At 51.2% G+C, this 57,368-nt stretch carries 56 protein-coding genes, 2 tRNA genes and 2 rRNA genes; 18 read left to right on the top strand and 42 right to left on the bottom strand.

The genetic code is table 11. The features are described from left to right. Positions 1–95 precede the first annotated feature (95 nt). The 4 genes from H8693_RS10135 (at position 96) to H8693_RS10120 (ending at position 3,327) form a co-directional block, all read left to right on the top strand. Complete coding sequence (locus H8693_RS10135) at positions 96–1,355, top strand: ROK family transcriptional regulator (RefSeq protein WP_249280872.1); 1,260 nt, start codon at positions 96–98, stop codon at positions 1,353–1,355. 28 nt (positions 1,356–1,383) lie between these two features. Beyond that, a complete protein-coding gene (locus H8693_RS10130) occupies positions 1,384–1,761 on the top strand; it encodes a RidA family protein (protein WP_249280871.1) in 378 nt (125 codons plus the stop codon). A 286-nt stretch (positions 1,762–2,047) separates the two neighbouring features. Continuing rightward, the gene (locus H8693_RS10125; RefSeq protein WP_249280870.1) at positions 2,048–2,704 is read left to right on the top strand and encodes a zinc ribbon domain-containing protein; all 657 of its coding nucleotides are present in this window, start codon (positions 2,048–2,050) and stop codon (positions 2,702–2,704) included. Positions 2,705–2,748: 44 nt separating this feature from the next. Next, the gene (locus H8693_RS10120) at positions 2,749–3,327 is read left to right on the top strand and encodes a zinc ribbon domain-containing protein (RefSeq protein WP_249280869.1); all 579 of its coding nucleotides are present in this window, start codon (positions 2,749–2,751) and stop codon (positions 3,325–3,327) included. A 211-nt stretch (positions 3,328–3,538) separates the two neighbouring features. On the opposite strand, the gene H8693_RS10115 is transcribed toward H8693_RS10120, so the two are convergent. Continuing rightward, positions 3,539–3,898, bottom strand: a complete 360-nt coding sequence (locus tag H8693_RS10115) for a molecular chaperone Hsp90 (RefSeq protein ID WP_249280868.1) — start codon at positions 3,896–3,898, stop codon at positions 3,539–3,541. A 388-nt stretch (positions 3,899–4,286) separates the two neighbouring features. On the opposite strand from H8693_RS10115, the gene H8693_RS10110 reads away from it, so the two are divergent. Continuing rightward, the gene (locus H8693_RS10110) at positions 4,287–4,604 is read left to right on the top strand and encodes a hypothetical protein (protein ID WP_249280867.1); all 318 of its coding nucleotides are present in this window, start codon (positions 4,287–4,289) and stop codon (positions 4,602–4,604) included. Positions 4,605–4,912: 308 nt separating this feature from the next. On the opposite strand, the gene H8693_RS10105 is transcribed toward H8693_RS10110, so the two are convergent. From H8693_RS10105 to H8693_RS10090, 4 genes are all read right to left on the bottom strand, one after another. After that, a tRNA-Ser gene (locus tag H8693_RS10105) sits at positions 4,913–5,003 on the bottom strand. A 124-nt stretch (positions 5,004–5,127) separates the two neighbouring features. After that, complete coding sequence (locus H8693_RS10100; RefSeq protein ID WP_178621554.1) at positions 5,128–5,778, bottom strand: potassium channel family protein; 651 nt, start codon at positions 5,776–5,778, stop codon at positions 5,128–5,130. Positions 5,779–5,793: 15 nt separating this feature from the next. Further along, positions 5,794–7,065: a TrkH family potassium uptake protein gene (locus H8693_RS10095; protein WP_178621552.1), complete on the bottom strand. Its 1,272-nt coding sequence runs from the start codon at positions 7,063–7,065 to the stop codon at positions 5,794–5,796. Positions 7,066–7,603: 538 nt separating this feature from the next. Then, complete coding sequence (locus tag H8693_RS10090) at positions 7,604–9,124, bottom strand: DUF3794 domain-containing protein (protein WP_249280866.1); 1,521 nt, start codon at positions 9,122–9,124, stop codon at positions 7,604–7,606. 203 nt (positions 9,125–9,327) lie between these two features. On the opposite strand from H8693_RS10090, the gene H8693_RS10085 reads away from it, so the two are divergent. The 5 genes from H8693_RS10085 (at position 9,328) to H8693_RS10065 (ending at position 14,166) form a co-directional block, all read left to right on the top strand. Then, positions 9,328–10,275 carry an ABC transporter ATP-binding protein gene (locus tag H8693_RS10085; protein ID WP_249280865.1) on the top strand — a complete coding sequence of 316 codons (948 nt, stop codon included), beginning with the start codon at positions 9,328–9,330 and terminating at the stop codon, positions 10,273–10,275. Between the two features lie 3 nt (positions 10,276–10,278). Further along, the gene (locus H8693_RS10080) at positions 10,279–10,989 is read left to right on the top strand and encodes an ABC transporter permease (protein WP_249280864.1); all 711 of its coding nucleotides are present in this window, start codon (positions 10,279–10,281) and stop codon (positions 10,987–10,989) included. Continuing rightward, on the top strand, positions 10,986–12,437 hold the full coding sequence (locus tag H8693_RS10075) for a GldG family protein (RefSeq protein ID WP_249280863.1): 1,452 nt from the start codon (positions 10,986–10,988) through the stop codon (positions 12,435–12,437). Before H8693_RS10080 ends, H8693_RS10075 begins: the two co-directional genes overlap by 4 nt. Positions 12,438–12,718: 281 nt before the next feature. Further along, positions 12,719–13,489, top strand: coding sequence for a sporulation transcription factor Spo0A (gene spo0A, locus H8693_RS10070; protein ID WP_249280862.1), 771 nt, complete (start codon positions 12,719–12,721; stop codon positions 13,487–13,489). A gap of 431 nt (positions 13,490–13,920) precedes the next feature. After that, complete coding sequence (locus H8693_RS10065; protein ID WP_249280861.1) at positions 13,921–14,166, top strand: Veg family protein; 246 nt, start codon at positions 13,921–13,923, stop codon at positions 14,164–14,166. A 4-nt stretch (positions 14,167–14,170) separates the two neighbouring features. Here the strand turns inward: H8693_RS10065 and H8693_RS10060 are convergent, their stop codons facing one another. From H8693_RS10060 to H8693_RS10050, 3 genes are all read right to left on the bottom strand, one after another. After that, positions 14,171–15,055 (bottom strand): hypothetical protein, encoded by an 885-nt coding sequence (locus H8693_RS10060; protein ID WP_249280860.1) that lies wholly within the window; start codon positions 15,053–15,055, stop codon positions 14,171–14,173. A 208-nt stretch (positions 15,056–15,263) separates the two neighbouring features. Next, positions 15,264–16,103 (bottom strand): 16S rRNA (adenine(1518)-N(6)/adenine(1519)-N(6))-dimethyltransferase RsmA, encoded by an 840-nt coding sequence (rsmA, locus tag H8693_RS10055; RefSeq protein WP_249280859.1) that lies wholly within the window; start codon positions 16,101–16,103, stop codon positions 15,264–15,266. 304 nt (positions 16,104–16,407) lie between these two features. Continuing rightward, complete coding sequence (locus tag H8693_RS10050; protein WP_249280858.1) at positions 16,408–17,844, bottom strand: G5 domain-containing protein; 1,437 nt, start codon at positions 17,842–17,844, stop codon at positions 16,408–16,410. A gap of 188 nt (positions 17,845–18,032) precedes the next feature. Here H8693_RS10050 and H8693_RS10045 point away from each other — a divergent pair, with 188 nt between their 5' ends. Beyond that, the gene (locus tag H8693_RS10045; RefSeq protein ID WP_249280857.1) at positions 18,033–20,117 is read left to right on the top strand and encodes a penicillin-binding transpeptidase domain-containing protein; all 2,085 of its coding nucleotides are present in this window, start codon (positions 18,033–18,035) and stop codon (positions 20,115–20,117) included. 29 nt (positions 20,118–20,146) lie between these two features. Continuing rightward, entirely contained in the window at positions 20,147–20,644 is a 498-nt protein-coding gene (locus tag H8693_RS10040; protein WP_178619325.1) for a YbaK/EbsC family protein, read from the top strand. A gap of 389 nt (positions 20,645–21,033) precedes the next feature. Here the strand turns inward: H8693_RS10040 and H8693_RS10035 are convergent, their stop codons facing one another. Then, the gene (locus H8693_RS10035; RefSeq protein ID WP_249280856.1) at positions 21,034–21,369 is read right to left on the bottom strand and encodes a winged helix-turn-helix transcriptional regulator; all 336 of its coding nucleotides are present in this window, start codon (positions 21,367–21,369) and stop codon (positions 21,034–21,036) included. A gap of 114 nt (positions 21,370–21,483) precedes the next feature. Between H8693_RS10035 and H8693_RS10030 the strand changes: the two genes are divergently transcribed. Next, positions 21,484–22,029 carry a flavodoxin family protein gene (locus H8693_RS10030; protein ID WP_249280855.1) on the top strand — a complete coding sequence of 182 codons (546 nt, stop codon included), beginning with the start codon at positions 21,484–21,486 and terminating at the stop codon, positions 22,027–22,029. A gap of 182 nt (positions 22,030–22,211) precedes the next feature. On the opposite strand, the gene H8693_RS10025 is transcribed toward H8693_RS10030, so the two are convergent. The 6 genes from H8693_RS10025 to H8693_RS10000 all read right to left on the bottom strand — a co-directional run bounded on the left by H8693_RS10025 (position 22,212) and on the right by H8693_RS10000 (position 27,965). Beyond that, positions 22,212–22,415, bottom strand: coding sequence for a hypothetical protein (locus tag H8693_RS10025; protein WP_178619082.1), 204 nt, complete (start codon positions 22,413–22,415; stop codon positions 22,212–22,214). Between the two features lie 272 nt (positions 22,416–22,687). Next, a complete protein-coding gene (locus H8693_RS10020) occupies positions 22,688–23,278 on the bottom strand; it encodes a TatD family nuclease-associated radical SAM protein (protein WP_249280854.1) in 591 nt (196 codons plus the stop codon). 730 nt (positions 23,279–24,008) lie between these two features. After that, a complete protein-coding gene (locus H8693_RS10015; protein WP_249280853.1) occupies positions 24,009–24,773 on the bottom strand; it encodes a TatD family hydrolase in 765 nt (254 codons plus the stop codon). Position 24,774: 1 nt separating this feature from the next. Further along, positions 24,775–26,739, bottom strand: a complete 1,965-nt coding sequence (metG, locus tag H8693_RS10010) for a methionine--tRNA ligase (RefSeq protein WP_249280852.1) — start codon at positions 26,737–26,739, stop codon at positions 24,775–24,777. Positions 26,740–26,859: 120 nt separating this feature from the next. Continuing rightward, positions 26,860–27,390: a spore maturation protein gene (locus H8693_RS10005; protein WP_249280851.1), complete on the bottom strand. Its 531-nt coding sequence runs from the start codon at positions 27,388–27,390 to the stop codon at positions 26,860–26,862. After that, positions 27,387–27,965 carry a nucleoside recognition domain-containing protein gene (locus H8693_RS10000; RefSeq protein WP_330605762.1) on the bottom strand — a complete coding sequence of 193 codons (579 nt, stop codon included), beginning with the start codon at positions 27,963–27,965 and terminating at the stop codon, positions 27,387–27,389. The genes H8693_RS10005 and H8693_RS10000 overlap by 4 nt, the downstream gene beginning before the upstream one ends. 207 nt (positions 27,966–28,172) lie before the next feature. Between H8693_RS10000 and H8693_RS09995 the strand changes: the two genes are divergently transcribed. Next, entirely contained in the window at positions 28,173–28,415 is a 243-nt protein-coding gene (locus H8693_RS09995) for an AbrB/MazE/SpoVT family DNA-binding domain-containing protein (protein WP_178619064.1), read from the top strand. Positions 28,416–28,444: 29 nt separating this feature from the next. Here the strand turns inward: H8693_RS09995 and rsmI are convergent, their stop codons facing one another. From rsmI to H8693_RS09920, 15 genes are all read right to left on the bottom strand, one after another. Next, positions 28,445–29,296, bottom strand: coding sequence for a 16S rRNA (cytidine(1402)-2'-O)-methyltransferase (gene rsmI / locus H8693_RS09990; protein ID WP_249280849.1), 852 nt, complete (start codon positions 29,294–29,296; stop codon positions 28,445–28,447). Continuing rightward, positions 29,297–30,013 carry a tRNA1(Val) (adenine(37)-N6)-methyltransferase gene (locus tag H8693_RS09985; RefSeq protein WP_178619058.1) on the bottom strand — a complete coding sequence of 239 codons (717 nt, stop codon included), beginning with the start codon at positions 30,011–30,013 and terminating at the stop codon, positions 29,297–29,299. Positions 30,014–30,155: 142 nt separating this feature from the next. After that, complete coding sequence (locus H8693_RS09980; RefSeq protein ID WP_178619054.1) at positions 30,156–30,326, bottom strand: DUF362 domain-containing protein; 171 nt, start codon at positions 30,324–30,326, stop codon at positions 30,156–30,158. Positions 30,327–30,403: 77 nt separating this feature from the next. Beyond that, positions 30,404–31,282 carry a PSP1 domain-containing protein gene (locus tag H8693_RS09975; RefSeq protein ID WP_249280848.1) on the bottom strand — a complete coding sequence of 293 codons (879 nt, stop codon included), beginning with the start codon at positions 31,280–31,282 and terminating at the stop codon, positions 30,404–30,406. Further along, on the bottom strand, positions 31,279–32,241 hold the full coding sequence (locus H8693_RS09970) for a DNA polymerase III subunit (RefSeq protein WP_249280847.1): 963 nt from the start codon (positions 32,239–32,241) through the stop codon (positions 31,279–31,281). The genes H8693_RS09975 and H8693_RS09970 overlap by 4 nt, the downstream gene beginning before the upstream one ends. Continuing rightward, the gene (gene tmk, locus H8693_RS09965; protein WP_249280846.1) at positions 32,235–32,864 is read right to left on the bottom strand and encodes a dTMP kinase; all 630 of its coding nucleotides are present in this window, start codon (positions 32,862–32,864) and stop codon (positions 32,235–32,237) included. Before tmk ends, H8693_RS09970 begins: the two co-directional genes overlap by 7 nt. 7 nt (positions 32,865–32,871) lie before the next feature. Beyond that, positions 32,872–34,227: an aminotransferase class I/II-fold pyridoxal phosphate-dependent enzyme gene (locus H8693_RS09960; RefSeq protein WP_249280845.1), complete on the bottom strand. Its 1,356-nt coding sequence runs from the start codon at positions 34,225–34,227 to the stop codon at positions 32,872–32,874. A 591-nt stretch (positions 34,228–34,818) separates the two neighbouring features. Then, on the bottom strand, positions 34,819–35,379 hold the full coding sequence (locus tag H8693_RS09955; RefSeq protein WP_249280844.1) for a hypothetical protein: 561 nt from the start codon (positions 35,377–35,379) through the stop codon (positions 34,819–34,821). A gap of 137 nt (positions 35,380–35,516) precedes the next feature. Beyond that, positions 35,517–36,617 (bottom strand): hypothetical protein, encoded by a 1,101-nt coding sequence (locus H8693_RS09950; protein WP_249280843.1) that lies wholly within the window; start codon positions 36,615–36,617, stop codon positions 35,517–35,519. Further along, complete coding sequence (locus H8693_RS09945; RefSeq protein WP_249280842.1) at positions 36,604–38,043, bottom strand: COG1361 S-layer family protein; 1,440 nt, start codon at positions 38,041–38,043, stop codon at positions 36,604–36,606. The genes H8693_RS09950 and H8693_RS09945 overlap by 14 nt, the downstream gene beginning before the upstream one ends. Beyond that, positions 38,040–38,714 (bottom strand): ABC transporter ATP-binding protein, encoded by a 675-nt coding sequence (locus tag H8693_RS09940; protein WP_249280841.1) that lies wholly within the window; start codon positions 38,712–38,714, stop codon positions 38,040–38,042. Before H8693_RS09940 ends, H8693_RS09945 begins: the two co-directional genes overlap by 4 nt. Then, a complete protein-coding gene (locus H8693_RS09935; RefSeq protein ID WP_249280840.1) occupies positions 38,711–39,358 on the bottom strand; it encodes an ATP-binding cassette domain-containing protein in 648 nt (215 codons plus the stop codon). The genes H8693_RS09940 and H8693_RS09935 overlap by 4 nt, the downstream gene beginning before the upstream one ends. Positions 39,359–39,361: 3 nt before the next feature. Next, a complete protein-coding gene (locus H8693_RS09930; protein ID WP_178619026.1) occupies positions 39,362–40,258 on the bottom strand; it encodes a hypothetical protein in 897 nt (298 codons plus the stop codon). Continuing rightward, the gene (locus H8693_RS09925) at positions 40,255–41,013 is read right to left on the bottom strand and encodes a hypothetical protein (protein WP_249280839.1); all 759 of its coding nucleotides are present in this window, start codon (positions 41,011–41,013) and stop codon (positions 40,255–40,257) included. The genes H8693_RS09930 and H8693_RS09925 overlap by 4 nt, the downstream gene beginning before the upstream one ends. Before the next feature lie 168 nt (positions 41,014–41,181). Then, positions 41,182–42,555, bottom strand: coding sequence for a DUF6034 family protein (locus H8693_RS09920; protein ID WP_249280838.1), 1,374 nt, complete (start codon positions 42,553–42,555; stop codon positions 41,182–41,184). A gap of 409 nt (positions 42,556–42,964) precedes the next feature. Here H8693_RS09920 and H8693_RS09915 point away from each other — a divergent pair, with 409 nt between their 5' ends. The 4 genes from H8693_RS09915 (at position 42,965) to H8693_RS09900 (ending at position 45,708) form a co-directional block, all read left to right on the top strand. Continuing rightward, the gene (locus H8693_RS09915) at positions 42,965–43,498 is read left to right on the top strand and encodes an RNA polymerase sigma factor (RefSeq protein ID WP_330605758.1); all 534 of its coding nucleotides are present in this window, start codon (positions 42,965–42,967) and stop codon (positions 43,496–43,498) included. 114 nt (positions 43,499–43,612) lie between these two features. Then, positions 43,613–44,458, top strand: a complete 846-nt coding sequence (locus tag H8693_RS09910) for a DUF4367 domain-containing protein (RefSeq protein ID WP_249280837.1) — start codon at positions 43,613–43,615, stop codon at positions 44,456–44,458. Positions 44,459–44,482: 24 nt separating this feature from the next. Further along, a complete protein-coding gene (locus H8693_RS09905; RefSeq protein WP_249280836.1) occupies positions 44,483–44,974 on the top strand; it encodes a hypothetical protein in 492 nt (163 codons plus the stop codon). A 515-nt stretch (positions 44,975–45,489) separates the two neighbouring features. Beyond that, the gene (locus tag H8693_RS09900; RefSeq protein ID WP_249280835.1) at positions 45,490–45,708 is read left to right on the top strand and encodes a thermostable hemolysin delta-VPH; all 219 of its coding nucleotides are present in this window, start codon (positions 45,490–45,492) and stop codon (positions 45,706–45,708) included. 28 nt (positions 45,709–45,736) lie between these two features. Here the strand turns inward: H8693_RS09900 and H8693_RS09895 are convergent, their stop codons facing one another. From H8693_RS09895 to rrf (H8693_RS09840), 12 genes are all read right to left on the bottom strand, one after another. Then, complete coding sequence (locus H8693_RS09895) at positions 45,737–47,440, bottom strand: sensor histidine kinase (protein ID WP_249280834.1); 1,704 nt, start codon at positions 47,438–47,440, stop codon at positions 45,737–45,739. A 740-nt stretch (positions 47,441–48,180) separates the two neighbouring features. Continuing rightward, positions 48,181–49,608: a sulfatase-like hydrolase/transferase gene (locus tag H8693_RS09890; protein ID WP_249280833.1), complete on the bottom strand. Its 1,428-nt coding sequence runs from the start codon at positions 49,606–49,608 to the stop codon at positions 48,181–48,183. A gap of 12 nt (positions 49,609–49,620) precedes the next feature. Continuing rightward, positions 49,621–50,367, bottom strand: coding sequence for an ABC transporter ATP-binding protein (locus H8693_RS09885; protein WP_249280832.1), 747 nt, complete (start codon positions 50,365–50,367; stop codon positions 49,621–49,623). Then, positions 50,364–51,137 carry an ABC transporter ATP-binding protein gene (locus tag H8693_RS09880; protein WP_249280831.1) on the bottom strand — a complete coding sequence of 258 codons (774 nt, stop codon included), beginning with the start codon at positions 51,135–51,137 and terminating at the stop codon, positions 50,364–50,366. The genes H8693_RS09885 and H8693_RS09880 overlap by 4 nt, the downstream gene beginning before the upstream one ends. A gap of 8 nt (positions 51,138–51,145) precedes the next feature. Then, positions 51,146–51,931 carry an ABC transporter permease gene (locus H8693_RS09875; RefSeq protein ID WP_249280830.1) on the bottom strand — a complete coding sequence of 262 codons (786 nt, stop codon included), beginning with the start codon at positions 51,929–51,931 and terminating at the stop codon, positions 51,146–51,148. 4 nt (positions 51,932–51,935) lie between these two features. Then, a complete protein-coding gene (locus H8693_RS09870) occupies positions 51,936–52,763 on the bottom strand; it encodes an ABC transporter permease (protein WP_249280829.1) in 828 nt (275 codons plus the stop codon). Between the two features lie 78 nt (positions 52,764–52,841). Beyond that, the gene (locus tag H8693_RS09865; protein ID WP_249280828.1) at positions 52,842–53,927 is read right to left on the bottom strand and encodes an ABC transporter substrate-binding protein; all 1,086 of its coding nucleotides are present in this window, start codon (positions 53,925–53,927) and stop codon (positions 52,842–52,844) included. A 182-nt stretch (positions 53,928–54,109) separates the two neighbouring features. Beyond that, complete coding sequence (locus H8693_RS09860; protein WP_249280827.1) at positions 54,110–55,594, bottom strand: response regulator; 1,485 nt, start codon at positions 55,592–55,594, stop codon at positions 54,110–54,112. Between the two features lie 19 nt (positions 55,595–55,613). Beyond that, positions 55,614–56,714, bottom strand: coding sequence for an anaerobic sulfatase maturase (locus tag H8693_RS09855; RefSeq protein ID WP_249280826.1), 1,101 nt, complete (start codon positions 56,712–56,714; stop codon positions 55,614–55,616). 283 nt (positions 56,715–56,997) lie between these two features. Further along, positions 56,998–57,113, bottom strand: a 5S ribosomal RNA gene (rrf, locus tag H8693_RS09850). Positions 57,114–57,115: 2 nt separating this feature from the next. Next, a tRNA-Asn gene (locus tag H8693_RS09845) sits at positions 57,116–57,191 on the bottom strand. Between the two features lie 63 nt (positions 57,192–57,254). Next, positions 57,255–57,368: ribosomal RNA gene (gene rrf, locus H8693_RS09840) — 5S ribosomal RNA — on the bottom strand; the annotation flags it as partial.

Below are 57,368 nucleotides of genomic sequence, written 5' to 3'. Positions count from 1 at the left end.
TTCTTTGGCATAAAGAGGATTTCCCCCATGCTTTGTGGAATATAAATACTGTATTCCCATGTTTCCGCTAAAACTGAATGAAAAAGGAGAAAAATGTGAGCAATTTTTATTCCAGCCGCAAGCCGAAAAATATAAGGCAGCATAATCAGAAAATGATCCTGTCCCTGCTGCAGCTGGTTGATGAAATATCCATCAGCGAGCTTTCGGAAAAAACCAACCTGAGCAAAACCACCATCTCTAAAATGTTTGCGGATCTCTGCCATGCGGGAATCCTTCTTTCAGCGGGAAAAGGGGAATCCACTTCAGATGGAGGGAAAAAGCCCGAACTATTTGCCCTGAATCCCGAATATGGCTATACCATCGTCCTTTCCATCATTCAGCCGGATCGGATCGTCTGTTCCCTGACTGGCCTTTTGGGGCGGGTGCGGTATAGCCGTACGGAAGAACTGGACCCGGAGGCCGGCTATCCGGCCCTGCTCTCTGGAATTCTCCGGGCAATCACCCAAACCCTCGGGGAAACCGGCGTGCCGACCGACCAGATCATGGGGATCGCCGTGGCCTGCAGCGGAATTGTAAACACCAACACCGGAACCCTCCTCTATCCCACCCATGAACCCTGGGGGACGCATCTTCCCCTCCGGGAGGATATCCGCAAGGGGCTCGCCTTCCCCGTGGATATCTTTATCGACACGGCTCACCGCTTTTCCGCCTATGCCGAGTTCCTTTTCGAGGAAAACCGGAAAAACAACCCGGTCATCGTCATTTCCACCAAATATTTTCTGGTGGGGGCCAGCCTTTTGACCAAGCAGAAGCTGGTTCCGGGATACGATGGCGTGGTGGGCGATTTTGGGCATATCATCATCGACCCCCATTCGCCCAAGCGGTGCGCCTGCGGGCGGCATGGCTGTCTGGCGACGCTGGTGGGGGAAACCACCCTGTTGGAGCGTGCTTCCATGGAATGGCAGAAATATCCCGCCTCTCCGGTCAGTCAGAAATTTCTTTCGGGCTCCCTGGCCCCGCGGGATATCTTCGCCGCCGCCAGCCAGGGCGATCCCTTTGGGCAGAGCCTTGTGGACTATCTCGTGGAAATCTTTTCCATCCTGATCCACAACCTCATCAGCCTGAACAGCGCCAAGCGCGTGGTTCTCCAGGGCTTTTTTGCCTCTGAGGGGGACTATTTTCTCCGGCGGCTGCGGGAAAAGGTGCTGAACTTCAATCGGTTCCGCCTATGCGGCAACATCCATCTGGATTATTCCCAGCTGGATCTTTCGCCGGATTACCGGGAGCAGGAACCCTATATCCTGGGCGCCAGCCTCTCGGTCTCCAACCATCATTTTGATACGCTGATTCTTTAATATTTTGAAATAAGAAGGAGGAACAACCATGATCCAAACCATTGAAACCACAAAGGCTCCGGCCGCCATCGGTCCGTATTCCCAGGCCAAGGCGTGCGGCGGCTTTCTGTTCACCTCCGGCCAGATCCCCTGCGACCCCCAAAGCGGCGAAGTCGTGGGCAGTGAGATCACCGCTCAGGCCGAACAGGTCATGAAAAATCTGGCCGCTGTGCTGGCCGCCGGTGGTTCCGGCTTTGAAAGCGTCGTCAAAACCACCTGCTTTTTAGCGGATATGAAGGACTTTGCCGCATTCAACGCCGTGTATGCCAGGTATTTCGTGACCAAGCCCGCCCGGAGCTGCGTCGCCGTCAGGACGCTGCCCAAAGGTGTGCTGGTGGAGGTAGAAGCCATCGCCATTGTGGGATAAAAAGCAAAGGGAGCGCAGAAAATCATCTGCGCTCCTCTTTTTATTCTCCTAAACAGTATCGGCCGGGCAAAGCCCTTTCTTCCCCTTTCACGCTCTCTGCGGCGCCTTCTTTCCGCCGCCGCTCCGTCCCTCTGCCGATCCCTTTCATAAATCCGCTCCAACCCCTTTAATTCTTTCGGATCTGCCAAAAAAACCCTGCCGAAATATTGACAATCCCTTTGGATTCGATAAAATGATAAGTAGGTTATATCTTTCATATATTTATAAAAAAAGTTGGAGGAAAATCATGAAAAAGTCAACAGGCTTTCGTGTCACAGCGATGGTATTGAGCTATCTCCTCACAGTTTTGATCATCGTTTCCGTCGTTGTATCGTCTATTTCCGATTTGGTGCCCAGCGTATGGCTGATTATCATGGGCATGGTCGCCATATGCGTGCTCGTGAGCATTCCCAACGGGGTGTCCGTCCTCATCGGTTCCATCATCTCGGGGCTGATGACTCTGCTCTTCCTGGTTTCCATGTTTGATTCCCTTCCCTATTACGGCATATTTTTCGATCAGGAAACAGTCACCGGCCTTACGCTCGTTTTCATCGGCATCATCGTCATTCTGCTTCTCACGTTCATCTTCTCCCTTATCGCCGCCATCCGGCTTCTGGGGAAGAAAAAAGTGAGCGGCCAGCCCTATGGGCAATATCCCTATGGACAGCAGCCGCCTTATGGCCAGCAGCCCTATCAGCAGCCGCCCTATCAACAGCCCTACCAGCCTCCGTATACTCCGCCGCAGCCGCAGCAGGCTCCCGCCCCGCAGCCCCAACCATCGGAGCAGCCCCAGGCAGCCCCTGCGCAGCAGCCGCCGGCCAACTGCCCTTCCTGCGGAACGGCCCTGAAGCCCGGCGCCCGGTTCTGCACCCATTGCGGCGCGCAGATTCCATCGGCTAAGTAATCTATTGATTTTAATATTGAATATAAGAAAGGAGACATTTTCTCATGTCTGATTACCGCAAAGCACTCAAAGAACATTTTGAATCCATCCCCGCTTTCAACAGCATGCTCAAGGTCAACTATATTTTCTATGGCCTGGGCCTTCTGTTCCTGATTCTGGCATCTATCATTTCCATCAGTTCCATCACCGCTTCGGATCTGTTCAACGCTCTGGGCACGCTGCTCCTGCTCTTTGGCCTGTTCCTCTGCTTCGTCCGCAAGGATGATATGGGAATCATCATCTCCATGAGCGTATTCGGCCTGTTGGAGCTTATCATGTTCATCGTCTCCCTGGTCACCTTCCGGGGATTCATCATCCAGTTCTCCTATCTGCTCTATACCGGCGCGGCGGTTTGGCTTCTGGTTCTGGCCCTTCGCTCCTCCGGCCTTGTCAAGCAGATGCAGAGCCGTCAGCAGGCGGCTGCCGGGGCGCGCTCCTGCGTTTCCTGCGGCGCGTCGATTGCGGCGGACACGAACTTCTGCCCGGCCTGCGGCGCTCAGCAGACCGTGAAGTGCCCGCAGTGCGGCGCCACAGTTTCCTCTGCCGATGAATTTTGCGGCGGATGCGGCAATAAATTGAAATAAGCGAGCGGAATAATCCGCCGAATCAGGCAGCCCGGGATTCCGGGCTGTCTTTTTTCTTTTTCACAATAAAACGCCCCCGGGCCTGTTTCTCCGGCGCCGCTTTCCCCTCCCCGTTTGCCGGGCATTTCCCGGCACAAGCACTCTGCTTTCCGGCCTGCGCAAAATAAAAAAACGCCCGCCGGAACCGGCGGGCGCCTTAAAAGCCATGGCGTTATTTCAAAAGATCTTCCTTTTTATCCAGAATCTCTGCCACAATGGCGCAGGCAGGGCAGTCGCAGTACTGCGCGCCCGCAGCCCGGATCTCCTCCCCATGGGCGGCCACCTCCGCAGCCTTTTCCGCCCCAAAATAGGCGGCTCCTTTTTCGGATTTGGCAAAGCTGATGAGCATATCCACCGGCATGATATCCCCTTCCAGCTCCTTTATATACCGCTGGGTTTCCTCTTTTTCCGCCTCGGTGCCCGCGGCATCCAGCCAGCGCTGCGCCGCCGCCTTTGCCTCGCTGCTGCAGGTCGGCGCTTCCATCAGGGCCCGCGTCTTTTCCATAATCTCCCTGCGTGTTTCCTTTTCCATGATTTCACCCGCTTTCTATTGAAATTTGTCTATATTGTAGCATAGACGCCGCGGGGAAACCACCTTCCCGGCACAAATTCTTTTCCATTCCCCCATGTTTTCCGTCCCGGTAAAAATCTATTTTTCGTCGTTTTTCATCTTTCTTCGTTCCTCTCCCCGGATTCCTCTTGTGCGGCGGCCCATTTGTAATATATTTATATTGCATAATTTTCAACTATTACAATACTTTGAACTGATATAAAAGTCTCATGCGGAAATTTGTTTTGTCTGCCGTTGTTTTGCTGTCTCTTGCGCTCTTTGGGCCTGCGGTTCTGCCCCGGCGCAAACGCCCAGCGCCTCTGCCACGCCGTTTCCTGCCCCAACGTGGTCTCCGTCTCCGACGCCCACGGTGATTCCAACACCATCTCCCTCGCCTTCCCCTTCCGTGAAGGCGCCGGCTGCCGCAAAACCAGCGGCTGCCAAAAAGCCCTCGGCAACCAAAAAGGCATCGGCCACAAAGGCTCCTGCCGCCACCCAGAAGCCTGCGGCTGCGCCCAAGCCCACGCCAAAGCCCTTCAGGGAAGAATCTGCAACCGTCTATTGGACGCCCTCCGGCGGGAAATACCATATCTCCAGAAACTGCGCCACCTTGAAGCGCTCCAAAACCATCAAATCCGGAACCATTGCCCAGGCCGGCAACCGCGGCCGGTGTAAGGTCTGCGGCTGAACTGTTGTCATCAAAAGCGCACGCCCGCGAATAAATGGCAGGCGGTGGAGGCATTATTTCGCGCGCTAAACAAACAGCCATAGTATCGCCGGGCTTTTGCATCGCATCGTGAATAAAACAGTCCTGCCGAGCTGATTAAGCAGATCGGAGGTCATAAAAATGACTTTGGTTCCTTTAGTGCCGGCGGGCACCATATGAATGGGGAATGGGAGAAAGCCGCCCGGCTCGCAAACGATGTGTTCAAAAAACTATGCAGTAAAAGGGTATACAAAAAAGCCCAGGAATATGTTAATTCCGGGCTCTTTTGCTGGCGGAGAGACAGGGATTTGAACCCTGGTTACGCTATCAACGTAAACACGATTTCCAGTCGTGCGCCTTCAGCCACTCAGCCATCTCTCCAAACCATTTGATTCTGTTTTTTGCCAAAATAGCATACAACCGCATTGCGGCGTGGATTATTATAGCAGATATTCCGCGCCAAATCAAGCCTTTTTAAAGATTATTTTGCCCCGACCTGCCATTTTTATTTCTCGGTCAATTTCGCGATGGCGGTATCCTTTCCAACGATAATCAAGGTTTGGCCCCGCTGCAGCGGGCGGTCCGGGTTGGGCGTCAATTCCACTTCCTCCTCCCCGGTTTTGATGCCGACGATGTTAATGCCCATATGTTTGCGCAGATCCAGCTCCTTTAAGCTCTTTCCAATCCACTGATCCAAAACTGCAATTTCAATGATGCTGCACTGCTTGGAAAGCTCGATCACCTCAAAAATGTTGGAAAGCGCCAGGCTGTGCGCCAGCCGGATTCCCATATCCCGTTCCGGAAATACCACCCGATCGGCCCCCACTTTATAGAGCAGCTTGGTGTGCATATCGCTGTGGGACTTCGCGCAGACAAATGGAACTCCCAGGTCCTTCAAGTGCATCGTCATCAGAATGCTGGATTCGATCTGACTTATGGCGATAATGACACCATCCAAGTTGCGCAGGCCCAGATCCCGCAGACTGTCCTCGTCCGTCCCATCCGCTTGAACGCAATGGGTAAACTGCCGCGCCAGAGAGTCCACCTTTTCGCCGTCCTTCTCGATGGCCAGCACCTGATGTCCCATTTTCATCAGTTCTTCTCCAATGGATGCGCCAAACCGCCCAAGGCCAATGATGGCAAACTGTTTTTTCATTGCTTTCCTTCTCCTTTATCCAACCATAATGCGCTCTTCCGCATACCGGATTTTTCCATTTCCCTTGGCCATCCGCATGCTGATGGCCGTCATAACCGTTATAAGTCCCACTCTTCCCGCATACATGCAGCAAATGATGGCGACCTTGCTGGCCGGGCAGAGAAGCGGCGTCAACTCCTGGCTCAGGCCCACGGTTCCAAAGGCCGAAACCACCTCGAAAAGAATCCGCGAGGTGTCAAACCGATTGGATTCCAGCGTCGTCACAATAAACGTCATTACGCCGACAAAAATCATGCCTAACAGAATGATGGCAATGGAGCGGAGAACCGTCTGCCAGTTGATGCGCCGCCGGAGTATGGTCACATCCTCCCGCCCACGGATGATCGCCACCAGCAGGCTCAGCATGACAACGCAGGTCGTCGTCTTGACGCCGCCGCCGGTTCCCGCCGGGGACGCGCCGATGAACATCAGCAGGATCGTCACCAGCGCCGACACCGAATGCATCCCGCCCTGCCGGAAGGAGGAAAATCCCGCCGTGCGCGTCGTCACCGACTGAAAAGCACCGTTCAGGATCTTATCTCCGGCGCTGAAGGACGGGATTCCCAGCGTCTCCGGATTGTTCCATTCCACCACGCAGATAATCACGGTCCCCGCAACGATCAGGAACAGCGTCGCTATTAAAACCACCTTGGCCTGCAGGGAAAGCCGCCCCCGAAAGCCGTGCATCGCCCAGCGCCCGCTTTCCAACACCACCAGGAACCCCAGACCGCCCACGACGATCAGAGCCATAATGGTGATGAGCACCAGCGGATCCTGAGCATAGGGCATGAAGTTTGTCCCCTTGCCGAAAACGTCAAATCCCGCGTTACAGAACGCGGAAACCGCGTGAAACACACTGTAGTATATCCCTTTGGCCCATCCAAATTCCGGGATAAAGCGGATGGACAGCAGCGCCGCCCCCGCCAGTTCGCAGCCAAAGGTAAGAAACGTGGCGCTGCGCGTCATCCGCACAACCCCCTGCAGCTTATCTTCATTTAACGATTCCTGCATAGTCAGCCGGTCTGACAGGGAAAATCGCTTCCCCAACGCCATAAAGATAAGGGAAGTCGCCGTCATGATTCCCAGGCCGCCGATTTGAATGAGCGCCAGCATGACCAGCTGGCCGGTCATGTTGAAAACCAACCCGATTTCCACAGCCGCAAGCCCAGTCACACAGACAGCAGAAAAAGAGGAGAACATGGCGTCTACCAGGCTCACCTCATATCCCTCGTTCCAGCAAAAAGGCATGGCGAGAATAAACCCGCCAAGCAACATAATTGCCAAAAAAGCCAAAGCAATTTTTTGTACAGGACGCAATGTGATATGGAACTTATTCATCTCTGTTAACTCTCAAGCCTTCTTCTATCTTTATCTCTTCTTAATATCACTTGTATTATAGCAGTAGTTCGTCAAAACGTATAGGCGGAATCCCTATATTTATCCTGCTCTTCCGGGCATTTCCGCCTTTTTTTCATTTTATCTCTATTTTTTCAGAAATTTTTTCCCGTTTTTTTCATATTTCTCGTATTTTTGCGATTTTATCCTTCCCCTTTGTCCTATGGTGTTCCAAAAACGTGCAGCCTTTTACATCCTCTTGCTCCTCCGTTTGCGAAGCCTCTCCTATATTCTGTCCATTTTTCCGGTTTTCTCCAATGATGATGTGGCTTTTCCTCTCCAGACGAGCCTCCCGGCCCTTACCATACCGCAATCCTTTTCCGGCCCCGATCCATCCATGCAGCGGCGCCCTGCTCTCCATAAAAAAGGGGGCTGTATGCCCCCATTGTCTTCAGCTCCGGATGAGAACCAGCTTTGTGCCCTGCTCCAGCGGCTGTCCGTCGTCCTCCCACTCCCCGGCAAATGCGTCCGTACGCACCCGGAATTTCTTGGCGATATCCCAAAGGCTCTCTCCGCCGCCCGCAAAATACACCACGATCCCCGGCGCCGCCACCGGAAGTTCGGCGCCCATCTCCGCATCCGCCACCGCCCGGAAGCTGGTGCAAACCGTCTCATAGGCGCAAATTTCCATGCAGCAGCGGGCCTCCAGCTCCCTGCCGGAGCCTTCCACAACGGCATATTCCGCAAACGCTTCCACATGCACATCCGAATTTTCGCCGACTCCGGGTAGGCTCAGATCCGTGGTAAATGGCACGGAGGCCTGCAGGCTCTTGATGCCCGCATCCGCCGTAGTATAGCAGAGCAGATAGCGCATCACACCCTCCACGGCCGCCCGGTCCCTTCCCGGCGTCACCGAGAGGATCTCGGGCATAGCGCAGGAATAGAGCACCCGAGCCACCTCCGGCGCGCTGTCCGGCACGGTGATCCCCATGCGGACCACCTTCTTCTGCCCCTCCAGCTGCCGGCGGCGGCAGGTCTGCATGGGCAGCCAGGTCAGCTTACATTCGTGCTGCCGGTCATACAGGTCCTCCACCAGATACGTCTCCTTTTCCCCAAAGCAAAGGCTGCAAATGCGGATGACGGCGGAAACCTCCAAAAGATCCGGGTTTTCCTCCTGGGTATCCACCACCAGCCGCTCCAGGTTGGCCGTCACAAAGATGGGAGAATCCTCCGTGCAGCCGGCGTCGTTGATGATCTCGCCAAAGGGCAGGGTTTCGCTCATATATTGCAGCGGCGCGTTTTTATCCGGGCTCAGATACACGATAAACACCCGAAGGTCGCCCTCCACTACAATTTTGTCCTCTTCTTTATGAATATTTTTTGCCACGGCATAGCCGCGAGAGAGCAGCACCTGTCGGACGGGAGGCATGCTCTGGGGTACCCGCAGCTCATCCTTGACATAGGACTGGACGCATTTGGCCGTCCGGATATAGGGCAGCTTCTGCACCTGCTCCTTGATTTCCACATTTTTATCCGTGTTATATGCCTCCAGCAGCTCAAATTCCTCGTTGCCCAGGGCATACAGGTTGATATTCAGTTCGGCCCGGATGGCAATGGATGTGCCGTCGATGAGCTTTCCCGTCACATCCCCCACGCGGATCTCCCCCAGCACCTGCATATCCGGCGTGATGCCCTCTTCTTCCACGCCGTGGGCCAGGCGGCATTCCGAATCGAAGCAGCCAATCTCCCCTTTTTTATCCATATATAAGATGCTGAACCGGGCCGTCCCGTCCAGATCGATGCGCCCTTCTCCGGCGCGGATCTCCCCCAGCTCCGCCAGGCCGGCGATCTCCAGAATCCCGGAAATCTCCTCCAGCCCCTCAGGGAGCTTGAGGGTTCCCTCGATGAGTGCCTGGCAGTCCGTCATCCAGCGGCTGTTCTCGGTGATAATCTCCTGTTTCAACATGCTCATATTCTTCCCTCCAAGGTCTTTTTAAGAGTCTTTAGCCATTCTAGTTATGTTTATAGAGAAATCCGGAAAAAAATGACTAAATCCCCTTTTCTTTTGCTATTTCTTTGTTCATAATTTATTTACAGTAAATACATTTTGCCTTTGCTATAATTTTTAATGAATCAAAGGGGCCGCAAAAGGCCGCCGGAAGGGAGGAAAAGCGCATGATCGAAGCCAAAATGCTCTATAAGAATTTCGGCGCGTCCGTCGCAGTCAACGACGTTTCCTTTACCATTCCGGACGGGCAGATTACCGGCGTGCTGGGGCGGCCGGGCTGCGGCAAGAGCACGATTGCCAACATTCTCGCCGGCTATACCGCCAGCAGCGGCGGCAGTGTCTCCATCAACGGATATGACATCGAGCGGCATCCCCGCCGGGCCAAGGCCGCCATCGGCTATCTGCCCGCCAACAACCCCATTTACTATGACATGACTGTCCGGGAATATCTGGATTTTCTCTCCCGGCTGCACCGTCTGCCCCGCCGGCAGGTTCCCGGGCGCATCGCCTGGGTTTCGGATATCATGGGAATTTCGGAATATCTGCCCCATCTGATCCTCAATCTCGACCGGGGCGTGATCCGCCGCATCGGCATCGCCGGCGCACTCATCAACGATCCCCCCATCCTTCTGCTGGATCAGCCCACCGCCGGGCTATCCCCCGCGGATACCCGGGAGATCCGGGAAATTTTGAAATCCCTGCGGCAGGACCGCACCATGGTCATCTTCTCAAGCTATCTTGCGGAAGTGCTGGAGCTCTGCCAGCATGTCCTGGTGCTCAACGGCGGCAAGCTCATCGCCAACGACTCCATCGCCAACCTGCGTGCGCTGGCCGGGGATAAAAACCGGCTCAAGCTCTCCCTCCATGCGACGCTGGACCAACTGCGCCGGATTCTCTCTTCCATGGAGAGTGTTGAGGATGTCAGCGCCCAGCCCGGCCTGGAGGAGGGCGCGCTGGATGTTATTTTGGAATCCGGCGTGGATACCGACCTGCGGCCGCAGGTCTGGGCGGCCTGCGCCCGGGAGAACATTCCCATCCTGGAGATGAAGTATCTGAACGTGTCCCTGGAGGAAATCTTCCTCCAGCTCACCGGAAAAATACAGGGGGGGGACTGACAGATGCGCGCCGTATACCGAAAAGACCTGCGCTCTCATTTTGCAAGCGCCTCGTCCTATATGTTTCTGGCCGTCTTTCTCTTTTTCGGCGGCTCCTATTTCACCCGTTTCGTCCTTGCCCAGAACACATCCGAGGTAACGGAGATTTTCGCCAATACCAGCGTGCTCATGGTGCTGCTGTTTCCTTTTTTGACCATGCGCTCCATGGCGCGGGAACAGCAGATCGGGACGGATAAGCTGCTGCTCACCGGCCCGCTCCCCATCGTTTCCCTGGTGACGGCCAAGCTGCTGGCCTGCTATACGGTCTTTCTCCTCTCCCTGGCCTTGACGGCCATCTTTCCCCTTCTGGTGTTTGCCGGGGGAAATGTGAGTGCGGGAGAAGTTCTCGTGAGCTATCTGGGCTTTGCCCTCTTTGGGCTGGCGGTCATTTCCCTCGGGGTGTTTATCTCCTCGCTGTCTGCCCATCCCCTGCGGGCCGGGCTGGTGACCGCCATCTGCCTTATCATCCTCTGGATGACGGATTCCATCCTGCCCAATGTGGCCAATCCGGCGCTGCATTCGCTGCTCTCCGTCTTTTCGCTGTTTGGACGGCTGGAGGAGTTTCAATATGGCTTTCTGCGCCTCTCCTCCATCTTATATATGCTGTCCTTCGCGGCGGTCTTTGTCCTGTTTACCTGTAAGTCTATCAGTCTTCATAGGGAGAATAAGGTTTGAGTCCAAAACGCCATGCCAGAAAAATTTCATACTCCGTATCCGGCAACCTGCTTCTGGGCGTCATTCTCTGCGCCATTCTGGCCCTGAACATCGCCGCCGGCGTGCTGGAAAAGGCGCTGGGGCTGGGAATCGACGTCTCCAGCAACCATATCTATACCCTTTCTTCCGCCACCCGGGAAATTTTGCAGGACCTGGACCAGGAGATCGTCATCTATTCCCTCACTTCCTCCAGCGAGGATACGTCGCCTCTGCCGGTTCTTTTGAACCGCTATGCCGCCGCTTCCCCCAAGGTGGAGGTCAAGGAAGTCAACTATGCCACATCCCAGTCCTTCTATCAGCAGTTTGAGACGGCAGACCAGAGCATTTCCGCCAATTCCCTCATCATTACCGACCGCACGGGAGAACGCTTCCGCGTCCTTTCCCCGAGCGACCTTTTTGTCTATAGCAACGCCTATATCCCCACAGCCACCAAGGCCGAGGCAAAAATTACCTCTGCCATCCATTATATTGAAACTGGCATCTCCATGCGGCTGAACTTCCTCTCCGGCCATAACGAAACTTCCCTCTCTTCCCTTTCGGTTCTGAAAGCCCAGCTGGAAAACCAGAATTACGAGGTGGGAACCATCAACCTCTCTTCTGCCGCCGCGCGGAAGCTGAGCCCGCAAATGGATGTCCTGGTGGTGGTTTCCCCAAAAACCGACCTCTCCAAGGAGGAATATGAGGCCATCCGGGAATTTCTCGACAAGGGCGGGCGTGCCCTCTTTCTCATGGACCATTCCTTCTTTTCCAAATCCCAGGGTCAGCTTTTCCTCTATTCCAACGATATGCCCTATTTTGATATCCTTTTGAAATGGTATAACCTGGCCCTGAACAGCGATGTGGTGGTGGGCGGCGACCCTTCCTACAGTGGTCTGCGCGCCACAAATTTCGCTGTTACGGCACAAAAGCACATAATCACCCAAAAACTCCTAAAAAACAGCGATCCCGTCGTTTTCAGCGATGCCAGCTCGGTCTCGCTGCTGGATGAGCATGAGGATGTGGCCCTGAGCCCTCTCATCACAACGCCGGAAAGCAGCCATACAAAGTCCATCATCAAGGGCTTTTCCAACCTTCTTCGGGAGGATGGCGATCCCAGTGGCCCATTTGTTTTAGGCGCTCTGGCGGAGCGGGCGGATTCCAAGCTGGTGCTCTTCGGAACCTCCTCCTTTGTCTCCAACGACAGCCTGGAGATTGCCGGGAACGACCAGCTGATTCTGGATACCCTGGAATATATCAGCCCCACGGACGCCAACATCAACATCCCCGCCCAGCCCCTGCGCTCGGTGCAGGAGGATAGCTCGGGCGCAGGCGGCTCTCTGCAGGCCGTCGCCTCGGTGGGGATGGTCTTTCTTCCCCTTCTCATTCTTCTGGCCGGCTGCCTGCATATCTTCCGCCGCAAACGTCTGTAAATCGTTTGCGGCCCGCTCTATTTCCTGGGAAACAAAATTCCCCGAGAAATGGGGGTGTTCCCTAAAAAAAGTTTTTTCCCGCAGTTCTTTTCCCTGTGGCCCATCGGTTAAATCCTTCAAACACATCAATTTTTCACAAAATTTTTATATTTTAGCAATATTTTTCTGGAAACTTTGTTTTTCTCTGGGGGTATGCTATAATAATCGTATTCCATAATATACTATTTTTGGCAATGAAAAACAGATTTTTTGTTGCCGGAAAACGACGGAGGAAAATGACTATGCAGGAAAAAATCAAATTGCTTATCGCCGAGGATAACGGCTACTTATCCTCAAACATCAAAGACTTCATGGCAAGCCAACCCGAGATCGAAGTGGTTGGCGTTGCCGTAAACGCCCAGGAGGCGCTGGAAATGGTCAAGCTGACCCAGCCCACCGCCCTGATTACCGACCTGATTATGCCCCAGTCGGATGGGTTTGTCCTTCTGGAAAAGCTCTCCAGCGGGCAATATGGCAAAATGCCCGAAACCATCGTCCTCTCTGCCCTGGGCAACGAGGCGATGATTCAGCGGGCCCTGAGCCTTGGCGCCAAATATTATATGGTCAAGCCCTTTGAGCTGGATCTGCTCTATAAGCGCCTTCTGGATCTTTTCAACATGCGTTCTGTCCCCACAAAGGTTCCCGTTCCAGCCGTAAAAAGCCGTTCTCTGGATGAGAAAATCACCAGTATCTTTTTAAGCATCGGCATTCCCGCCCATATCAAGGGATACCAGTACCTCCGGGAGGGAATCAAAATCACCATCCGCAACCCCGAGATCATCAACACCATCACAAAAGAGCTCTATCCCGGCATTGCCCAGCATTTCGGCACCACCCCCAGCAAGGTGGAACGCGCCATCCGCCATGCCATCGAGGTGGCCTGGAGCCGGGGGCGCATCGAAAATCTCAACGAAATCTTCGGCTATAAAATTTATAACAATAACGACAAACCCACCAACGGAGAATTCATCGCCCTGATCGCTGACAGGCTCACCATCGAACAGACCGCCTGATCTTTCAATGTGAGAATTCATGCACTTATATACAGGTGCCAAAAGACGAGTTATTCACATTTCCGCATGCATATTTGTGGATAATGTGGATAACTCGTTTTTTTATCCACATTTTTGGGGACGTTTCCATGGGTTTCTCCACATTTTTGTGGATAGTGTGGATAACTTTGTGCATATTTCCCTCTGAGGCCTGTATATACAGTTTTATCTTTCCCGCTGTATATACAGGAAATTATTCATGCGGATTCCTGCATTTTCTGAATTTTCCCCTTTTTTTCTTCCCATAAATTTGTCAGTTTTCATCTTTTTTGATGTGATTATCTGTTAAATTGCTGTAAAATTCCGCCGACCGGCCTGTGAAAATCTGCGCTCCGCATAATTTTCCTGATTCTGGATATCCTAATGCCAGCGAAGAAAAGGAGGGCACCGATATGACACACCACACCATCCGCGCCATCATGCGGGATCTGAAACAATATGAGGGAAGCGCCGTGAGCCTCTATGCGATTGGCGACCGCAACCGGATCCTGCAGGCCCAGGGAATCCTGGACGGCGTATACCCGGATATCTTCACCGTCCGGGTGGATAACGGAAGCTATCAGAAGCGGTATTGCTATGCCTATAGCGAGATCCTCACGCAGCATGTGAAAATCCGTCCCCTGGAGGGCTCGGCCTGACCGCCTATAAAAGGGCCTGCAGGTTGGTGGGGCGGCCGGTGGCGCTGTCCCGCAGGAGCACCCAATAGCCCGCCGGGCCGTCCTGCTCCTGCAAATAGGTATTGAATCCCTTGAGCCAGGGCGGCGGCGTCAGCGCGTATTTCCCGGGAATGGCCATGGCGGTGGCGATCAGCGCCCCGTCCCGGTAGATCTCTCCCTTGAGATATCCGCTCTGGCCATAGGCAAAGGGATATTCCACACGTTCCCACCGAGAATCTTCAAACAGATAGGAAAAGGGCTGCACGGAACGGATGCGTTTCGGATGGCAGCTTTTTTTCTCTTCCCGGACAGGTTTTTCCGGTGTCCCCGCTGGTTTGGCCGGGGAAGAGGCCATTTCCATCTGGGGCAGGGAATCCAGAAAGGAGCACGGCTCCGGCCTTTCCCCGCTCCGGCCGGCTTCCCCGGTGCTTCCGGCTTCCGGAATTTCTGCTTCCCGAGATGCTGCGGGCACTTGTTCCCGCATTCCCCCTTCCTCTTCCGGGGGCGCTGCCCCCGCATCCGCATCCATCCGGGGCTCTTCCCCTGGGTCTGCCGGCTTTTGCGCCTTCTCATAGGCCAAAAGGGCCTCCTCCCAGCCAAACGGCCCTGCCGAACCTCGCAGCACGGCCTTTCCCTCCCGCAGCAGCGCCGCCGCCTGAATTTCTCCCAAGCGGCTCTGCATACAGAGCTGATGCCCGCAGTTTCCCGTCAGTTTTCTCCAGGAATGCGGGCCATAAAAAAGGACGATATCCCCTGTCGCCGGTTTGGGGCATTCGAGAAAATAAAACAGCCGTTCCCGTTCCTCCAGCGTTAAAATTCCCCAGGACTCCCCTTCGCCCCGAAGGACAAATCTGCGTTTTTGATAAGCCATTGTTTTTCCCTCCCGTTCTATCCTAACTATATGCGGCTCTTCCTGCAAAAAAGACCCGGCATAAACGCCGGGCCTTTCCCTTCTTTTGCAGCAAAAGCCTTCTGTCAACAGTTTTCGGATCCTTGGGGATCACGGGAAACGTATATTCTCTGTTTTTTATCGTCGGAACAGATTTTCTCATATCTCTGGGCACGGAGCAGCCTCTCCGTCAGCCGAGAACGCCGGCCAGGCGAGCAAAATCCTCGGGAGAAAGGGTTTCCGCCCGGGCGGCGGGGGAGATGCCCGCCGCCGCTAAAGCAGCCTGGGCCTGTTCCCCGCGCAGCCCCAGGGCGCTTTTCATATTGTTGAGCACGGTCTTCCGCCGCATGGAAAACAGGCCCCGCACCACCCGGGCATAGGCTGCCCGTTCCACGGGAAAGCAGATCTGCGGGCGGAGCTGAATCACCGCCGAATCCACATCCGGCTCTGGCAGGAAGCATCCCCGGCTCACGCCAAACAGCTTTTCCGTCCGGCCATAATAGGCCAGCGAGGCGCTGAGAGCGCCGTATTCCTTTTCGCCCTCCCGGGCGGCCAGCCGGTCCGCCACTTCTTTCTGCACCATCGCCGTGAACCGTTCCACAGGCGCGCCGCTCTCCATCACATGGAGCAGGCATTTGCTGGTGATATAATAGGGCAGGTTGCCCACCACGCAGAATGGCTTCCCGCCAAAAATCTCCCGGCCCACTGCCGCCAGGTCGGTTTTGAGAATATCCTGGTGCAGCACCTGAACATTGCCATATTCCGCCAGGGTTTCCCCCAGCACCCGCACCATGCCGCCGTCCAGCTCGATCGCCGCCACCCGGGCGGCACGCTCGGCCAGGGCGCTGGTGAGCACCCCCAGTCCCGGCCCCACCTCCAGGACGGCGCCGCCCTCTTCCACCGCCGCCTGGGCGATTTTTTCCACGATGTGCCCATCCTTCAAAAAGTTCTGCCCCAGCTTTTTGAGCGGAGCCAGCTCATATTTTTTTAGCAGTCCGGATATGACTGCAGGGGAATACAATTCCTTCATGCCCTCTCCTTTTTCCAGCGTCTTTCCCCTATGGTATCATATTTTCCCCGGAAAGAAAAATGGATTTTTCCTTCCGCCCGGAACTGCTGCACTTCCCGCAGGATTGCGCTCCCGCGGCCCGAACTTTTCCGCACCGCTTTGCGCATTTTTCATAGGCCCGCCGCTCTCCCGGGGGATTTTGGCATATAAAAAACCGCCCGGCGCTTCGGCCGGGCGGCATTGCCCTGCATACATACAGAAAAGTTCTTCTGAAAGGAAATATCTTCGGGCTTCGGACTGTTTCGGCCCCGCCCGCCGTTTCCTCCTATTTCAGAATATAGATCTTCACATTGCGCTTGACGCCCCAGGTCATGCATTCCTGTTTGGTTTCCATGAACAGGTCCAGGCAATAGGTTCCCGCGTCGTGCTTGTTGCTGCCCGTGTCCTCCACGCGGCCATAGCCATAGCCGGGGATATAGAGCTTGGTTCCATAGGGGATCTGCTTGGGATCTGCCGCCACCGTTCCGATCTTGGGCCAGGTGCCGGTGGCCGTTCGGTTGCCCGTGTGGGTATAGGCCGTCATCCGGTTGATTACCAGCGTCTTTTTGATAATCGAGGACGCGGGCGCAGGCACATTTTTGTGCTCATACAGCGTTCCGGAGTGAATCTCGCTGACAGAGGGAACACTGGTCAGCTTGCCGTCGTCGTTTGTGGAATACGACGGCTTGCTGCTGTTGGATGTGCTGGGCTTCTTGGTGGAAGAAGGCTTGCTGGTGCTGGGCTTTGGCGTCGCCTTGGGCGCCTCATAGGTTCCCACCAGCGTCACCTGGTCCACCGGCTCGGAGATTACCTTTTCCGAAACCGTCTTGCGGGAGATCTCCACGCCGTTTTTATAGGTGATCTCAATGGTGTTCTCCTGCACACCGTTTTTCCCGGCGGTCTGCAACTTGGTCTTCCCCTTGGCAAGAGTGGAGTCGTTCTTGGTCAGTTCTTTATAATAGAGCGTTTCCTGCTCGGTGATGGTCTTGGTCTCCACTTCGATGACGTTGATGGACATGCCCGCCGAAACATAGGAATCCCGCACGGGATAGACTTCGTCCTCCGGGTCTACTTCAATATTGGCCCGGGAAAGAGCCTCTTCCACAGTTCCCGCCAGCATCCGCACCTGGGTCTTTTCGTTTCCGTGGATGATGGTGAGGGGCATGGCCCTGCGAATGACGATCTCCATGCCTTCTTCGATGGGGGTGGATTCTGAAACCTCCAAAACGTCGCCGTCCTGGATCTCGATGCCGTTTTTATCGAAAAATTCTCCCACGGTCGCCTCGCTGGTCATGGCGGAAACCACCCGGCCCGCATCGTTTACCGTGACTTCCACAGCCGCAGGCTCCAGAATTCCCGACGTCAAAACAATGGCGCAGACAATCGCCGCAAGGCCGGTGGACGCCACGCCAATATAGAAGGGCTTGCTGCCCCTCTCAAAAAAGCGTCCCTGAATCCCCAGCTTTTGCTTGAGTGTTTCAAAAAATCTCCGGGGCGTGTGTTTCGCTGTCCTGGGCACTCTTTTTCTTTGGAATTTCTTTTGTATGCTCCGGCAGGCGTTTTGCATCCATGCGGCCGCTCTGCCGAAAAATCCCTTCTGGCTCTTTTTTTTCTTTGGTGTAAAATCCTTTTCTGTAATCGTCGACCGCCGGGTCGTGTACAGTATGCCGGACAGGTGAGCCTTTGAATCCAATTCAAAATCGTCTTTTTTTCTTCTTTTCATCGGCTTCCTCCTTCGCACTGATTTGCCTCAGTATAATATACCTGCGGGGAAATGTCAAATTTTTGTAACATTTTTCCCGATAATATTGCTATTGTTTCCATAAATATTGTAAAGTATTCCTGTTTTGCAATTCTCTCCTTCTTATTATATAATGGGATTACAGTTTTTGTGACAGGGAGGTTTGGTTCTTGAAAAAACGATTGGTCGCCATGTTGCTCCTTTTGGCTTTTTGTCTGCCTGCGCTTTTTTCCTGCACAACCGCCATCAGCATGAACAACATTGCCGACGATTTCCTCGCCCTTCTCTGCGAGAGGAATTTCTCCGGCATGTTTGAATACTTCTGGAAATACAGCACCTCCGGCACCGCCGAGGATTTTGAGGAAAACTATCTTTCGGTTTTAAACTCCCTCGGGGCCGAGAAGATCACCGTGAAGGACCGCAAAGTCTCGTTGGAAAACGAGACGCAGCTGCTCAGCTATACCGTCTGCTATGAGACCAAAAAGGCCGGCACAATCGAAAATGCCTGCCAGGTTCGCATCATTTCGGATGGGGACGGGCTGCACCTGGAATACTCCCCTTCCCTTATCCTTGCCGATTATGAAGAGGGGGACAAGGTCTCCATCATCACGCTGCCCGGCCGGCGGGGCGAAATTTTTACCAGCGACGGCACGGTCATCGCTTCCAACGACTATGCCGAAACCGTCTATATCCAGGTCGACAGCGAGCTGAATATCGCAAGCACCATCTCTTCCCTCACGGACCAGCTGGAGCTCAGCGACGAGGAGGCCCAGTCCATCAAAAAGAAATACGATTCCGCGCTGGAAAATAACTATGCCCATGTGATCGTGAAGGCCTTTGTCAAGGGGCGGCTTACCAGCGCCCAGAAAGAGGCTCTGGAGGGCATCGAGGGCGTTGGGATCGATACGGATTCCATGACGCTCCAGCGCTATTATCCCTATGGGGAGATCTTCTGCCATATCACGGGATATACTGGCGCGCCCTCGGAGGAGGAAGCCGCCGCCCTTGCGGAAAAGGGGTTCCCGAATGCAACGCTGGTGGGCAAGGATGGCCTGGAAAAGACCTATGATGAGGTTTTGCAGGGCAAGGACGGATACCGCGTCCAGCTTTCCACCAAGGACGGCCAGTTTAAATCCGTCATCTGCGAGCAGCCCGCTGAAAATGGACAGGATCTCCACCTTTCGGTCAGTTCCAAGCTGCAGCAGAAGGCCTATTACCAGATGGCCTCCACCTTCCAAAAGGAACAGACTGGGACTTCCATCGTTCTGAACGCCAAAACCGGCTTTGTAGAGGCCATGGTCTCCTTCCCCTGCTATGACCCCAACCTGTTCACCGGCGGCATCTCCAAGGAGGATTATGCGGCCCTGACATCCGAGGAAAGCAACCAGCCCCTTTATCCCCGTGCTACCATGGGACTTTATCCGCCAGGATCACTGTTTAAGCCTTTTTCCATCGTCCCGGCGCTGGAAAAAGGGGTGATTACGAAGGATTCTGTGTTCCCTTATAAAATCGTCGACAACAAGTGGACCCCGCCGGAAACCTGGATCTGGCCGCCTGTTGGTCGAAACGACGAAACCAAATCTACCGGGCCGCTGAACCTGGATGAGGCTATGAAACAGTCGGACAACATTTATTTCAGCTGGGCCGCCCTTCTTCTCGGGGAAGAGGACTTTATGGCCTATATGGAAAAGCTGGGGATCGGCGAAAAAATGCCCTTTGAGCTGAATATCTCCAAATCCAATCTCCTAAACGAGGGAACTGAGATGAACCGCAAGCTGCTCACGGATATGTCCTTCGGACAGGGCGAGCTTCTGCTCCCCCCCATCCAGATCGCCGCCATGTATACCGCTTTCCAGAATAACGGCGACGTCCTGCTGCCCAAGCTGGTTTCCGAAATCAAAAAGACCGAGGGCAACAAATATGTCACCACCCAGACGATGGAGCGGGAGGTTTATAAGAGCAGCATCATGAAGGAAAGCACCATTAACACCCTCATCCCGACGCTCAAGGACGTGGTCAATTCCGGAACGGCAAAATCCATAAAAATCGAGGGGCTTACTCTGGCCGCCAAAACCGGAACGGCTATCAAAGGCTCGGATAAGACGGAAAAGACATCCTGGCTGGTGGCTTGGTGGGAGGATCAGGAGGAAAGCCGCCTGGCCCTCTGCATGGTCGACGGGCCGCGGGAAATGAACGATTATAAGCACCGGATCGTCAAGGCGCTTCTCACGCCGGACGCGGACGGCAAAGCATAAGTAAGTATAACGAAAGGCAGGACAGACTGATGTCGATTGAAAAAGTACGCGCATATTTTCAGGAACTGGGCATGGCGGACAAGATTTTGGAATTTCCCTCCTCCAGCGCCACTGTGGAGCTGGCAGCCCAGGCAGTGGGTGTGATTCCGGCGCGCATCGCAAAAACCCTCTCCTTTAAAAAGGAAGAGGGCTGCATCCTCATTGTCGCCGCCGGCGACGCCAAGATTGACAACCCCAAATTTAAGGCCCAGTTTGGCAGAAAGGCATCGATGCTCTCGCCGGACGCAGCCCTGGCCCTCACCGGCCATGCCGTGGGCGGCGTCTGCCCCTTTGCCGTTCCCGAAGATGTGGAGGTATATACGGATATTTCTCTTAAACGCTTTCCAACGGTATTTCCGGCCGCCGGCAGCAGCAACAGCGCCATTGAGCTTTCCTGCGAGGAGCTGTTCACCTATTCCCATAGCCGGGGCTGGATCGACGTCTGCAAGGGCTGGCAGGAGGAGCAGAGCGGGCCGTCCGGCGTTTGATTTTTTCCCTGCCCTATGGTATTCCAGATGATATCTTGTGCTCACATGTTTTTGTAAGTCATCGTGGTCGAAACAGGATGATTTGCAAAAGCATGTGGGCTTTTTGTTTGATTTATCGGATACAAATACATTTCTTCCGAAGGTTCATCATCGATGGGAACAATGGCACGGTAAACTAGTTTAACGCAGAAAAGGGCTATGGATTGATTTCCAACGACAGCAGCGGCTTGTCCGCTTTTCCTCCATCGCGGGCACGGATATAAGGCCCTTTCCGAAGGGCAGCTTGGGGTGCCTTCTTACGGGAAGTACTGCATTTTACGAATTTTTGAATCAAGATCTGATGCTCGTTATTCCTGTCGATATTTTTTGTATCCGCAATGATTTCTTTATCATACAGGACGGTTTTCTTCTCCCCAAATGCAAAGCAAATCAAGAATTTTCATCAATGAAGCCCCTTTCGGGCTAAGGCTATATTCTACCTTTGGCGGAATTTGTTGATATTCTTTTCGTTCGATCAATCCATCAGCCTCTAATTCTTTCAAATTCGCACTTAATGTTCGGTCAGTAATTGTTTTCAAATAACGCCGCATTTCATTAAAACGAACAGGTTCAAATTCCATAAGACAATATAGAATAACCATTTTATGTTTTCCGTTAATGAGTGACATAGTATAACTAAAGCCAGTATCCTCAAAATTTGCATTTTCAATAAAATTTTTTATCATTTCTATTTTCCATTTAACTATCTTTTAAGATAGTACTTGTATTTATTATGTTATAGATTATGATTATAGTATAGACACTACCAAATGTCAATATTTGAGTTGGAGGAAGATAATATGGCGAAAAAAATTATTATTTTAAACGGTAGTCCTCGTGCAAAAGGAAATACTTCTGAGTTAATTAAAGCATTTACCGAAGGTGCAGAGAATGCAGGGCATACGGTTATCTGTTTTGACCTTCAAAAAATGAACATTCATCCGTGTCTCGGATGTTGCAAGGGGGGTAAAGACAATATACGTCCCTGCGTACAGAAAGATGATATGGATAAGATTTATCCCGCATACAAAAAAGCGGATATTGTGGTTCTGGCTTCTCCGCTGTATTATTGGACGATCAGCGGACAGCTCAAATGTACATTTGACCGTTTATTTGCTGTTGCGGAATGTAATAATGATCTTGCAAACCCAAAAAAAGAATGTGCCTTGCTAATGGCTGCGGAAGGCAATGATTTTGAGGAAACTGTTTACTGGTATGAACACTTGATAAAACATCTTGGATGGACAGATAAAGGAAAAGTCCTTTGCGGCGGTGTATTCAATATAGGCGATATTGCAGGGAATGTAAAACTTGCCGAAGCATACAACTTAGGGGAAAATATATAAAAGAAAATAGCGTTCGTTTTGCAAAACGAACGCTATTTTGAATTATGAGATATTTTTCTCCTACAATAATCCAATCATTCTATCTGATTACAAAAGGGAGACAACATCCTTACAAAGCATTTTCCTTTTGTCCCTCTCTTTTAATTCCAAAAAATATACGGTTTGCCTTGCCCGCAACTGTTCTATTTTTTCCGCATGCACTGCAAGACTGCTCCCGCCGCCAATCCTAGGCACATACCTGCCGCCATTCCGATGACCATTTGTCCGCAGGCCAGCCCGACAGATAAGCCCAGGCATAGGCCGATGCACATGCCATAACCTGCATATCCGCCCCGCTCCGGCACTTCTGCCGGCCTCTCTGGTTGGATCTCCTTCTTTTTCTCCATAGCCTTCTCTCCCTTTTCGCACAATAAAAATAGCGGAATAGTTGATGGAAGGGGAATGCCCATATCCGGAAGGCCGAGAACACAAGAGACATAAAGATATGCCAAAAGCCTTGGTTTTCAGCCGTTTACACATGGTTTTATAAGCGTCTGCATGGGCTTATGAAAGTTTTTCTATCCAACCCATAAAAAATAACCCAAACCGGGATTCCCTGCGCCATCAGCGCAAAAAACGCCAGAGATTATTTTTGGAAGCCTCTGCTTCGCCGCGGCAGTCATTCCGCGGAATATTCCCGCACCCGCAGGCGCGCCCCCACCTTTTCTGCAATCTCCCGGCAAACCGCAATGTCCTCCGGCGAGATCACGTCCACGACGCTCAAAACCGTATCCATCCGCGTCCCGGCACACCGCCGCGCGAAATCCAGCATCTCATCGAAGGCCGCCGGGCCATAGATGCTGTGACATACGGCGTCATACTTTTCCGCCGACGCCTCGTTTAAGCTGATGGACATCACATCCACCAGGTTTTCCAGCTCGGGCACCACATCCCGGCCATATTCCCGGTTGGCAAGGCCGTTGGTGTTCACCCGCACTTTGCCGCCATAGCTCTTCACATAGGCCGCCACTTCTTTTAAAACGTCCAGCCGCAGGGTCGGTTCGCCATAGCCGCAGAACACCACGTCGCCCCGCCCGGCAGCGTCCAGCTGGGCAATGACTTCTTCGGCCTCCGGCTCCTTTTCCAGCCAGAGTGAAAAGCCCGGTATCCCCACTTTGTTCTGCCGGATGCAGAAATCGCAGGCATTATTGCAGCGGTTCGTCAGGTTGATATAGTTCTTTCCGCCCACCTGATATACATAGGTATCCATTGTTTCTCCTCCCCCCCTACTTTCTTTAAAAAGAAAGCAGGCAAAGAAATTTTATGACTTCTTTCTTCCTCTCCCCATTTATCTCGGGCCTTTTCCGGTTCCGGCAGCCCTTTCTTCCTTCTCTTCTTTAAAAAGAAAGCGGGCAAAGAAATTTTATGACTTCTTTCTTCCTCTCCCCATTTATCTCGGGCCTTTTCCGGTTCCGGCAGCCCTTTTTTCCTTCTCTTCTTTAAAAAGAAAGCGGGCAAAGAAATTTTATGACTTCTTTCTTCCTCTCCCCATTTATCTCGGGCCTTTTCCGGTTCCGGCAGCCCTTTTTTCCCTCTCTTCTTAAAAAAGTGGGCAAGGTATTTTTTATATTTTATAGTCCGCTGCAGCTCTCCCCACTTGCAGCCTCATCTTCCCCGATGGACTGGAAAAGCGGAACGCCTTTTTCAAAAAGAGAAATATCTGCCCGGATTGTTCTTTTATGTTTTTTCCCTGAGGGTTTCCCGCATCACGATCTATTCGGCCGGGCGGTTTGCTTAACTGCACAAAACCTTCCTGATACTCTCTAGTCCGCCATCCGGATACTATGGGGAAACAAACCTCTTTCGCCCCGGTTTCATTTGCTCTTTGGGGATGAATTTCCGGAGCATGCTGCAAACAGTTTCTCTGCCGGGGCAGGCTCCCAAAGACACCCCCAGGGATGCCTATGCGCCGGCGCGCTTCCCGGACACTGCTCCGCGCATCATTTGATTTTGGAAAACAGCCGCCGGGTATTTTCCACAGCCTGCGCTTGGATCTCTTCCTGGGTTTGGCCCCGCAGGCCGGCCAGGCGCTCCGCCACATAGTGGGTAAACGGCGGCTCGTTGCGCTTTCCCCGCATGGGAACCGGGGCCAGATAGGGGCTGTCCGTCTCAATCAGAAACCGATCCCGGGGTACCTGCTTCGCCGCCTCCACCGGCTTTACACTGTTTTTAAAGGTGAGAGAGCCGCCGATGCCAATATATAATCCCATATCCAGGAGAATTTTCATCGTCTCCAGGCTGCCGGAAAAGCAGTGCATCACGCCTTGAAGCGGCGCAAATTCCCGCAGGATCTCCAGCATATCTGCCGTGGATTCTCGGTTATGCAGAACTGCCGGCAGTCCCAGCTCCCGGGCCAGAGCCAGCTGGCGGCGCAAAACCTCCTGCTGCACGGGGCGGGGAGAGAAATCGTAGTGGTAATCCAGGCCGATTTCGCCGATGGCAACCACCTTGGATTGCCGGGAAAGTTCGCGGATTTGTGCTTCCACCTCCGGCGTATAGCTGCGGGCGTCATGGGGATGCACCCCCACGGCCGCATATATGGCGGGATTTTCCGCCGCCAGCTGGGCCGCCGCCGCGATGTCCGCCGGGCCGGTGGCGCATTCGATCACCGCCAGAATCCCTTTATGCGAAAGAGAGGCGATCACCTCGCCTCTGTCTTCGTCAAATCGCTCGTCTAATAAATGGGCATGGGAATCGATGAGCATATCAGCGCACCTCTTCTCCGTCCGGAAGCGGGCGGTCCAGCGTCAGAAGGGAGATGTTCTCCCCATCCCCCGCCGCCAGGATCATGCCCTCGGAAAGCGTTCCCCGGAGCTTCGCCGGCTTTAAGTTGGCGACGATGACGATGGTTTTGCCCACCATCTCCTCTGCCGTATAGGAACTGCGGATGCCCGAAACGATGGTTCGTTCCTCTTCCCCGCATTTTACCCGCAGCTTTAGGAGCTTGTCGCTCCCCTCCAGGTTTTCGCAGGCGATGACCTTGCCGGTTTTCAGCTGCACTTTGGCAAAGTCGTCGATGGTGATGATCTCCTTTTTCTCCGCTTTCTTTTCCTTTTCTTCGGCCTCTTTCAGCGCCTTCTGGGCCGCGGCCATGTTGCGGGCCGTGATCTCCTCCAGCTCCTTTAATTCCTTCGCCACGTCGATCCGCGGGAACAGCGGCGCGCCTTTCTGCACTTTGGTGCCTGCCGCAATGCCGCCATAGGCCTGGATGCTGTCCCAGGTATAGGCCGCGTCGTCCGCAATGCCCAGCTGCGTCCGGATGCCCTGGCTGGTATCCGGCAGGAACGCCCCCAGCAACACGCCCACAATCCGCAGGCCCTCCGCCAGATGATACATCACCGTGCCCAGCCGGTCCTTTTTCGCCGGGTCTTTTGCCAGCGTCCAGGGGGCCGTGATATCGATATATTTATTAAGAGCGCCCACATAGGCGAAAATCTCGCCGAGAGCGTCGGCAAACCGCATGCCGTCCATCAGCTCCGCCGCCTTGCCCGGCAGCTTCGCCGCGATTTCCCGCAGGGTTTCATCCTCCGGCGCCGGACAGCTGGCCTCGGGAATCACGCCGTCAAAATACTTCTCGATCATGGAAACCGTCCGGGAAAGAAGGTTGCCCAGGTCGTTGGCCAAATCGGAATTGATCCGGTTGATGAGGATCTCGTTGGAAAACAGGCTGTCTGCGCCAAGAGGCATCTCCCGGAGCAGGAAATACCGGAGGGCGTCTACGCCGTATCGCCCGGCCAGCATGACCGGGTCCACCACATTGCCCTTGGATTTGCTCATCTTTCCGCCGTCCAGCACGACCCAGCCGTGCCCATAGACCTTTTTGGGAAGCGGAAGGCCCAGCGCCATGAGCATGATGGGCCAGATGATGGTGTGGAACCGGACGATCTCCTTGCCCACCAGGTGCACGTCCGCCGGCCAGTATTTCCGGAATTTGCTGTCATCATCGCTCAGATAGCCCAGCGCCGTGATATAGTTGGAAAGCGCGTCGATCCAGACATAGATGACATGCTTATCGTCAAAGGTCACCGGGATGCCCCATTTGAAGCTCGTCCGGCTGACGGCCAGATCTTCCAGGCCGGGCAGCAGGAAGTTTTGCAGCATCTCGTTTTTGCGGCTCTCGGGCTGGATGAAATCCGGATGCTCTTCGATATATTGAATGAGCCTGTCCGCATATTTGGAGAGGCGGAAGAAATAGGATTCCTCCTTGGCCTTATGCACCTCCCGGCCGCAGTCCGGGCATTTGCCGTCCTTGAGCTGGCGGTCCAGCCAGAAGGACTCGCAGGGCGTGCAGTACCATCCCTCGTATTCGCTCTTATAGATATCGCCCTGGTCATAGAGCTTTTTGAAAATCTTCTGAACGGCCTTTTCATGCCGCTCGTCCGTGGTGCGGATAAAATCGTCGTTGGAAATGTTCATGAGCTTCCAAAGATCCCTGATGGAAGCCACGATCTCATCCACATATGCCTTGGGTGTCACGCCCTTCTGCTGGGCGATCTTTTCAATTTTCTGCCCGTGCTCGTCCGACCCGGTGAGAAACATGACGTCATAGCCCATCATCCGCTTGAACCGCGCCATGGCGTCCGCCGCCACTGTGCAGTAGGTATGGCCGATATGCAGCTTGTCGCTGGGATAATAGATCGGCGTCGTGATATAAAACGTGGGTTTACTCATTGCTTTTCTCCTCCGGAATCTCTATTTTCCGCATAGCCTGCCCCTTTTTTTCAGCCGCTATGCCTTTTTATGCTCTGTTCCCTATCACTTTACACCATTTGCGCATTTTCTTCAAGGGGGTCATCCGAAAACCAAATGGCAGATGATGCAGGAAAACACGAGGCCGAAAGCGTCGGTAATGAGAGCCACGGGGATGACATAGCGGGTTTTGGTGATCCCCACGCTGCCAAAATAGAGAGAGACGGTATAAAACAGCGTCTCCGAACTGCCCATGAACGTGCATGCCACCCGCCCGATGAAGGAATCTGCGCCGTATTTGGTGAGAACCCCGGCCAGCATGCCCATGCTGGCGCCGCCGGAAAAGGGCCGCATGAGATAGAGGGGAAGCACCTCCGGCGGGATGCCGATCCAGGAGAGAGGCTTTGCCAAAACCGAAGAAAGGGCGTCAAAGCAGCCCGACGCCTTGAAAATATCCACGGCAAAGATCATCCCAACGATATAGGGCAGGATCTTGAATACGATCCGGATGCCGCCCTTGGCCCCGGCGATGAACTCCTCATAGATATCCACTTTTTTAACCAGCCCATAGCCGACGACGATGAACACAAAGATGGGAAGGGAAATGGTGGAGATGAGAGACAGCGTCTTCATGTTTTCCGCCTCCCGATTCCCGCGCAGAGCTTGGCGCCGATCACGCCGAAAACAGCGGTCGCCAGTGTTGCCAGAAAGGCCGTCAACACGATATCCGCCGGATTAGACGAGCCGGCCGCCGCCCGGACGGCGATGATCGTCAGGGGCAGAAGCTGGACGGAGGCCGTGTTGATGACGATAAACAGGCACATATCGTCGCTGGCGCGGCGCTTATCCGGATTTTGCTCCTGAAGCGCCGCCATGGCCCGAAGGCCGAAGGGGGTGGCGGCATTGCCCATGCCCAGCATATTCGCCACCAGGTTCAGGGTGATGAGGGAAACCGCCTCGCTGCCCCGGCGGATTCCCGTGAACAGCTTGCAGATCAGCCGCTCGCTGCCCCGGGCGATGGCCTGGATCATGCCGGATTTTTCCGCAATCCGCAAAAGCCCCATCCAGAGGCAGTATATCCCTATCATAGAAAGGGCCAGCTCGGCCGCGTCTTTTGCGCTCCCCAGAATGGTCTGGCTTAATTCCTCCACACGGCCGGTCCCGATCCCCACGGCGATCCCCACGAGAATGAGGCCGCCCCAAATCACCTTGATCAACTTTCCCCTTCCTTTCGGCGTTTTGTTGCATGTATATTCATTCTTCGCCGGAAAAAGTACGGTTGACCCGTTTTTGGGATTCCCATATATTTCCTGCCAAAATCCTGTCAAAAACTACCGAATTTTGACGTTTTCTGGTTGACCATGTCGACAAAAAAAGCTATAATGGAAATAGAATTTCTGGTAAGGGGGGTTCGTATGAAATCAACGGGAATTGTACGGCCGGTCGACTCGCTCGGAAGAATTGTTCTGCCGATCGAACTCCGGCGGATCATGAATATCCAGTGCAAAGATTCTGTGGAGATTTTTGTGGACGATAACTACATCATGCTGAAAAAATATCAGCCATCCTGCATTTTCTGCGACGGAATGGACGATATCCAAACGTTTCAGGGCAAAAATGTGTGCAAGCACTGCATTGAAAAACTCACGAACCTTTGAGCGCTCGTGAGTTTATTTTTTTGGCAATTTTATGACCGGAGCAGCGAATTTTCCTTTACTTCCAGGAAAATTTTGTATGCTCTGTTTTTTTGTATTCCCAGTTCCGCGGCCGCCCGGGCAACCGCCTCCTTTCCCTTCACGCCCTGTTCCAAAAGACGGCGGATGCAGGCGGCAATTTCCTCATCGCCCGCCTCTGCCTTTTCCTCCGGCCGGCCTTCCAGAATCAGCACATATTCTCCCCGCACTTCTCCCATGCTCTGCACTTCTGCCAAAGCCTCCTGTACAGTCGTTCGCCAGACCCGCTCATGCACCTTGGTCAGCTCCTTCGCCAGAGCCATGCGGCGCCCGGGGATGCGCCCGGCCAGCTCCTGCAGCGTCTTTTTCAGCTGGTGCGGACTTTCATAGAGGATGACGGTATGCGGAGAGCTGCAGGCTTCCTCCAGGGCCGCCTTTCGCGCCTTATCCCGGGGCAGAAACCCCAGAAACGTAAATTTCGCCGAGGGCAGGGCGGAAAGAGACAGGGCGGATAGCCCGGCGCTCGCCCCGGGAACCACGGTCATGGGCAGGCCGCGCGCCGCCAGCAGGGCCGTCAGCGGGGCGCCCGGGTCTGAAATCAACGGCATTCCCGCATCCGAAACCAGCGCCACGTTCTTCCCTTCCTCCAAAAGGGCGGCGATCTCCTCGCCCCGGGCCGCCGTGCTGTGCTCATGATAGCTCAAAAGCGGCTTTTTGATATCATAGTGGTTGAGCAGCTTGAGGGTATGCCGGGTGTCCTCCGCCGCGATGATGTCCACACTTTTCAGCACCTCCAGCGCCCGCAGGGTGATATCCCCCAGATTTCCAATGGGCGTCGCTACGATATAAAGCGTTCCGGTTTGCATTTAGTCCTCCATATGATAGATTTCCCGCAGTTCCCGGGTAAACACCCCGCCCTGCTCCTGAATCAGCAGCGTGGGCAGAATCCGCAGAGAGGGAGCCGCATCCTTTTTGCTCTGCAGCAGGAGATAGTTGGGTTCCCGCCCCGCCCGGGGCGCCACCAGCCGCAGCAGCTTGGGCTCCAGCCTGTGCCGCCGCAGCACATCGCAAAGCTCGGCCAGCCGGGAAGCGCGGTGGATAAGATAGAAATTTCCGCCGGTCTGCAGCAGGCCGGCCGCACTTTTCACCACATCTTCCAGCGAGCAGGCCACCTCATGGCGGGCCACCCGGTGGGCGTCTCTTTGGCTCACGCCGCCCGTTCCCAGCTTATCATAGGGCGGGTTGCAGACCACCACGCTCACCCGCTCCCGGATGAGCGCCGGCGCTTCCCGCAGATCCCCCTGAAGAATGGAAATGCGGTCCTGGGCATGGTTGAGGGCCACATTGCGCCCAGCCAGCTCGGCCGCCTCCTCCTGGATTTCAATGCCGATGATCCGCGCCCGGGTCCGGCCATAGAGCAGGATGGGGAGAATACCGGAGCCGGTTCCCAGATCCACCACGGTATCCTTCGCGCCGGCGCGGCAAAAGGAGGCCAGCAGAACGGCGTCCGTCCCAAAGGGGAACACCCGGTCATTCTGCAAAAATCGCAGGCCGGCAAACTGCAGATCCTCAATGCGTTCCATCTTTCCTCCTTGTCCCGCCGGGAAAGCCCCGTTGCTATGTTCCCTATTCTATCACAAAATCCCCGGCGGGAAAACCGGCAAAGAAAAGAGCACCGCAAAAACGGTGCTCTACTCTTTTTTGGTTAAACACGCTTGCCGGGGATTAGTCCTCTACAATCGCTTCGTTGGGACATGTGCTCGCGCAGGCGCCACATTCGATGCAGGTATCGGGATCGATCACATACTGATCGTCGCCCTCAGAAATCGCGCTTACCGGACATTCTTCCGCACATGCGCCGCAGGAAATGCACTCGTCTGTAATCTTATAAGCCATGGAATTCACCTCCAGAATTTATTGACGGTTTTATTGTATCACGGTTTATTCAAAATGCAACACATTTTTGAAAATATTTACTCATCCAGCAAAGATTTCATCTCTTCGTCCAGGGGCTGCTCTGCCGCCGGTTTCTTCTTCCCCCGCCGCAGGATCACGATTTCCTGGAGCGGATATTCCTTTACATCAAAGTCGTCCTCGCCGTGCATCACCTTCACCCGCACGGTCTGTTTGAGGGCATTGGTGTCCAGCACAGTCCCTTTGCCGTCCGGCGTCTTGACCTCGCCGCCCGCTCTGGGCAGCACCCGGGAAAGCTCCTCATAGTATTTATGCTCATAGTTCAGGCAGCACATCAGCCGCCCGCACAGCCCGCTGATCTTGGTGGGGGAGAGGGAAAGGTTCTGCTCCTTTGCCATTTTGATGGAAACCGGCTGAAAATCCCCGAGAAACACAGCACAGCACGCCGGACGCCCGCAGGGCCCCAGCCCGCCGATCATCTTGGTTTCGTCCCGGACGCCGATCTGGCGAAGCTCGATGCGCGTTTTGAACACCGAAGCCAGGTCCTTGACCAGCTCGCGGAAGTCCACCCGGCCGTCTGCCGTGAAATAGAACACGATTTTGTTGTTGTCGAAGGTATATTCCACGTTGATGAGCTTCATATCCATCTTGTGCTTATGGATTTTCTCTTCACAGATGGCGAATGCCTGCTTCTCCTTCTGCCGGTTTTCCTCCAGCTTTTTATAATCCTTTTCCGTGGCCTTGCGGTGCACCTGCTTCAGGGGCTTTGTGATCTCTCCTTCGCCCACTTCCCGCCGGGCAATGACCACCTCGCCGAACTCCATGCCCCGCACGGTTTCCACAATGGCCCCGTCGCCTACCTGAAATTCTATATCCTTGGGGTCAAAATAGTATATTTTCCCCGCTTTTTTAAAACGCACTCCAATGACCTGGCTCATGCGGCTTTCACCTCCATTATTTGAAACAGCATGCCTTCCACCATCAGCTTGTTTTTATAGCCGGGAAAGCTCTGTTTTTTTTCGTATCGTTCCAGCAATATCTCTATTATATAGCGAAGGGCGGAAGTTGTAAAATGCTCCGCCAGCATTTCGGCCGTCTCCCGCTGATCCGGATTGGAAAGAAGGGCCGTCTCCCCCGTCATTTTCCAATACAGCCCGTCCCGAAACAGGCCCGCCATGGCAAAAAGCATGTCCAAAATGCGCTTTTCATGGGAGAGAATCCTGGTTTCCATCTCAAACAGCGATGGATTTTTCCGCCCGGCAAAATGGCGGCAGACCTCCGCCGCGGTTTCGCGGATGTCAAACAGCTCGTCGTCTTCGGCCAGGCGCAGGGCCTCGGCCCAGGAACCGCCGCAGAGGGCGATGCAGGCTTCCTGCCGCTCCGGCGGAATTTTCCCCTCCAGCCGCTCCCGCAGCGCCGCCCGGGAAAGCGGGCGAAGCCGGATCCAGAGGCAGCGGGATATGACCGTGGAAAGCAGCTTTTCGGGCTGATTCGTGGAAAGGACGAATACAACGCCCTCCTCCGGCTCCTCCATGGATTTCAAGAGATAGTTCTGAGACTGGACGTTCATCTGGTGGGCATCCTCGATATAAATGCACTTATACCGGCCCCCCGCCGACTTCTTTTTGATAAAATCCGGCACCTGGCGAACATCGTCCAGCCGGATGGCTCCGCCCCCCAGCTCCAGGTAATCCACCTGGTTGCCATCCCGGAATTTCCGGCATTCCAGGCAGGCGCCGCAGCCCGTCCCGCTCTCGCAGAAAATGCTCTGCAAAAAATCCCGTGCCGTGCGCCGGGCCTGTTCCGCTCCCGACGCCGATATCAGATAGGCCTGAGCCAGCCGCCGGGTCTTCGCGGCGTTTGCCAGCAGGCGCTCTTCCGCGCTTTCCCTCACCACTGGGCCAGCACCTCGTCTATTAAAGCCCGCATGCGGTCCCGGGTTTCAAACTTGGTACCCGAAACGTCGATGCGGCGGACCCGCGCCGGATTGGCCTTCCAGATCTCCCGGAAGCCTTTGTATACCCGGTCATAAAAATCCTCGCCCTCCTGCTCCAGCCGGTCCATCTCCTTATGGGGATTCATCCGCTGGAAGGCTTTGGCGGGCTTATAGTCAAAAAAGAACGTGAGATCCGGCATGCAGTGATTGGCGGCATATTGATTGATCCGCAAAATGGCCTCGGCCCCCAGCTGCCGGCCATAGCCCTGATAGGCTACGGAGGAATCGATATACCTGTCGCAGAGCACCAGCTTCCCCGCCCGGATGGCGGGCAGAATGACTTCCTCTATATGCTGCACCCGGGCCGCCGCATAGAGCAGGGCCTCGGTCATGTCCTCCATGCCCTTGTTTTCCACATCCAGCAGAATCTCCCGCACCTGTTCCGAGATGCGGCAGCCGCCCGGTTCCCGCGTCACCACGCATTCCAGGCCCTTTTCCTGCAAATATTCGCTTAAAAAACGCATCTGCGTGGATTTTCCGCAGCCGTCTACGCCTTCAAAGGTCAAAAACTTTCCCTGTTTCACTTTTTCTCTATCTCCCGGGGCCTTGCTTCCTCACAAAGATTCCTTTTTCCGCCCCTATTAAATTATATCCTGTCTTTTGCAAACTGGCAAGCAGGGCAATATCTTCCTCCCGCACCGGCTGATCCGCAAGCCACAGGGGAACGCCCGGGGGATAGGCAAAAACGCTGGCCGCCGCTGTCCTTCCGGGAGCCTGGGACAGCAAAACCCATTCCCCGCCGCTGCCGTTTTCCGGCAGGATCTCCGCGCGCAGGAGGTATTCCGGGCCGGGCTGTATCGGCTCTCCGACCGCCGCCGTCTCCCGGACGGCATCCGCCAGCCGGTCAAAATCCTCTTTTGTGTTGGCGATGGAGGCCAGCAGGAGCACATGCCGCAGATCCGCTCCCTCCACCTCGATTCCCCTTTCATGGAGGCGCTGGGCCAGGGCAAATCCAGACTGTCCCGCCCCGCAGAGCAAAACCAGCTTGGTGGGATCGTCGGTTTCCTCCGCCGCAATGCCGTCTGCCGCCAGGGCCGCCCGGGTGCTGCGGATATGGGCCAGCAGCCCGGCGATCTCCTCCCGGCCGTTTTCCACCATCTCCGCCCGGGCGCTTTCGATGGAGGCCAGGAGCGGATAGCTGGGGCTGGTCGTCTGGAAACAGTTTACCGCCCGTTTCAGCCGCTCTGCATCGACGCGGGAGGAAGCAAAGGTCACGGCCGTCTGGTTCATGGCCCGCAGGGTTTTATGATAGCTGACGCACCACAGATCGGCTCCCGCCCGCCCGGCATCCGGAGGAAGACCGGGAGAAAAGGGCAGATGGGCGCCGTGGGCGCTGTCCGCCAGCAACAGCATTCCCAGCTTGCGGGCATTTCGGGCAATCTCCGCCAGCGGCAGGCACATGCCATAGTAATTGGGATAGGTGACGAACACGGCCTTGGCCTCGGGATGGGCCGCCATGGCCGCGAGAATATCCGCCGTTTCCGGCAGGGCGGGCATCTCCCCCGCCCGCTGGCGCACCGGTATATAGACGGGGCGAACCCCGCTCACCCGGATGGCATTTTCCACGCTCCGGTGAAAATCCCGGGCCACAAGAACCGTATCCCCGGGACGGAAATAGGAGAACATGGCGAGAATGCAGCCCGAAGATCCGTTCACGCCATAAAACGCATGGGCGGCATGGTGAGCGGCCGCCGTCAGCTCCTGGGACCGGGCAATGCAGCCCTCCGGCGCCAGAAGGTTGTCCGTCCCCGGAAGCTCGGTAATATCAAACCGGGCGGCTTCGCTCCAGAGATTGTCCCTTCCCTTGTGTCCGGGCATACAGAACCGGACGTTTTTTCTGTTTTCCCATGCCTGAAGCATGGCAAGTATCGGTGTTGCAGACGGCATATTTCCTCTCGCTCCGGCAGCAGCTCCGCCGGGATGATATGATGGGTCAGTACATCGGCAATTTTTATCCGGGCCTTTCCCATTGCTTTTCCCTTTTCCGAAAAAAGGGAGGACCCGGCATGTTCGCGCAGCCTATTATAATGAAATATCCTGGGATCAAAATAAGCGGCCGTCCAAAAATTTCAATTCATACGGCTAAGCAGGAACGGAAATGCGCTTTCCTTTTTCCCATACCCTCGTCTTTTCCGCTCGGTTTCGGCGGAGGCCCTGGCCCGCAGCCGCCGGCTTCTGCTTTTTCCGCGTTGCAAAATGCGCTTCGCGATCCGGCATTCCTTTTGCACAGCACCTTTGCATGCCCAGCGGGCCATGGTATGCGGGCGAAAAAACTTCGGGAATCCAAAACAAGAAACGATAGCGCAGCTTCCTGCCGGGAAATATGGGCAGGGGAATATCTCCCTAAGCCGCATGCGGAGCGGCAGAAAGCATGCGTTCCGCCGGCCGCGCCGAAAAAACAGGCCCGATAGCTAAATTTTTCAGCGGGGCCTGAATCTGCTGGTTCAAAAAGCGCCAAAGCGCCCTGTCGGGCGCCTTCTATTCCTCTTGGTTTTCTTCCTGTTCCTCCCGGGCGGCGCGTTCCGCAGCGGCCTGCTTCTTTTCCGCCCGCTCCCGGATCTTTTCCTGCCGGGCCTTAAGCTCCCCGATAAAGGCATCGGAAGGGGAAATGGCGATGCGGCGCATAAAGCCGTTCAGATCCCGGTATACCACGCCATAGGCCCCGGCAAGCGGCAGAAACGTCAGCTTGGAATGGCTCACATTCTTATATTCCTCCGGCAGTTCCGCCAAAGGACCATGCCACACGATGTCCTTGATATGGAATTCCGCCAGCAGCTTGCGGTTGTTTCCCGTGCTGCGCTCCACGCCCATGTTGCCGCGGTCGATGATATAGGCGTAGTTTTGCAGCCGCTTTTTAATGAGAAGCGTCGCCACCACCACAATTCCCACAAAGGAGATGATGGTGATCACCTGCATCTTTAAAATATAGGCCACAAACTGCATGGCAAAGGAGATGACAGCCACAAGGAGGACAATTCCCAAAACATAGAGGATTCCCTGCCAGGAATCGATTTTTTTCTGATTTAATTCTTCACGCATAGGCTTTCCTTTGTCCGTTTTTCTTTCTGCCTTCTATCTTATCATTCCCGGGGGCAAAATTCAATGACAACCCGGCAGAAGCCGGGGAGGAACGAAAAAAAGTGCGGCTGCGCCGCACTTTGCCTTTTTATACGCCCTCATAGACGTGCCATTCGCCGTTCCGGATGCACAAACCATCCCGGGAAACAGAGGAGCATGGCCAGCAGGCAGATCCCGGCCGTCTCTCCCCGGAGCATCAGGGCAAACAGGCTGTCTGCCGCCTCCGGGCCAAGAAACAGCGGAACACACAAAAGCCCCGCCAGGGCCAGCGCCAGGGCCGCCGCCGAAGCCAGCGCCGCCCGCCAGCGCCCAATCCCGGCGATCTGTTTTCCCGAACATCCCAAGTTCCGCAGCAGCTTCCATTCCACCGCATGCTGCAAGGGTTCCAAAGCGAGCTGACGGCCCAACAGCAAGCTCCCGCTCAGGAGCGCCAGCACGCCCGCAGTGAGATAGGCCGCGCTCTCTTTTTCCTGCTGTTCCCAGGCGATGCCCGCCGTCTCATCGGCGTTTGCCGCAAAAATCCCCTGCCGTTCCAGCTCTTTTTGCACGCTCTCCATCCGCCCCATATTTTCCAGACGGATCCAGAGGGTCTGGGATTCGGGCTGGACGCCGCTTTCCCGGAGCAGGTCCTTCGCCGCAGACAGGCTGATATATCCCGCCGGCGTCTCTCCCTCTTCGCTCTGGATCTGGCCGCAGATCTTGACCCGCACGGCCTTTTCTCCGGCCAGAATCTCCACATTTTCCTGGAACCAGTCGGGCTGCTGGTCTTTTCCAAGGGAGCGGCCCTCCGCGTCGGTGGCCGAAGCCGCGGCCGCGCCGTTCAGCACAACATAGGGCATAACACTGCTCTCTGGGAATGCGCCGCCCTTTGTAAACCTCCCCTCCAGAAAATCGGGGCTTAGGCCATAGAGCGTAAATTCCGCCCGCGCCTCCTTGCCCACCTGGAATGCGCCCGGCACTTCCAGAACCTCTGTCACCCCCGTCACGCCCTCTATTTTTTCCACCTGCATGAGCAGAGCGGCGTCTATCTGGGAGACAGAGGCCACAAGCCGGCAGGGAAGCGCCTTTTGATCCGCCACGGCCAGATAGCCGTTGCAGGCGGTGCCCAAAAGATAAAGCCCCGCCAAAAGAGCGAAAAAGGACAGAAAGCCCACTCTTTTCCAGGTTTTTATGGAAAGCCGCAGCTTAAACCTCGTCATGGCCTTTTCCCCTGCGCTTTTTGCGGACGATCAGGAAGGCGGCCGCTCCGGCAATCACCGCCGCCCCGGCAGCGACAAAGATCCACCACTGGCTGGGTGTTTTTGTCTCCTCGGGCGTCTCGGGCTCTGTCGCCGCCGGAATAAACGGCTCCAGGATATTCGTCGAAATGGGAAATTCCTCCTGATATTCCTGCCCGTTTTCATCTTCGTATTTCAAGGTGATCGCGCCGGAGGTCATCCCATATTTTTCGGTTTCCGTGCTGCCCTCGCTCATATCCCGGGTGCCGATAAAGACGTTGACATCCGCCGTCCCGTCGCTCCCCGGCTCCATATTGCCGATAAACGCGGCCTTATCCGGAATAAATCCCGGTGCAGAAATCTCCAGGCGCACGTTATAAACCTTCCCCCGCCCCAGGTTCATCACCTGGAACGCCAGTGCCAGGGTATCCCCGGCATTGACCTCGGAGGGGATCTGCGGCATGGATACCGAAACCCGCAGGGGCTGGGCGATATCCACCGTGACCACCCCCACCGAATTCAGCGTCGCGGCGTCCGAATTGTCATAGGCCATGGTGAGCGTGATATTCGCCTTGCCCATCGCCTCCGATGGGTCGATGCGGTAGCGCAGCTCCAGCTCTTTTGCGCCTCCTTTTGCGATTTTATCGATATAAATGGTGGAGGAATCGTTCAGCAGCGTTAAACTGGGATTGTCGCAGGTCACCGCCACCGTCATGTTCTGCACCAGCTTCTGTTTATTGGTGTTCCGGAGGGTGACAGCCAGGCTGAACTCGCCCCCCGCCTGGACCGGGCTTGGATTTGCCACACTTTTTTCCACAACAATGATCGGCTGGGAGGTAGGTTTTTCCGTGGCCGGGGCGTCGGCGGGAACGTCGGCGGCGTCTGCCGCAGATTTTCCGTCGCTTACCGTCACATAGGCCGTAAAGCTCTGTAGGACCGCATTTCCCGCGCTGTCTTTGGCCTGTACCTCCAGCACCACCGGATATACGCCGTTCATCCGTTCTTTCTGCAAAGTAAAATCAAACTGCACCAGATAGCAGGCGGCCTTTCCCCCGCCGCTCACCGGATGTTCTGCCAACGTAAACACCTTTTGATAATTGCGGAACACAAAGGGGGCGGTCGCCGGGTCGCCCAGATTCGGCGTCACCGTGATGCTGTTCCCCTGTATATTCTCTGCCAGCAGGGGAAGGACCACGCTGGCGGTTCCATTTTTTACCGTGGGCGTATAGCCGCTCTGATAGGCCCGGTCCATGCCTGCATAGACATGGGTCGTGTCGATGGCAAAGGAGCCGGCCTCCGGCATTTCCGCCGGGGGGACTTCCTCCCCGTCCTCCGCCCATGCTCCCATGGGGGCCAGGCACAAAACCGCGGCCAGGAACCATGCCAGCCATCTCTTGTTTCTGCTCATAACGTTACCTCCGTCAATTTGCCGTCCCGCAGCACGCAGCATCTCTCTGCCTGCGCGGCCAGGGGCATATCTGTTGTAAAATAAATCAGGGTTTGTCCGGTTCGCCGCACAATATCCAAAAGGGAGTCCCACATAGCCTCTCCCTCCCGTTCCGGGCAATCCCCCAAAAATTCATCTGCCAGCAGCACCTGCGGATTGCCCGCCAGCGTCCGGGCCAATGCCGCCAACCGGCGTTCCGCCCAGGATAGCTTTTCCGGCCGCGCCTCCAGAATCGCCGGCGCGCCCACGGCCGCCATGGCTTCATGGATGGCCTTTTCCCTCTCCTTTTTGGGGATCCCCCGGAGCCAGAGGGGCAGCGCCAGGTTCTCCATCACGGAAAGTTCAGGGAGAAAGGCCGGCCGCTGCTCCAGCAATCCCAGCCGGTTCCTGCGGAAAACCGCCCGCGCCTCCTCGGAAAGCTCGGAGAGCGGCTCTCCCAGCACTTCTACCCAGCCCGCATCCGGCTTGTCGATTCCGGCCAACAGGCGAAAAAGCGTCGTCTTTCCGCTGCCCGACTTTCCCTGCACCGCCACCAGCTCGCCGCTCCCGACCTCCATGCAGACGCCGTTGACCGCCCGGCGCCCCTCTTTCATCTTCACAGCATCTTTGATCCGTACCACAATCTCTTTCATGATTCCCTCACCATTGTCATGATTCCTCCGTCCATTTCGCAGACGGTGTCGCAGAGCTCGTCGATATCTCCCTGGTTATGGCTGGCCAGCAGGATGGTCTTGCCCTCGTCCCGCAGCCCTTTGATGAGGGCGCGCATTTCCTGCACGCCATGCTTATCCAGTCCATTCAGCGGCTCGTCCAGAATCAGAAGCGACGGATTCTCCATGATCGCCTGGGCAATCCCCAGGCGCTGGCGCATGCCCAGCGAATATTTCCCCACCGGCTTTTTCAGCGCGGGGTCCAGGCCGACCCGCCGGATGGTTTCGGCAATCGTCTCGTTCCCTGCCTTTTTTTGCAGGGAGGCCAGCAGCCGGAGGTTTTTCATCCCTGTCAAACCGGGAAGAAAGCCCGGCGTTTCGATGATGATTCCCATGTTCTCGGGGAAATCCATATCCTTGCCCACCTCCCGGTAGCGCACCAGCACCTTGCCGCGGGTGGGGCGGAGAAATCCGCAGATGCATTTCATAAGCACGGTTTTCCCGCTGCCGTTGTTTCCCACGATGCCGTGGATCTTTCCCTCCTCAAAGTCCCGGGTGACGCCCTTTAAAACCTCATCCTCTCCAAAGGATTTATACAGGCCCTGCACACTGACGGCAACATCCATTCCTCATCCCTCCGTTCCTGTAAAGTTAAAGTTATACCGGCGAATGGCGTGTAGCGCCAGAAAATAGCAGAGAAGGATCAGCCCGCCGAAAAGGGCATAGGTCTGCCAGAGCCGGGGCAGCAGGTCATAGCCAAAATTATGCATGTGATAGGTGGCGTGGTTTAAGGGGGAGAGCCAGCCCACGGCCACATTGGCCTTATACATCAGCTCATCCGAGAGCTGAAACACCGCCTTGATGGTTTGGGGATTTAAGATAAATCCATAGACGCTGAACACAAACACGCTGATGACGCCCGCCGCCTGGCCCTTATAGAGGTTGAACACCAGCATGATAAACACCAGAAGCAGGGCATATAAAAGCATCAGCAAAAAGATGGTTCCCATGCAGGCATAGGGGGTGGACATCTCCAGCGTCTTGACCAGCGCCGGCAGGGCCACCTGCTGCCCCGCTCCGGAATACCCCAAAATGGCCGCCGTCTCGCTCCATAGGTTGCCGATGAAGGAATTGCTCATGCAGACCAGCGCCGTGGATACCAGAATGAACACCAGATAGATGGCCGTCGCGGCGGCAATATAGACGGCCTGCCCCAGCAGCCAGGTCTTCCGGTCGATGCGCACGAGATAAAAGGGCGTGCCGCTGGAAAGGAAGGGCATATCCGCAAACAGAAGCACCAGCAGAAGTGAGGACAGCAGGATGGAGTTGCTGTCGCCAAAGGTCCATACAAACGCCTCCACCAGCTGCATCGTCGTTCCGTATTCCTCTGCGAATTTCACCGCCTTATCCGAGAGCAGAAAGCAAAGGATAAAGGCCAGGGCAAAGGTGATGAAAATGCGCGGGTTTTTATGCCATTGCCGGAAATTATATCCCGCCACCGAAAAAGACCGTTTGATGGTTTTCATAGCCGTTCAATCCTCCGTTTCGCCGCAATCCAGAAGGCCAGGGAGATGAGAGCGATCAGCTCCAGCAGCAGCAGGACGACGCCCCAGTTCCCAAGCGGCCAGTATTCGCCGGGCGCCAGCCACTCTTTGGGATAGAGTATATAAAATGACGGAAAATACCGCTCATTCAAAATGATCAGAATATAATAGAAGATGAAGGGGCTGGCATAGGCCATATATTTGCTTTTTGTCATGGCGGCAAAAGTCATCCCCACAAGGGACCAGAAAGCCCCGGAACAGAAAAACAGCGGCAAAACCCGGATGAGTTCCACAAAATAGGGTACAGCTTCCTCCCCTTCCGCCAAAGGCGCCTCCATAGGAGCGAAAACCAGGGCGGAGAGGCCATAGGCAAACAACAGCCCGAGAACCAGCACCAGTCCGCCGGAAAGCCCGCAGGCTGCAATTTTGCCCCGCAGATAGCCTGCAATGGTGGTCCGGGGAAGATATTCCTTTATAAAACCGCTCTTCACATCGTCTACAAAAGAGGCCGTATACGGGAGGGCGCAGAGGATGGGAAGCGCCAGAAGCAGCGCATTTTTGGAAAGCGCCTCCAGAACCAGATAGCCATGGAAGCCGCATTCCAGCATTCCCCCTTCCCCCAGGCCCTGCACAGCGCCGGCAATAGCCTCCACAGACGCCAGAAAAACCGACAGGCCGAAGGCCGCCGCACAAATCCAAAACACTTTGCTGCTCATTGCTTGCCGGATGCTGTTCATAGGGTTCACTCCTAAAATATATCCGTTCGTTTCATTCCAAAAAAAGATGGGAATATTGCCTGGTTTTGCTGATTATTTCTTTCGATGCAGCCTGGGATGTTTCCTGTCTCTCCCGAAATTGTTCAGAAGTTTTATACATTTGGATAACCAAATAAAAGCAGGCCACTTTTATAGCACGCTTCCATCCGTAGCATTGATGCCAACCACCGGCGTATCCCCGTTATAACAGATCCAGGCGGGAACCGTGCGGTATTCCGAATAGTTGTCCTTGATATTTGTCACCACATACCCCAGGCGGATCTGCGTAATTTCTATCTCCTGTGCATCGGAATCCGGATTTTCCTCCAAATATGTATATTTTGTCTTGAGGCCATTTCGTATGGCATTTTTTGCCTCGTCAAAGGGCATCAAGGGCACGTTTTCCGTGTCTGTCCCGTTAATTTCAGTGGGACTGTACCATTGAAAGCCCGCAATTCCTTCATCGTCTACAATTACCGTTATGGAATCATTTTCCAATGCTAGGCGGTAAGATGATCCATCCGACATATTGCCGGTTCCTCCCGTAATATAGTCGTCCCAAACCGACAATACTGAGCGGGGCAGCCCATTATAGGGGCGGGTGAACACGAATCCATAGGCGACCTGGGAAAACTGCTCGGAGGATTGCGTCTGCACTTTATAGACTCCATAAGCTTTTTCCGAACCCTCAAATTTGTAATCTGTCACCTGAATGCTTTTTAGAAAATCTTCCGCCTCCTGCAGGGCCTCCTCCCGTGTTTTTTGGATATCAACGGTGTAAGTATCCATGGGAAAAATATTTGTATATTGGGCACACGCATTTTGATCCTGCATAGAAATGCCGGTATTCCAATACCGTAAAAAGCTCCCAACACCTCTTCCCACATTGTTCTCGACCCAAAAAGAGGCTTTTATTCCACGCCCGGCCTCGCCGCAGACCTGGATACTCACATTTCCTCCGCTGTCCTTTTCCAGTTGAGCGGTAGCCTTTTCATAGTCGCTGGTTTCCGGCGCCTCCGCCATCAGTCGCTCCAGCTCTTTCAATTGATCTTCCAGTTCTTCCAGGCTGCTGTCTATTGCTTTCTCATCTTTTTTCTTTAGCTCAATTTTTGCTTTTTGTTCGATAATGAGATCTTGGAAATCCTCCTTAATCATGGCTTTCCCCATTCGTTCCAAATGGTTGATAGCATCCCCAAAGATTATATTAGCAATGGGATCGATGATGTCCTGGGTATAATCTATCAGTTTGATACGGTATACCGGCCATTCGTCATGGTTGGGTGTCTGGATATCTGCAGAAATCCGCACTTTTAGCTTCCCATTATATGCGGTAAAGCTCTCCTCCCATTTTTCTCCCGCCTGCCGCAAAACCTCCAGATTCGCTCCGGGCGAAGCAGTCTTACTGTATTGCTCCTCGGTGAGCTGATGAACAATCTCCTGTTCCGGTGTCGGCTGACAGCCGGCCAGGAGCAGGAGAGACGTCAAAATGAAAGCCAGCAGCCGCAGCGTTCTTTTCCGTTTCATGTTTTTTCCTCCGCAATCCCCTTTTGATTCAACATACCAGGCTGTTCCCCGCCTGCATTTCTTCGTTTGGTCTTCTGATTATCCATTCTGCAATATGCTATAAGCGCGTATGACACAAGGGCTTACAAAATCTAACCATTTGGTTTTTGCAATACCAAAAAACCGGCTTCCAACTTTGCCTTGTTCCATTGCTTCAAATTATTGTTTATATCCTTGAGATCTCTTTCATTATAATTATCTCTCATTTATCCATAATCTTTCAAGCTTATTTTCAAAATATTTATAAGATTTTTCATTCATTTGTTAATATAGATAAATAACATTTGCATATTTCGACACAGTATGAGATAATACAGGTAATCATTGGAAAATCTGAAAAAATCTATCATTTGTCTGCCCGTGAGGTTGATTGGAATTGTGCACGAAGAAATCGGATCAACAATTCTATAAGGAGCTTTACGATAAGTATTCTCCTTTTGTTTACCGTTTTTGCCGCGGATATCTTGTGGATTTGGAAGATACGCAAGACTGCCTGCAAAATGTCTTTTTGTGCGCTTGGAACAAGCTGGATACCCTGCGGACGCACGCCAATGTCGGCGGATGGTTCGCTTTGACAGCAAAACATATGGTTTATCATATTCTCCGCAAAAGAAAAAGAGAGGAAAGGGTCATTCCTTTGGAGACATATCTCGGCCCCATCCCCTCATTCCGCGGCGATGAAGATGTCTGGGCGATAGCCAAAGAGCAGGATATCGTGGAACAGCGCGAAGAAATCCTCCAAAACATACTCACCGAAGAAGAAATGCGGATCTTTTCGGATTATTATTTTGATAATGTCTCGATTGAAGAACTATCCAAAAAATATAAAGTCAGCGCTTCCACAGTTTATGTCCGGCTGCACCGGATTAAAATTAAGGTACTCCGCTATATTCATGATGAATAAAAATTTATGTGGATGCATATCGCTTCCGGGATGCGTATATTTTTAAATTTTTTATTATTTTATTTGTAAGAATCAGGAATTCACAGGAATAAATAGGCGAAAGGAGAAAATGAAATGAATTGGATTCGGCGGAAACCAAAAATCAATACGTTAACCGAATCCGAAGTGCTGTTACGGCACCAGTTGTTAGAGGCTATCCAGGCTGAAATGCAAAAGCCGGAGGATCAGCGGGATGCGGCTCTGATCGAAGAGTGTTTGGAGACAATAGAATACCTGAATGATGAGTGCCGCACTCCCGTATATATCGATCCTCAGGAAAAACAAAGGGAACACGTCCGGCGTTTGCCCCGGTGGGTGGCCGTTGCGTGTTCTGTTGTGGTTTTTTTCTTTGCGGGAACCGGAGTGGCTTCCGCCTTTGGGATCAATGTATGGCAGGCAATTCTCCATTGGGATTCCAGATATCTGCAGGTCGGTTATACACCTTCTGAGCAGTTTGAACCGTTGCCAACGGGAACTTTCACGGATGATATCAAGGGAGAAGATCCTCCCATCGAAAACAATTACATGGTATTTACCAGCATTGAGGAGGCTGTGCAGGCGGCTGGTTTCACGCCTATGCTCCCTTCCTGGATTCCCGAGGGTTATGAGCTGGATAGTGTGGAGGTTTTCCCGGATTCGTTTACTTCGAGTATGACGATCCGGTATATGAAAGGGGACGAAGATTACTTATTAGTATCAGTAATTCATATGTGGCATTCAGATGGAGCGGTGCAAACAGGTATCGATACACAAGATGCCGAATTGGGACAATATTGGAGTAATGGAATCCTGTATACAACAGCAACTCGTGCAGATTCCAGTATTACAATTAATTGGAATATTGGCAATGAAATCTATGAGGTTGACTGTATTAGGCAACCGCTTGAAATTGCGCAGGATATAGTTGCATCGTTTAAATGATAATAACAATAGGAGGACGAATCAATGAAGAAGAGAATGTTTGCATTATTTTTTTGTTTGCTGCTTTGCATAGCAATTGTACCTACAGCTTTTGCCGGTTCGGATGAGCCGACTTCCGGCATCGCATCCAAAGATCCTTATTTTACTGATCAATATTATTCGGAGACTTCTGGCATTTCCACTTATGCTGCACCTGTTTTTAAGGCTCCTGTTATTTCTATTTCCAGTCCTGCGGTTGGAAAAATCAGTGTATATGTCAAGCCTCAGACTCTCACCACATGCACCAAAATCGGTTTCCGGAGTAATTTGGTGCTGCAATATTGGACTGGCAGCCGTTGGGGCACCAGTGCATCCTGGTCGGAAAAATATGCAACAAACGCTAAAAGCTATACTTTCTCGCAGACGCTGGACAGAACCAGCGGCACCCGGTATCAGCTGACAGGAACATTGTTCGCAACTAACGCCAGCGGAACCACAACTTATCCATTTACTACTGAATATATTACATGCAGATAAATTTCATCATCAATTGCAATACACAGGGGAAGGGGTTCCGGCAAATGCTGGAATCCCTTTTCCTGTTTCCCGTTTTCCAGGCATTGCCGGTTGTTTTCCAGGGTTCGATTGAAACAATGCGCGACACCCAGAGTCCTTCTGTCTGCGCAGATTCCGTGTCCTTTCGCTTTCCGGCGGTTGATTGTATCATCTGGCAAAACAATCCTGCGGGTGATATATTCCTTGGCGCGGACAAAGGCCCTCCCGTTCCCCTTTTGCTTTCTTCCAAAAGGAGATAGTCTTTTCTAGTTCTCCTCCGTCAATATATGCAGGCCAGCAAAAGCAGGAAGCATATCCGGCGGCATGTTCCCGCCATAGTCCTCCATAATAATCTGGCCCACTCTTCCGAAGCCATGTTCGCCGCAAGGTATTCCGCCTTTCCAGGGGGGGACCAGATTAAGCCGCATTTCTCCAAGGCCATTCCGCGTATTTTTCCCATGATAGGGCATCCTAGTATCAAAAGGAGAAAAACGCATATGCCCGGATATTTCAATTACCACGCCACAGCCAAACGGCTGATTCGAGAGGGAAAACTGCGCGAATATTATTTCACCCAGCGCCACAATCAAATATCGCCTGCATTGGTTCTCATTTTTGACGATCCGCAGCATCCCGTCATGCCCATTCGGGAATACCGCTGGGAAGAATATCTGCTGCTGCTTCCTCCGCCGCACGTTCCACCCGACTCAAGATAGCACCTTTTTCTGGGGCGCCGGCTGTCTCTCATTTTATGATTGGCATGGTTACAGTGACCGTCGTCCCTTCCAGCTCTCCCGCGATGATTTTTATTCCATATTTATCTCCAAAATTCAATTTGATTCTTCTTTCCACATTATATAGACCAATGCCTCCATTCTGGCTGCGACGGAAACTACTGGCAATTTGCTCCGGAGTCATGGGTTTTCCATTATTCCAGATTTCCACTTGAAGTACGTCTTCCTTCTCATATATTTTCAGCCTTATCTTTCCCCCCTTCCTCATTTCTGCCACCCCATGTATCACGCTGTTTTCTACAATAGGTTGTAAAATCAGGCTAAGTATCTTGTAATTCTTCAAACTCTCGGGGCACTCCAAAACCACATCAAACGTATCCCCATATCGGAACTTTTCTATGGCTATAAACTCATTAATAATATATATTTCGTGATCGATTGTCACCATTTCGTTGGGAGTATTCAGTATGTTCCGAATCAGTGTCAAAAAAGCCCCCATCATTTTATTGGCTTTGTCTGTTTCCCCCATGGCAATCATACACTTCACAGAGAACAATGTATTATACATAAAATGCGGCTGTATTTGCATTTGTAAAAAGCTCATTTCTGTCTTTAGCTTTTCTCTGGTTATCTTTGACATATTTATAATCATATTGTCGATCCTATCCATCATTGCGTTAAATTTTTCTACAATAATCCTGATCTCCTTCCAGCTTCTATACGAAAGACGTATCCTTTCACTTCTTGCCAATCCATCTTGTCCAATAACATCAAGCTTTTTGCAAACGTCGCTTATCGGTTTTGTTAAACTATGTGATGCCGCCACTGTAATCACAGATCCTCCCAATAGCACTGCAACACCAATTACCAGAATCATCTGATTGATCCTGATCAGCGGCTGACTCAATTCATGCAATGGAATTTCCTCTATAACAATCCAGTTTTTATTAGCGATATCGCATTTTGAATACAAATATTCTATTCCTGATTTCTTTATTACTTTGTTATCAGATGCACGAAAAATTTCGTTAAATTTGTTCATATTGTAATATAAAAGCCCTATGCGGTTTTCGTCCGGATCTGATATGATTGTTCCGTTCTGGTCGATGATATAAATTGAATTCCTGTCCAGCAGTGAACTGTACTGTTTTAAAAACAAACGATGATCCATCTCTATCATTAGTATGCCGGACATCTCTCCCGTTGTTTGATTATATATCCCGCGTGCCGCACCTATTTTGGCTATTTTTTCTTTTGTTTCGCTCCAATCGGTATACCATATAATTTTTTCATTATTACCCATCAATCTTGAGAACCAAATTTTTTTATTCAGTTTCTCATATATTCTCTCCCCACTTTGGATGCCATTCACATACGTCTGCCCAGTTTTGAATGTAACAGTGATTTTATAATCTATATCCAGCACATTAAATCGGGCTCTCGCTTTGTGTTCCAGTTCTTTCCAGGCATCAATCCCTTCTATTTTTGTCACGTTATCATAATAAAAATCAGAAATTCGCTCCACCTCCTGCATCAGGCCGTCCACACCCTTTGATACCTGGTTTAACACATCCTGACGCATCTCCGATACCTGAGCAATAATCTCTGCCGTCGCCACACGATTCACCAGTACCGATACCACAGTAATAGCGAACAACAAAATTCCCATTATCATGAATAAAAGTATGGTCTGTAGTTTCGCGCTTTTTTTCATTTTCTTCCTCAGCTTGTCATTTAAAGTACTATGTCATAAAGTTGTATCACCACTACTGAAAATGGGCTGTCACAAACAACTTGCTGATAATTCGAACGTTCATCTCTTTGCCTCCAGTGTTGTCCATTAGTCCATCCACAATTCCCAGCAGCACACAATAAAAAGTCCATCCATTTTTATAACCGTATAGCTTATAAGAGAGCATAATGTTATAAGTAATATGATAAATAACTGGTAGCAACTGCATTTTTAGGCTTTTTTGAAAAACAGAATCGGCACCGCTATTTGAGATGGCCCTCTCCCTATTCGAAAATTCCCGAAAAAAATCCAGTTTTCAGAACGATACGTATTTTCAGAATTCAAGATTTCACTTCATAACATGGAAACTTTTCTCTCAGTATAGCGATGAAAAGTACCAATATCAATACGCCAAAATATGCCATTTACTTTGATTGCCGGGACGGCTTCTATAGCTGCCTCTCCAATCAACCCTTCTAATATGTTCGCCGCCGCTAAAGCATCGCAACTTCTTATGACAAAATCATTCCCACTGCAACGCCAATGGTTGTTGCTATAGAATTACCATAAAAGCCAGCAGGCTCTTGCTCCCATTATAAAAGGCGCTCTAAATGAGCGCCTTTTCCTAAAACCAAGCTGGCAGGAAAGATCTCCTTTTTAGATCATCCGCTGTCGTGATAAAGCTTTTCATTCTTTTTAACTCTTTATCTTCACAAATATTCTTATCCCTGCAAAAAGCCGGATTCCTCTTCTTCCACGCGCATATATTCCAACCAAAAGCGTTTGCCCTCAGGAGTATCCATGTCTCCCCATTCCATTGCGCATTTTTTGAGTTCTTCGCGTAATTTATGAATCACCGGTTGCATTTTTTCTTGCCTGCTCAGGTCGTTTATCTCCCATGGATCTTTTTCTAGGTCAAAGAGTTGGGTCCTCCGCAGATCTGCATATTTATATTCGATCAGTTTATATTTTTCATTTTTAAAGCTTCGCACCTTATCCCCAAAAATGAGAAACAATGTATCCCTGCTCTTTTTCCTATTATCCGCAATGGTTTCATAAAAGCTGATTCCATCGACTGTATGCGGGATTTGGCAGCCTATCATATCACAAATCGTGGGGAAAAGATCCATAAGATATACATATCCATCTCTTGTCTCTCCTTTCGGAATTCCCGGACCGCACATCACCAGCGGTACTCGGATGCTGTGTTCATATGTACTCTGTTTCCCCATCAGGCCATGTTGTCCTACCGCGAGTCCATTGTCTGCGGAGAAGATAATAATAGTATCTTCATATTTTCCCGAATCCTTCAACGCCTGCAGGATATCTCCAATACGGTCATCGGTATGACTGATCATGGCGTAATAATCCCGGATATGCCGCTTAATTTCTTCTTTCCGGCGGGGAATTGCCGCCAGGTTTTCATCCCGCACCATATTCATTCCATAATCAAAGGGATGTTTCTCCATAAAATTTGGCGGTAGGCTGATTTTATCCAAATCGTATAGCTCCATATACTTTTTCGGCATAGACCGCGGATCATGCGGAGCCATATAGGCCACATACATATAAAATGGTTCCTCCCCATCATACTCATTTAGAAATTTACAAGCGGCATCAGTGAACAGATCGGTGGAGTGAATTCCCCAATTGATGTGGTCTGCATGACGTTCCGTTGTAAGATTATTGAATCCGGGATTGCATACTTCAGGAAATGTATTCGCATACCGCCCTGTTGGATCAAAATGATATGTGGGAACTCGCCAATGGTCATACATGGCGCCAAAAAAAATTTCGTCTCCACAGCTAAAACTTCTCGCATAAGAATCTGTACAGTTATGCCATTTACCTGTCCCAAATGTCGTATATCCTTGTTGACGGAGGGTTTCACCCAATAACGCGTGTGCTTGAGGGATGCTTTTTCCCGACTCCTGCAAATGAAAGATATTTCTCCCCGTGTTGACCATAGCCCGGCTGGGCATGCACACGGCGGCAATCGTGCCCCCAGGAATATGGGCATTGAGAAACGATGTCCCCTGTTCCACCAGTTTATCAAGATTTGGCGTTTTGATCTCCTGATTACCAAGAGCTGCAATGGTATCATAGCGCATATCGTCAGCAAACAAAAACAATATATTTGGTTTTTTCATCATATTTTCTCCTTACCACCATTTGATCAATTCTGTCACTTGATCTCGCAAAGCAATAAAGTCTGGTGATGCAATGTCTCTTGGTCTTGGGAGGCCATTCAACATTTCCCTTTTAATCGTTGTCGGTTTATTCGTAAGTACTATAATTCTGTTGCTCAAATAAACGGCTTCTTCAATGTTATGTGTAATGAAGATTACCGTTGTCCCTGTTTTTTCCCATAGGTTTATGAGTTCATCCTCTAACTTATATTTTAGCTGCAAGTCTAAATGTCCATAAGGTTCGTCCATCAGCAGCAATGCTGGTTCCGTCGCAAAAGCCCTTGCGATCACCACCCTCTGCAACATGCTGACCGATAACTGATTGGGATAGTAGTGCCTATATTTTTCTAATCCCACCAATTTGATCACTTTATCAACTTTTTCTTGAATCTCTTCCTTGGGTCTTTTTTTAATTTTCAGTCCAAATCCAATATTTTGTTCCACATCAAGCCACTGCATGGTGGAATATTCCTGAAAAATATACGCTACGTTATGTTTTTTTAAATTAATGCTCTCGCCATTAACCAGCATCTCCCCTCTGTCAATGTCATAGAGCTTTGTCAGGCTGTTCAAAAATGTAGTTTTTCCACATCCTGTCGGTCCTACAATACACAAAAAATCTCCACGCTTCACATCAAAAGATATGTCATTCAATACCAGTAAATCACCAAAACTTTTGGTCAGGTTTCTGACTTCTACTATATTATCCCCTGGTGTCATCCGTCCACCTCCCCTGCTGATCTTTCCACAAAATCTGTAATTTCTTTTCTCAATCTGAGGAATTCCTTTGCCGTTATATTTCGGGGCCTTGGCAGATCAATTTGATATTCTTTGACGATATGCGATGGTTTGTCCGATAGTACCAATATTCTATCCGCCAAATATACAGCTTCTTCAATATTGTTTGTTACAAATATGACCGTCCGCTTTTCCTTTGCACAAATTCTTTCAATTTCTTCTTCCATTAGATATCGCGTCTGCGCGTCCAAATGACCAAAGGGTTCATCCATCAATATAACTTTGGGCTCGTTACAGTAGGCCCGTGCAATTCCAACACGTTGTTTCATACCCCCAGATAATTTAATAGGATAAGTTTTCTCAAATCCACTCAGCCCCACTAAATCAATATAATATTGCGCTTTTTTTCTTCTCTCCGTCTTTTTTATTCCTTGCACCGCCGGGCCGAATTCTACATTGCCCAGCACGGTCAGCCACGGGAAAAGCGATGTCGTCTGATAGACCATCCCTCTGTTCGGCTTGGGACCGTCTACTATCTCGTCATTCACTTCAATGGTTCCCTCTGTAACTGGCTCCAATCCGGCAATTAGATTTAGTAATGTTGTTTTTCCGGTCTCAGCCAATCCAAACAAGACTACAAATTCTTCTTCCTTTATGGCAAGATTGACCCCTTTTAAGACTTCGTTCTCTTCCTTGCCTTGAATAAACGTCTTTCCCACGTTTTTACACTTTACAACTATTCTATTTTCCATATCTCCCCCTACCTGCTTCGGTCATTCCAGGCACATAGCTTTTTTTCTATCCAGCGCATGAGCGACACTAGAATGAATCCTACAACACCTATGGGAATCATCCCTGCCATGATTTGTGCCGTATTTGCATTGTTCATTCCAGTAATAATAAGCCATCCCACACCCTCATGAGAGCTTACCATCTCCGCAGCTAGTACTGACATCCAGCTTCCCGATAGTGATATTTGCAGTCCCGCAAATACATAGGGGAAACTGGAAGGTAGAATTACCCTGCGAAACGTCTGCCATTTTGAAGCCCCTAGCAACTGTGCGGCACCAATCAATACTGGGTCTACCGTCCGAACACCTGACATAGAATTGATAACTGTGTTTGCAAACCCTCCAATAAATATGATAAATATCTTCGCAGCTTCGCCTATGCCAAGCCAAAGGATTGTCATTGGAATCCAGGCAACCGCCGGGATTGGGCGGACGATATTAAACAGCGGAGCTGCAATTGCTCTTACAGTTTTGGAGTACCCCATTGCCAGGCCCAGCGTAACACCCGCAAGGCTTGCAATGCTATATCCAATGAGTACTCTTCCTAAACTTGCACCAATATGTCCAAACAGTGTTGTTCTGCCTACAGGTTCTATAAAGTATTTACATATCAGCGCAAAAACTTCCTCTGGCCCTGCCATTACCTTTCCGAGTTCAGTGTATTTCACCAGCAGATACCAAATTGCCACTACAGCAATCAATCCGATCAATCCGCTTGCAGCGACTGAGATTCTGTTTTTCCATTTCTTGCTCACGTCGTTATTTCACCCCTTTGACAAAGCGCCGTTCCAAATACTCCAGGGCTGCTGAAAACAGCATACTAATAACTCCGATCATCAGCATCCCCACAATAATGATATCTGCACGCCCCACCGATCTGGCAATTTGAATCATATAGCCCAATCCGCTGCTTGATGCCAACAATTCTGCCGCCACCAGTGCCATCCACGACGCTCCCAAAGATACTTTTATTCCCGTAAAAATCATGGGCATTGCTGTCGGTATTGCCACTCGAAACAGAAGTTGGCTTCTTGACGCGCCAAATGTTTTTCCAACCCAAATATGCACTTCATTTGTCTGTTTGATTCCTGAATAAGCATTGATGACACAGGGGACAAAGGATGCCATAAAGATTACTGCAACCTTAGAAGCCGTACCAATGCCTAAAACCACCAACATAATTGGGATCCATGCAATTGGCGGGATGGGCCGCAGTACATCAAACACTGGTTTAACAATTCTGTCTAGAGTTTTAAACCAAGCCATTAAAATTCCAAGAGGGCTTCCAATCACCGCTCCCATCAGGAAGCCCAGCAATGCCGTGTAAACACTGACTCCAATATGTACTGGCAAGGTCGATCCATCCGGAGCTGTTTGATAGAGCTTTGCAACAAAGCTTCGAAATACCTTCAACGGACTGGGCATTGCGTATGATGGAGCCAATTTTAGTATATCCGTACAAAGTTCCCATATGAGCAGAAACGTTAACAGAGATGCACATGAAATAAGAACATATTTTCTTTTTTCTTTCTTTTCTTTCTGTATAGAAAGCCAAATACGGCTATCTCTTGCATTCTTTTTTGCCATATCTTTTTCCTCCGTTGGCTGCACAGGTAAGCACGGAGTTCCTGTGCAGCCCCGTCTAAAAACATTAGCACTTGTTTTTTATTTCCGCCTTGTTTTGGCCAGTTCCAGAATATCTGTTACAGTATTATCCTCCACCGTTTTGACTTGATCCGCTGTGAGCTGCTCAAGAGATACGAAAAATTCCGCGTATTCCTTGTGATAAGCGCCATATTCTACTTCATCAATATCATCCCATCCCACATATTTTTTGATTTCGCATTCGCGATCAACATCTTCATCCGTAATTTCTGCGCCGTTGGTCTCATACCATTTTTTTACCCATTCCGTGTATGTATCCCAGTCGCTCATCATTTGCTCATTTGCATCATAAATCATGTTAACGAAATCGGCCAATGCCTCTTTTTTGTTCTCATATGCACTGCGGGTTGCCATGATCGAATGTACATTGATCATATCCAGCGTCTCTATATCTGCCACTCTCTCATAACCCGCGTCATCCGCCGAGAAAATATAGGGCGAACACATGCAAGCAAAATCTGCTTCTCCTGCTTCAAATGCCTGTAAGGTTTGCGCATATTCCATGCCCAGCAGATTGACCTCATCTGAACCAATCCCTAATGCCGTCAGCCATTTTGATACCAGCATCTGGCTTGTAGTACCTGGCGTATAGAGGATGGTGCTGCCTTTTACCGTTTCTGCGCTGCCTTTAATGTCGGGATATGTGGGATTGCTCCCGGTGGCATTCAGCGCTTCACTCCCCTTTTGTGCAAATATCGCATCTCCCCCCGTTAAATATTGATAATCCGCGATATAGATCCCATCATAATTCGCTACTCCGAAAATTCCTGCCCCACCAATGGGCGCTACATCATACTCATTTGATGCCAATGCCTCGTTCATTGTCGCGCCACTGGAAAATAGAACCAATTCAATGTCTAGTCCGTATTCCTTGTCCAGTTTCATCTCTTTTGCATAATAGACTGGTGCAGAAATTTGCATCGGCATTACTGCTACCTTTAAATGTGTCAATTCATTCCCCGTATTCTCCGTAGGGGCCATTTCATCTGTCGAATTCGTTGATTGCATCGAAGGTGTGGTACACCCAGCAAATATTACCATCACCATCATTAATGTTCCCAATAAACCCATCAATCTCTTTTTCATAAGTTCCTCCTTTTTTGGAGCATTAGTGCCCCACCCTGACATTTCTATTACTTGTTTTAAGTATATCTTTGCTTTTTGCTGCAAAACATATTATAAATTAGCATTAATAATAAATAATTGACAGATATCGTTTCCTCTATCTGCCAATTATTTAACAAAAGCATAATATTTTAGCAATTCTTTTATTTTTTTGATATTTCATTCCTATAGGAAAATGGATTCATCCCATATTTATCTTTAAAAACTCTGGAGAAATAACTGATATTTCCATATCCTACTAATTCCGCTATCTCGCTGATTTTCAGATTTGTATCAGTGAGTAGCTCCTCAGCCTTTTTCAAACGCAACATATTGACATAAGTATTGCAAGTCATTCCCGTTTCACTTTTAAATACTCTGCACATATGCTCCACAGAAACCCCACATTGGCTTGCTATATCCCCCAATGTATTTAGCTTTGTAAAATAATGTTCTATGTAGTCAAGGATTTCTGAGACCAAATATGAATATCCTTTTTTACGGTTCTCTGCATATATCTCCAGTTCGCACATTACAATTTTCTCCAGATTGGAAAACGTATTGCATGAAAAAATTTCCCTTTCTATGCCCGTTGTATCTATTTTTTTAAGCGTTTTTTCTATCATCATTTTTAGCAACTGATTAAATATCTTTTTAACATACATAACATCCGGAAATCTGGTTTCCCTTATGAAATCCAAAAGTTCGGTTATACATAAATAAACGCCCTTTTTATTACTGCTACCAATATGATGCACTGCATCACAATATTTTAGATGCAGCACATCCTTTAAGCTGTCCATGGGAGTATTGGGCTCTTCTTTCATCGTCTCTCCGTAAAAATACACGCTTAGATCCCTTTTGCTTTCTTCTATCGCATTCATCAATTCCGAAAAATCGTAATGCGGCATACTCCTTCCCACTTTCCCTAACCAGGCATCTGCAAAAAAGGTTTTATAATTGTTTATTGTTTCATTATATTTGCTAGCTAATTTTTGGCTCCCTAAATCCACCAAAATGCAAACATATCCATCCCCATTGCGAAAAATGAAGCTATAACTAGAACGGGATCTCAAATAATCCTGTACCTTTTCAACCGAGCCCGTAAATTTTAGTTCACTGCTCATTTCAATAGTAAATATCGCATATGGGTCATCTGGACCAGATTTAATGCCCAATGTCTTGAGGACTATTGATTCATTCACTGTCTTCTCTTTCAAAAGTCGAGAAATTTTATTTTCGATATCCAAATATGTCTTAAAAACATAGCCCTCGCTTTTTTTTCTGCTATTTTGATATCTTTCTAAAATTTCATTGATCACTATTTCATCAATTTCAGTTTTTAAAATATATTCATTGGCACCATAAATCAAAGCTTTACGAATGTAATTAAAATCTTCATAGCTTGTCAACATCACCACATAGCAAGATGGGATTTGTTCTTTTAACTTTTGCAAAATTTCGATACCACTAATTCCCGGCATTTTTATATCCAGAAAAACGAGATCCGGCCTGCTTTTTTTCAACGCCTCTAATACCGCATCCCCTGAAGGAAAAAGACAGACTTGGTTAGCATATCCCATTTTCCCCAATGCGTACCCTATCCATTGCCGAATGGGTACTTCGTCATCTATTATAAATATATTCATTTCTTTTTTCTCCATCAGCCTAATGATTGCACCATAATGAGGCTGCATCCAGCAATTCTTGCCAACGTTCCATGCAAAACTGCTTAAAGCTGCTACAATACATATATTTTCCGTTGATATCCCTTTCTCTTTTACACCCGTTCCTGCAAAGTCCGTATATTGGGCATCTCTCACATTCTTTTGGCAATAGATATGAATCTGCTATAAATTCTTTTGCGATTTTTGAAGATGCCATTTCTTGAAAAGAGCATTCTGAGACATTCCCCATGCGCCATTTATCGTACACATAAAAATCACACGGATAGACACCTCCATCACTTTCCACTACCATTTGAAGTGAACATTTGCCCTGCAAGGCACAACATTCTGGCGATCGTCCCACAAGCATTCCCATTAAGTTGTCAATATGTCGTATACTCACATATTTCCCTTTTTTTAAATCTGCATACCACAAATCAAACAGTTGCAAATAATAGCGAAAAAAACTTTCTGTGTTCATGGAAAATTCTGTTATATCAGGGTTCTTAGATAATGAATCCAGGCATGGGATAAACTGCAAATAGGAGGAAATTTGGGATAAACAATGATATATCTTTGTTATCTTTCTCGACGTATATCCTGTTACTACTGTCAGCAGATTAAATTCGACACCATATTTTTTTAGCATTTCAATATTTTTAATTATTCGCCCATAGGTTCCAGTTCTGTCGAAAGATAATCTATTAAGATTATGCAAATCAGAAGGCCCATCCAAAGAAATCCCGAGCAAGAATTTATTTTCCGCAAAAAAATGCGCCCAGTGGTCATTTATTTCCAGACCATTGGTCTGGAAATAATTAACAACCGTAATATTTTTCTTATTATACCTTTTTTGCAATTCAATCGCTTTTTGAAAAAAATCCAAGCCTGCCAGAGTGGGTTCTCCTCCTTGGAAACCAAAAGCGCAAGATTCTTCTGCTTCTTCAAATACTTGACGTATTGTTGCTTCTAAAACCTCCCCTGGCATAATACCATAACTGCTCGTCGTCCTTTCTTCCGCTATGGCACGATAAAAGCAATAACGACACCTCATATTGCATAGAGAAGACGCCGGCTTAATCAGTACGCTCAAATATTTCATTGCAAAGTGCCCCAATTCTTATTGAATTAGTAATAGAAATGCTTACCATTAATTTATATGAAAAAAAAGAATGTGTCAACTGGATTATTCATCCTCTGCTTGAAAAAGCAAGGTATAAATTTAATATTTTTAAAGCTATTCAATATGCATATTTCTTAATTTTAAAATTTGTTCGCAGAACAACTCATGTGCTTCACAGTGTTCAGCGAGTCTCTAAATCATCTCAAATCTTTATAGAAATAGAAAACCGTGAATATAAGATTCACGGTTTTCTATTTCTAGAGACCGGCAGCTACCTATCCTCCCGGGCCGTCACCAGCCAAGTACTTTCGGCGTATAAGAGCTTAACTTCTGTGTTCGGGATGGGAACAGGTGTACCTCTTAGCTATCGCCACCGGAAATGGCTCCCCCTGTTGGACTCGAACCAACGACATTTCGGTTAACAGCCGAACGCTCTACCAACTGAGCTAAGGAGGAATATTATATTTTTAGTCTATGCAAAGAAATGGAAACTATGCATAGACCACTATTTTTCTTAGATACCGGCAGCTACCTATCCTCCCGGGCCGTCACCAGCCAAGTACTTTCGGCGTATAAGAGCTTAACTTCTGTGTTCGGGATGGGAACAGGTGTACCTCTTAGCTATCGCCACCG

The organism is Guopingia tenuis (assembly GCF_014384805.1).
Classification (GTDB): Bacteria; Bacillota; Clostridia; order Christensenellales; family Christensenellaceae; genus Guopingia; species Guopingia tenuis.
The sequence above is the reverse complement of the archived record's forward strand: the minus strand, read 5'-3'. Positions and strand labels throughout refer to the sequence as shown.

Excerpts from the sequence above, each read along its gene's own strand:
- H8693_RS09885 (WP_249280832.1), bottom strand. The coding sequence starts at position 50,367 with ATGACACCAGGGGATAATATAGTAGAAGTCAGAAACCTGACCAAAAGT.
- H8693_RS09975 (WP_249280848.1), bottom strand. The coding sequence starts at position 31,282 with ATGAGCCAGGTCATTGGAGTGCGTTTTAAAAAAGCGGGGAAAATATAC.
- H8693_RS09935 (WP_249280840.1), bottom strand. The coding sequence starts at position 39,358 with ATGGATGTTGCCGTCAGTGTGCAGGGCCTGTATAAATCCTTTGGAGAG.
- H8693_RS10005 (WP_249280851.1), bottom strand. The coding sequence starts at position 27,390 with ATGAAGACGCTGTCTCTCATCTCCACCATTTCCCTTCCCATCTTTGTG.
- H8693_RS09950 (WP_249280843.1), bottom strand. The coding sequence starts at position 36,617 with ATGACGAGGTTTAAGCTGCGGCTTTCCATAAAAACCTGGAAAAGAGTG.
- H8693_RS10115 (WP_249280868.1), bottom strand. The coding sequence starts at position 3,898 with ATGGAAAAGGAAACACGCAGGGAGATTATGGAAAAGACGCGGGCCCTG.
- H8693_RS10025 (WP_178619082.1), bottom strand. The coding sequence starts at position 22,415 with ATGGAGAAAAAGAAGGAGATCCAACCAGAGAGGCCGGCAGAAGTGCCG.
- H8693_RS09980 (WP_178619054.1), bottom strand. The coding sequence starts at position 30,326 with ATGGCTTATAAGATTACAGACGAGTGCATTTCCTGCGGCGCATGTGCG.
- rsmI (WP_249280849.1), bottom strand. The coding sequence starts at position 29,296 with ATGCAAACCGGAACGCTTTATATCGTAGCGACGCCCATTGGAAATCTG.
- H8693_RS10015 (WP_249280853.1), bottom strand. The coding sequence starts at position 24,773 with ATGCTCATCGATTCCCATGCCCATTTATTAGACGAGCGATTTGACGAA.
- H8693_RS09920 (WP_249280838.1), bottom strand. The coding sequence starts at position 42,555 with ATGAAACGGAAAAGAACGCTGCGGCTGCTGGCTTTCATTTTGACGTCT.
- H8693_RS09955 (WP_249280844.1), bottom strand. The coding sequence starts at position 35,379 with ATGCGTGAAGAATTAAATCAGAAAAAAATCGATTCCTGGCAGGGAATC.
- H8693_RS09900 (WP_249280835.1), top strand. The coding sequence starts at position 45,490 with ATGCCCGGATATTTCAATTACCACGCCACAGCCAAACGGCTGATTCGA.
- H8693_RS10095 (WP_178621552.1), bottom strand. The coding sequence starts at position 7,065 with ATGCCTTTTTGCTGGAACGAGGGATATGAGGTGAGCCTGGTAGACGCC.
- H8693_RS09860 (WP_249280827.1), bottom strand. The coding sequence starts at position 55,594 with ATGAATATATTTATAATAGATGACGAAGTACCCATTCGGCAATGGATA.
- H8693_RS10065 (WP_249280861.1), top strand. The coding sequence starts at position 13,921 with ATGACACACCACACCATCCGCGCCATCATGCGGGATCTGAAACAATAT.
- rsmA (WP_249280859.1), bottom strand. The coding sequence starts at position 16,103 with ATGAAGGAATTGTATTCCCCTGCAGTCATATCCGGACTGCTAAAAAAA.
- H8693_RS10120 (WP_249280869.1), top strand. The coding sequence starts at position 2,749 with ATGTCTGATTACCGCAAAGCACTCAAAGAACATTTTGAATCCATCCCC.
- H8693_RS09890 (WP_249280833.1), bottom strand. The coding sequence starts at position 49,608 with ATGAAAAAACCAAATATATTGTTTTTGTTTGCTGACGATATGCGCTAT.
- H8693_RS09910 (WP_249280837.1), top strand. The coding sequence starts at position 43,613 with ATGAATTGGATTCGGCGGAAACCAAAAATCAATACGTTAACCGAATCC.
- H8693_RS10020 (WP_249280854.1), bottom strand. The coding sequence starts at position 23,278 with ATGGATACCTATGTATATCAGGTGGGCGGAAAGAACTATATCAACCTG.
- H8693_RS09930 (WP_178619026.1), bottom strand. The coding sequence starts at position 40,258 with ATGAAAACCATCAAACGGTCTTTTTCGGTGGCGGGATATAATTTCCGG.
- H8693_RS09865 (WP_249280828.1), bottom strand. The coding sequence starts at position 53,927 with ATGAAAAAGAGATTGATGGGTTTATTGGGAACATTAATGATGGTGATG.
- H8693_RS09985 (WP_178619058.1), bottom strand. The coding sequence starts at position 30,013 with ATGGAACGCATTGAGGATCTGCAGTTTGCCGGCCTGCGATTTTTGCAG.
- H8693_RS09880 (WP_249280831.1), bottom strand. The coding sequence starts at position 51,137 with ATGGAAAATAGAATAGTTGTAAAGTGTAAAAACGTGGGAAAGACGTTT.
- H8693_RS10090 (WP_249280866.1), bottom strand. The coding sequence starts at position 9,124 with ATGAGCATGTTGAAACAGGAGATTATCACCGAGAACAGCCGCTGGATG.
- H8693_RS09995 (WP_178619064.1), top strand. The coding sequence starts at position 28,173 with ATGAAATCAACGGGAATTGTACGGCCGGTCGACTCGCTCGGAAGAATT.
- H8693_RS09905 (WP_249280836.1), top strand. The coding sequence starts at position 44,483 with ATGAAGAAGAGAATGTTTGCATTATTTTTTTGTTTGCTGCTTTGCATA.
- H8693_RS09940 (WP_249280841.1), bottom strand. The coding sequence starts at position 38,714 with ATGAAAGAGATTGTGGTACGGATCAAAGATGCTGTGAAGATGAAAGAG.
- H8693_RS10030 (WP_249280855.1), top strand. The coding sequence starts at position 21,484 with ATGGCGAAAAAAATTATTATTTTAAACGGTAGTCCTCGTGCAAAAGGA.
- H8693_RS10040 (WP_178619325.1), top strand. The coding sequence starts at position 20,147 with ATGTCGATTGAAAAAGTACGCGCATATTTTCAGGAACTGGGCATGGCG.
- H8693_RS10130 (WP_249280871.1), top strand. The coding sequence starts at position 1,384 with ATGATCCAAACCATTGAAACCACAAAGGCTCCGGCCGCCATCGGTCCG.
- metG (WP_249280852.1), bottom strand. The coding sequence starts at position 26,739 with ATGAGTAAACCCACGTTTTATATCACGACGCCGATCTATTATCCCAGC.
- H8693_RS10125 (WP_249280870.1), top strand. The coding sequence starts at position 2,048 with ATGAAAAAGTCAACAGGCTTTCGTGTCACAGCGATGGTATTGAGCTAT.
- H8693_RS10100 (WP_178621554.1), bottom strand. The coding sequence starts at position 5,778 with ATGAAAAAACAGTTTGCCATCATTGGCCTTGGGCGGTTTGGCGCATCC.
- H8693_RS10080 (WP_249280864.1), top strand. The coding sequence starts at position 10,279 with ATGCGCGCCGTATACCGAAAAGACCTGCGCTCTCATTTTGCAAGCGCC.
- H8693_RS09960 (WP_249280845.1), bottom strand. The coding sequence starts at position 34,227 with ATGCCGTCTGCAACACCGATACTTGCCATGCTTCAGGCATGGGAAAAC.
- H8693_RS10050 (WP_249280858.1), bottom strand. The coding sequence starts at position 17,844 with ATGAAAAGAAGAAAAAAAGACGATTTTGAATTGGATTCAAAGGCTCAC.
- H8693_RS10060 (WP_249280860.1), bottom strand. The coding sequence starts at position 15,055 with ATGGCTTATCAAAAACGCAGATTTGTCCTTCGGGGCGAAGGGGAGTCC.
- H8693_RS09895 (WP_249280834.1), bottom strand. The coding sequence starts at position 47,440 with ATGAAAAAAAGCGCGAAACTACAGACCATACTTTTATTCATGATAATG.
- H8693_RS10085 (WP_249280865.1), top strand. The coding sequence starts at position 9,328 with ATGATCGAAGCCAAAATGCTCTATAAGAATTTCGGCGCGTCCGTCGCA.
- H8693_RS10035 (WP_249280856.1), bottom strand. The coding sequence starts at position 21,369 with ATGATAAAAAATTTTATTGAAAATGCAAATTTTGAGGATACTGGCTTT.
- spo0A (WP_249280862.1), top strand. The coding sequence starts at position 12,719 with ATGCAGGAAAAAATCAAATTGCTTATCGCCGAGGATAACGGCTACTTA.
- H8693_RS09945 (WP_249280842.1), bottom strand. The coding sequence starts at position 38,043 with ATGAGCAGAAACAAGAGATGGCTGGCATGGTTCCTGGCCGCGGTTTTG.
- H8693_RS09855 (WP_249280826.1), bottom strand. The coding sequence starts at position 56,714 with ATGAAATATTTGAGCGTACTGATTAAGCCGGCGTCTTCTCTATGCAAT.
- H8693_RS09925 (WP_249280839.1), bottom strand. The coding sequence starts at position 41,013 with ATGAACAGCATCCGGCAAGCAATGAGCAGCAAAGTGTTTTGGATTTGT.
- H8693_RS09870 (WP_249280829.1), bottom strand. The coding sequence starts at position 52,763 with ATGGCAAAAAAGAATGCAAGAGATAGCCGTATTTGGCTTTCTATACAG.